Source organism: Pseudokineococcus basanitobsidens (genome assembly GCF_037482545.1).
Lineage (GTDB): Bacteria > Actinomycetota > Actinomycetes > Actinomycetales > Quadrisphaeraceae > Pseudokineococcus > Pseudokineococcus basanitobsidens.
Genome location: NZ_JBBIAA010000001.1, coordinates 1 through 57,671, shown reverse-complemented (window position 1 = coordinate 57,671; position 57,671 = coordinate 1). Strand labels below are relative to the sequence as shown.

General features: G+C 73.0%; 37 protein-coding genes (1 of these 37 running past the window's edge). 18 read left to right on the top strand and 19 right to left on the bottom strand.

What is annotated here, in order from left to right; genetic code table 11:
- Both WDZ17_RS00185 and WDZ17_RS00180 read left to right on the top strand, forming a co-directional pair.
- On the top strand, positions 1 to 258 hold the 3' portion of the coding sequence (locus WDZ17_RS00185) for a hypothetical protein (RefSeq protein WP_339573101.1). 84 nt of this gene lie to the left of the window's left edge; only the last 258 of its 342 coding nucleotides appear in the window; its start codon lies beyond the left edge, outside the window; the stop codon is at positions 256 to 258.
- Between the two features lie 24 nt (positions 259 to 282).
- Positions 283 to 609, top strand: a complete 327-nt coding sequence (locus WDZ17_RS00180) for a M15 family metallopeptidase (RefSeq protein WP_339573100.1) — start codon at positions 283 to 285, stop codon at positions 607 to 609.
- Between the two features lie 27 nt (positions 610 to 636).
- Here WDZ17_RS00180 and WDZ17_RS00175 read toward each other — a convergent pair whose 3' ends face one another.
- The gene (locus WDZ17_RS00175) at positions 637 to 1,611 is read right to left on the bottom strand and encodes an aldo/keto reductase (protein ID WP_339573099.1); all 975 of its coding nucleotides are present in this window, start codon (positions 1,609 to 1,611) and stop codon (positions 637 to 639) included.
- 274 nt (positions 1,612 to 1,885) lie between these two features.
- On the opposite strand from WDZ17_RS00175, the gene WDZ17_RS00170 reads away from it, so the two are divergent.
- The gene (locus WDZ17_RS00170) at positions 1,886 to 2,581 is read left to right on the top strand and encodes a M15 family metallopeptidase (protein ID WP_339573098.1); all 696 of its coding nucleotides are present in this window, start codon (positions 1,886 to 1,888) and stop codon (positions 2,579 to 2,581) included.
- 97 nt (positions 2,582 to 2,678) lie between these two features.
- Here WDZ17_RS00170 and WDZ17_RS00165 read toward each other — a convergent pair whose 3' ends face one another.
- From WDZ17_RS00165 to melA, 5 genes are all read right to left on the bottom strand, one after another.
- Positions 2,679 to 5,111, bottom strand: a complete 2,433-nt coding sequence (locus WDZ17_RS00165) for a patatin-like phospholipase family protein (protein ID WP_339573097.1) — start codon at positions 5,109 to 5,111, stop codon at positions 2,679 to 2,681.
- 415 nt (positions 5,112 to 5,526) lie between these two features.
- Positions 5,527 to 6,912 carry an ABC transporter substrate-binding protein gene (locus WDZ17_RS00160; RefSeq protein WP_339573096.1) on the bottom strand — a complete coding sequence of 462 codons (1,386 nt, stop codon included), beginning with the start codon at positions 6,910 to 6,912 and terminating at the stop codon, positions 5,527 to 5,529.
- Between the two features lie 10 nt (positions 6,913 to 6,922).
- Positions 6,923 to 7,897, bottom strand: coding sequence for a carbohydrate ABC transporter permease (locus WDZ17_RS00155; protein ID WP_339573095.1), 975 nt, complete (start codon positions 7,895 to 7,897; stop codon positions 6,923 to 6,925).
- A gap of 10 nt (positions 7,898 to 7,907) precedes the next feature.
- Positions 7,908 to 8,843 carry a carbohydrate ABC transporter permease gene (locus WDZ17_RS00150; RefSeq protein ID WP_339573094.1) on the bottom strand — a complete coding sequence of 312 codons (936 nt, stop codon included), beginning with the start codon at positions 8,841 to 8,843 and terminating at the stop codon, positions 7,908 to 7,910.
- 119 nt (positions 8,844 to 8,962) lie between these two features.
- The gene (melA, locus tag WDZ17_RS00145; protein WP_339573093.1) at positions 8,963 to 10,348 is read right to left on the bottom strand and encodes an alpha-galactosidase; all 1,386 of its coding nucleotides are present in this window, start codon (positions 10,346 to 10,348) and stop codon (positions 8,963 to 8,965) included.
- A 93-nt stretch (positions 10,349 to 10,441) separates the two neighbouring features.
- Between melA and WDZ17_RS00140 the strand changes: the two genes are divergently transcribed.
- Complete coding sequence (locus tag WDZ17_RS00140) at positions 10,442 to 11,326, top strand: helix-turn-helix domain-containing protein (protein ID WP_339573092.1); 885 nt, start codon at positions 10,442 to 10,444, stop codon at positions 11,324 to 11,326.
- Between the two features lie 24 nt (positions 11,327 to 11,350).
- A complete protein-coding gene (locus WDZ17_RS00135) occupies positions 11,351 to 11,644 on the top strand; it encodes a hypothetical protein (RefSeq protein WP_339573091.1) in 294 nt (97 codons plus the stop codon).
- A gap of 78 nt (positions 11,645 to 11,722) precedes the next feature.
- Here WDZ17_RS00135 and WDZ17_RS00130 read toward each other — a convergent pair whose 3' ends face one another.
- The gene (locus WDZ17_RS00130; protein ID WP_339573090.1) at positions 11,723 to 12,130 is read right to left on the bottom strand and encodes a type II toxin-antitoxin system VapC family toxin; all 408 of its coding nucleotides are present in this window, start codon (positions 12,128 to 12,130) and stop codon (positions 11,723 to 11,725) included.
- On the bottom strand, positions 12,127 to 12,384 hold the full coding sequence (locus tag WDZ17_RS00125; protein ID WP_339573089.1) for a type II toxin-antitoxin system VapB family antitoxin: 258 nt from the start codon (positions 12,382 to 12,384) through the stop codon (positions 12,127 to 12,129). Before WDZ17_RS00125 ends, WDZ17_RS00130 begins: the two co-directional genes overlap by 4 nt.
- Positions 12,385 to 12,538: 154 nt before the next feature.
- Here WDZ17_RS00125 and WDZ17_RS00120 point away from each other — a divergent pair, with 154 nt between their 5' ends.
- Both WDZ17_RS00120 and WDZ17_RS00115 read left to right on the top strand, forming a co-directional pair.
- Entirely contained in the window at positions 12,539 to 14,530 is a 1,992-nt protein-coding gene (locus WDZ17_RS00120) for a DNA recombination protein RmuC (RefSeq protein ID WP_339573088.1), read from the top strand.
- An 83-nt stretch (positions 14,531 to 14,613) separates the two neighbouring features.
- Positions 14,614 to 14,877 carry a hypothetical protein gene (locus WDZ17_RS00115; protein WP_339573087.1) on the top strand — a complete coding sequence of 88 codons (264 nt, stop codon included), beginning with the start codon at positions 14,614 to 14,616 and terminating at the stop codon, positions 14,875 to 14,877.
- A gap of 67 nt (positions 14,878 to 14,944) precedes the next feature.
- Here WDZ17_RS00115 and WDZ17_RS00110 read toward each other — a convergent pair whose 3' ends face one another.
- Positions 14,945 to 16,708 (bottom strand): RNA/DNA-binding domain-containing protein, encoded by a 1,764-nt coding sequence (locus WDZ17_RS00110; protein ID WP_339573086.1) that lies wholly within the window; start codon positions 16,706 to 16,708, stop codon positions 14,945 to 14,947.
- Positions 16,709 to 16,794: 86 nt separating this feature from the next.
- Positions 16,795 to 17,241, bottom strand: a complete 447-nt coding sequence (locus WDZ17_RS00105; protein ID WP_339573085.1) for a DUF4262 domain-containing protein — start codon at positions 17,239 to 17,241, stop codon at positions 16,795 to 16,797.
- Positions 17,242 to 17,474: 233 nt separating this feature from the next.
- Here WDZ17_RS00105 and WDZ17_RS00100 point away from each other — a divergent pair, with 233 nt between their 5' ends.
- The 3 genes from WDZ17_RS00100 (at position 17,475) to WDZ17_RS00090 (ending at position 21,278) form a co-directional block, all read left to right on the top strand.
- Positions 17,475 to 18,491 (top strand): helix-turn-helix domain-containing protein, encoded by a 1,017-nt coding sequence (locus tag WDZ17_RS00100; protein WP_339573084.1) that lies wholly within the window; start codon positions 17,475 to 17,477, stop codon positions 18,489 to 18,491.
- A gap of 4 nt (positions 18,492 to 18,495) precedes the next feature.
- Positions 18,496 to 19,116 (top strand): nucleotidyl transferase AbiEii/AbiGii toxin family protein, encoded by a 621-nt coding sequence (locus WDZ17_RS00095; protein WP_339573083.1) that lies wholly within the window; start codon positions 18,496 to 18,498, stop codon positions 19,114 to 19,116.
- A gap of 524 nt (positions 19,117 to 19,640) precedes the next feature.
- Positions 19,641 to 21,278 (top strand): hypothetical protein, encoded by a 1,638-nt coding sequence (locus WDZ17_RS00090; protein ID WP_339573082.1) that lies wholly within the window; start codon positions 19,641 to 19,643, stop codon positions 21,276 to 21,278.
- Between the two features lie 243 nt (positions 21,279 to 21,521).
- Here WDZ17_RS00090 and WDZ17_RS00085 read toward each other — a convergent pair whose 3' ends face one another.
- Positions 21,522 to 22,895 (bottom strand): TRAFs-binding domain-containing protein, encoded by a 1,374-nt coding sequence (locus WDZ17_RS00085; protein WP_339573081.1) that lies wholly within the window; start codon positions 22,893 to 22,895, stop codon positions 21,522 to 21,524.
- Positions 22,896 to 22,996: 101 nt separating this feature from the next.
- Between WDZ17_RS00085 and WDZ17_RS00080 the strand changes: the two genes are divergently transcribed.
- Genes WDZ17_RS00080 through WDZ17_RS00070 form a run of 3 tightly spaced genes read left to right on the top strand, consistent with a single transcriptional unit; the run spans position 22,997 to position 26,173 of the window.
- Positions 22,997 to 23,488: a DUF4231 domain-containing protein gene (locus tag WDZ17_RS00080; protein WP_339573080.1), complete on the top strand. Its 492-nt coding sequence runs from the start codon at positions 22,997 to 22,999 to the stop codon at positions 23,486 to 23,488.
- A 25-nt stretch (positions 23,489 to 23,513) separates the two neighbouring features.
- The gene (locus tag WDZ17_RS00075) at positions 23,514 to 24,086 is read left to right on the top strand and encodes a hypothetical protein (protein ID WP_339573079.1); all 573 of its coding nucleotides are present in this window, start codon (positions 23,514 to 23,516) and stop codon (positions 24,084 to 24,086) included.
- A 26-nt stretch (positions 24,087 to 24,112) separates the two neighbouring features.
- Positions 24,113 to 26,173 (top strand): TIR domain-containing protein, encoded by a 2,061-nt coding sequence (locus tag WDZ17_RS00070; RefSeq protein WP_339573078.1) that lies wholly within the window; start codon positions 24,113 to 24,115, stop codon positions 26,171 to 26,173.
- Here the strand turns inward: WDZ17_RS00070 and WDZ17_RS00065 are convergent.
- The 6 genes from WDZ17_RS00065 to WDZ17_RS00040 all read right to left on the bottom strand — a co-directional run bounded on the left by WDZ17_RS00065 (position 26,163) and on the right by WDZ17_RS00040 (position 44,234).
- Positions 26,163 to 28,406, bottom strand: a complete 2,244-nt coding sequence (locus WDZ17_RS00065; RefSeq protein ID WP_339573077.1) for a UvrD-helicase domain-containing protein — start codon at positions 28,404 to 28,406, stop codon at positions 26,163 to 26,165. The genes WDZ17_RS00070 and WDZ17_RS00065 overlap by 11 nt on opposite strands.
- A complete protein-coding gene (locus tag WDZ17_RS00060) occupies positions 28,406 to 34,822 on the bottom strand; it encodes a DEAD/DEAH box helicase (RefSeq protein WP_339573076.1) in 6,417 nt (2,138 codons plus the stop codon). The genes WDZ17_RS00065 and WDZ17_RS00060 overlap by 1 nt, the downstream gene beginning before the upstream one ends.
- Positions 34,823 to 34,847: 25 nt before the next feature.
- Entirely contained in the window at positions 34,848 to 39,551 is a 4,704-nt protein-coding gene (locus WDZ17_RS00055) for a hypothetical protein (RefSeq protein WP_339573075.1), read from the bottom strand.
- Positions 39,552 to 39,600: 49 nt separating this feature from the next.
- The gene (locus WDZ17_RS00050; RefSeq protein WP_422631764.1) at positions 39,601 to 42,456 is read right to left on the bottom strand and encodes a helicase-related protein; all 2,856 of its coding nucleotides are present in this window, start codon (positions 42,454 to 42,456) and stop codon (positions 39,601 to 39,603) included.
- A gap of 135 nt (positions 42,457 to 42,591) precedes the next feature.
- Positions 42,592 to 43,599: an ADP-ribosylglycohydrolase family protein gene (locus tag WDZ17_RS00045; protein WP_339573073.1), complete on the bottom strand. Its 1,008-nt coding sequence runs from the start codon at positions 43,597 to 43,599 to the stop codon at positions 42,592 to 42,594.
- A 5-nt stretch (positions 43,600 to 43,604) separates the two neighbouring features.
- Positions 43,605 to 44,234: a hypothetical protein gene (locus WDZ17_RS00040; RefSeq protein ID WP_339573072.1), complete on the bottom strand. Its 630-nt coding sequence runs from the start codon at positions 44,232 to 44,234 to the stop codon at positions 43,605 to 43,607.
- 265 nt (positions 44,235 to 44,499) lie between these two features.
- Between WDZ17_RS00040 and WDZ17_RS00035 the strand changes: the two genes are divergently transcribed.
- Positions 44,500 to 45,282, top strand: coding sequence for a DUF4190 domain-containing protein (locus WDZ17_RS00035; RefSeq protein ID WP_339573071.1), 783 nt, complete (start codon positions 44,500 to 44,502; stop codon positions 45,280 to 45,282).
- Here the strand turns inward: WDZ17_RS00035 and WDZ17_RS00030 are convergent.
- Positions 45,248 to 46,012, bottom strand: a complete 765-nt coding sequence (locus tag WDZ17_RS00030; RefSeq protein ID WP_339573070.1) for a DUF6308 family protein — start codon at positions 46,010 to 46,012, stop codon at positions 45,248 to 45,250. The genes WDZ17_RS00035 and WDZ17_RS00030 overlap by 35 nt on opposite strands.
- 194 nt (positions 46,013 to 46,206) lie before the next feature.
- Here WDZ17_RS00030 and proA point away from each other — a divergent pair, with 194 nt between their 5' ends.
- The 3 genes from proA (at position 46,207) to WDZ17_RS00015 (ending at position 55,625) form a co-directional block, all read left to right on the top strand.
- Positions 46,207 to 52,221 (top strand): anti-phage protein ProA, encoded by a 6,015-nt coding sequence (gene proA, locus WDZ17_RS00025; protein ID WP_339573069.1) that lies wholly within the window; start codon positions 46,207 to 46,209, stop codon positions 52,219 to 52,221.
- 94 nt (positions 52,222 to 52,315) lie between these two features.
- The gene (locus WDZ17_RS00020; RefSeq protein WP_339573068.1) at positions 52,316 to 53,143 is read left to right on the top strand and encodes a hypothetical protein; all 828 of its coding nucleotides are present in this window, start codon (positions 52,316 to 52,318) and stop codon (positions 53,141 to 53,143) included.
- A gap of 115 nt (positions 53,144 to 53,258) precedes the next feature.
- Positions 53,259 to 55,625, top strand: a complete 2,367-nt coding sequence (locus tag WDZ17_RS00015) for a helicase-associated domain-containing protein (RefSeq protein WP_339573067.1) — start codon at positions 53,259 to 53,261, stop codon at positions 55,623 to 55,625.
- 12 nt (positions 55,626 to 55,637) lie between these two features.
- On the opposite strand, the gene WDZ17_RS00010 is transcribed toward WDZ17_RS00015, so the two are convergent.
- Positions 55,638 to 56,162 (bottom strand): Uma2 family endonuclease, encoded by a 525-nt coding sequence (locus WDZ17_RS00010; RefSeq protein WP_339573066.1) that lies wholly within the window; start codon positions 56,160 to 56,162, stop codon positions 55,638 to 55,640.
- A 199-nt stretch (positions 56,163 to 56,361) separates the two neighbouring features.
- Between WDZ17_RS00010 and WDZ17_RS00005 the strand changes: the two genes are divergently transcribed.
- Positions 56,362 to 57,671: zinc-dependent metalloprotease family protein (locus tag WDZ17_RS00005; protein ID WP_339573065.1), on the top strand; the 1,310-nt coding region annotated here is incomplete at its 3' end.

The window sequence follows — 57,671 nt, the reverse complement described above, 5'->3', positions numbered from 1 at the left end:
GCCGCGCCCGCGGCGGGCACCGGCGTCGTCGCGCAGCAGGCGAGCGCGCGGGCCGCCGCTGCGCTCCCCGCCTACCGCACGAGCGTCCGCACCGTCACGCGCGAGGAGCTCGGCGCGTCCTGGCGTCCTGGTTGCGCCGTCGCGCCGAAGGACCTGCGCCAGATCACCGTCCGGTACGTCGGCGGCAACGGCCGGGCCTACGACGGCGTGATCGTCATGAACAAGCAATACGTCGGGGTGACGCAGCGGGTCTTCTAGCGCCTGTACGCCGCCCGGTTCCCCGTGGAGCGCGTCGTCCCCGCCAGCGCCTACGGCGGCAGCGACGAGGCGAGCATGCGCGCCAACAACACCTCGGGCTTCAACTGCCGGCCCGGGCGGCACGGCGAGGGCGCGGCGATCGACGTCAACCCGCTGGTCAACCCCTACATCAAGGGCTCCGTGGTCCAGCCGGCGACCGCGAAGCGGTACGTCGACCGCACCCAGGCCGTGCGGGGAATGATCAAGCCCGGCGACGTCGTCGTCCGCGCCTTCGCCGCCGAGGGCTGGCGGTGGGGCGGTGACTGGAAGACGCTCAAGGACTACCAGCACTTCAGCGACAACGGTCGCTGACCGGCTGCCCGCGACGGAGCAGCGACCTCAGCGGTCCTGCTGGAAGTCCACCCACGCCTCGCGCGGCGGGACCAGCTCGGCGGCCTCGGCCCAGAAGTCCTCGGGGACCTCGGCCGCCGCGGCGGCGAGCACCTGGTCGATGCGCTCGACGCGCGTCATCCCGACGAGGGTCGTCGCGACCCGTTCGTCGCGCAGCGAGTGCTGCAGCGCCGCCGTCGGCAGGTCGGTGCCGTACCGCGCGCAGAGCGCCCGCAGGTCGCGGATCGCCTGCGCGGTCGCCGGGTGCGCGGGGCGGTAGGCGTACTCCTCGGTGCCGCCGTCCGCCGGCGGCTCCTGCCGGGCCAGCGCACCCCCGCCGTAGACGGCCGCGTTGACGACCGCGAGGCCGCGACCGACCGCCGCCTCGACCAGCTCCTCCGCGCTGCGGTCGACGAGCGTCAGGCGGTTGTGCACGAGCAGGACGTCGAAGACGCCGAGGTCGAGGTAGCGGCGGACCTGGTGCACGTCCCCGCCGGCGAGGCCGATACGGCCGACCTCGCCGCTCTCCCGTGCCGCGACGAGCGCGTCGACGGCGCCGCCCGGCGCGGAGAGGTCGTCGAAGTCCCAGCCCTCGGGGTCGTGCAGGTGCACCAGCGGCAGGTGGTCCAGGCCCAGGCGCTCGCGGCTCTCGGCCAGCGACGCCCGCACCCGGTCGCCCGAGTAGTCGCCGCCGAGCGGGTCCACCTTCGTCGGCACGAGGACGTCGTCCGGCAGCCCGCCCTCCGCGGTGATCGCCGCCCCGATGTGGCGCTCGCTGTCCCGGTAGCCGTTCGCGGTGTCGACGAGCCGCAGCGGGCTGCGCAGCACCGCACGGACGAGCTCGACGCCGCCGGCACGGTCGTCCCCGGGCCCGTCGCTCGCGGGCAGGCCCCCGAGCGGCGAGGCGCCGACGCCGATCGCGGTGACGGTCAGCCCCGTCGTCCCGAGGGGGCGGGTCCAGGCGGCGTCCTCGGGGGTGATCACGCCCCGAGGCTGCCACGGACCGCCGCCGCCGTCGCGTCTCCGCACTTCACGCGCGCCGCAGCGGCGGGGTCCCTGCGGCCGGAACGGTCCCGCAGGCTCACCGGAAGGGATCTCGGCAGGGCTGCCGGCCGGACGGCGTCCCGCCCGAGGACGACGGCTCGGCCGGACGGGGGGCGGCCGAGGCCGACGATCCACCTGCCGCCGTCCCGCGCCGACACCAGCGGCAAGGACGACGTCGACCTGTACGGGCACAGGCGGTGAGGAGAGGACGACCATGCGCACCAGGACGCCCAGAACACCTCGGGCCCTCGGGGGCCTGGTCGCGGTGCTGGTCGGCGCGACGCTCCTCGCGCCCACCTCCGCCGCGGCGGCACCGGCCGGAGCGGGTACCGCCCGGGCGACGGACACCGTGGCCCTGTCGGCGCTGCCCGCCTACCGCACCAGCGTCCGGGGCGTCACGCGCGACGAGCTCGGCGCGTCGTGGCACCCCGGCTGCCCCGTGGCGCCGGCGGACCTGCGCCAGATCACCGTGCGCTACGTCGGCGGCAACGGCCGTGCCTACGACGGCGTCGTCGTCATGCACAAGAAGTACGTCGGGGTGACGCAACGCGTCTTCCAGCGGCTCTACGCCGCCCGGTTCCCCGTCGAGCGCGTCGTCCCCGTCAGCCAGTACGGCGGCGACGACGAGGCCAGCATGCGCGCGAACAACACCTCGGGCTTCAACTGCCGGCCCGGGCGTCACGACGACGGGGCGGCCATCGACATCAACCCGCTCGTCAACCCCTACGTCAAGGGCACCGTCGTCCAGCCGTCCACCGCCCGCCGCTACGTCGACCGCAGCCAGTCGGTCCGCGGGATGATCACGCCCGGCGACGTCGTCGTGCGCGCCTTCGCCGCCGAGGGCTGGCGGTGGGGCGGCAGCTGGAAGACGCTCAAGGACTACCAGCACTTCAGCGACGACGGCCGCTGAGCGGGGGCGCCACCGCCCCGCTCGGCTCGAGCAGGGCGGCTGCGCCCCGGCACGGTCGTCCGGGAGGCGCTGCCCTCCTGACGGCGGCCAGGCCCTCTCACCCGCGGCAGCGAGGGGCGTCGTGGACCGACCTGTCGGGCCTGACGACCTCCCCAGCCCACCGACGTCCGGCCGCTGCGACGACGGTGCCCCACGGCCGCAACCGCAAGGGCCGGCGGGCGTGGCGGTACTTCGTCGGTGGCACATCCGCCTCCCGCGCGGCACCGCTGCCCCCTGCGCCGTCCCGCACGGCACCGTCCTCCACGGCACCGGCCGGGACCGCGGCGTCGACCGCGTCGGAGGTGCCCGCCGCGACCATGTCGACGGTGTCGACCGACGCAGGAGTCGCCGACCCGTGCTCCAGCGCCACCGCGTGCCGACCGGCGAGCCGGCCGAGGGCCCGGTAGGCCTCGAACCTCTCGTCGCTGTAGAGCTGGCCGGCCGTGGAGTGGTTCGGGAACCGGGGGTCGCGACGCCGGAAGGCCAGCACGTCCCACGGCGCTGCCCGGGTCACCACCGTCCTGGCGTAGAAGAGGCGACCCGTCACCTCGACGCCGGTCTCCGGGTGGCGGTAGGTGTACGAGCCCTCGACGCAGTCCTGCGGCGCGAGCCCGTGCTCCGCCGCCGGGACGCCGTCGCCCTCCCGCGGGAAGAGCGGCTCCACGTCGACGGTGATCTCGACCCCGAGCTCGCTGCGCGCCAGGGCGACGGCGTCGCCGAGCGTGCTGAGGCCGGTGGGGGAACCGCCGCTCGCGTCGAAGCAGTAGATCGTCGTGCAGCCACGACGCAGCAGCTCGACGAGCCCCAGGTTCTCGTAGTGGCCGCCGTCCGTGACGTACAGGTACCGCCCGTGCAGGCTGTTCCGGCCGACGTACTCGCGCCACAGCTGGGTGGCGCGTGGCCGGCGTGGCAGCAGCCGGCGCAGGCTGACGCCGTCCTCCGGGTCCGCCGTCTCCGCGGAAGACCGCAGCGGGTTGGGCACCCACACGCCCAGGCGGACGTTGGCCAGCGTCAGCAGGAACCTCAGGTGCCCTCTCGACATCTTGCCCATCGACGGCGAGAGCGCGGCGCCCGACATGGCGACCGCCGCGAGAAGGGTGACGGCCGCGCTGCGTTTCGAGGGCTTCGTCCGGTGCTTCTCCTCCCACTCCGGCGTCGGCACGTAGCCCACCAACGGGCCGCCGATGACGTGCGGGTCGAAGGTGAAGCTGGTGACCGCGCGCCCCTCGCCGGTCGCCCCGTAGGTCGAGATGTTCGCCGCGGCGCACACGACGAGCGTGGGGCCCCCGCCCACACCGCCGCCGGCGCGCGACGGCGCCATGTCCGAGAGCCGGACCAGCACGTCGTAGGGCCGCTCGGCGGCCACCGGCTCGGCGGCGCCGGCCGGGTACCGCCGTCGGAGCGCGAACGCCGTCGCGAGCCGGCGCCGGTAGAAGGGGTGCATCGACCACGACGTGAGGTCGCCGGCGGTGAGGACCAGGGCCGCCACGACGACGCACGCCAGCGCCCCGACGACGGCCCACCGCGTCTGCGCCGGGTCGCTCTGGTACGTCAGAGAGGTCGTGACGGCGAGGCCCGTGAGCACGAGGAGGGGGCCTGCGACGTAGGCGGCCAGCAGCAGGAGCACCCGTCGCACCGCCGTCGAGAGCCCGCGCCAGGCCTTCACCAGGGTCCTCGCGGGCTTGATCGCGTCGTCGACCTCCGTGACCCGCGCTGCGAGGTTGGTCAGGACCGCCACCAGCACGGTCAGGGCGCTGCCGGCGCTGACCCCCGCGGGCGTCCACCAGCTCCCGTCGCGGGACGGCGCCGCGACGACCCCCGCACCGGGCGCGACGCCGGTGCTGCCGAGGAGCGCGGGAAGAGCGAGGAGCAGCACCGCCAGCAGCGCAGCGAGGCCCAGCAGCCGCAGGGACCAGGCGTCCGCCGCCCGGGACCACGCGTCCCGGACCTGCGTGACCGCCTGCACGAGACCGATGACCAGCAGGACGGCCACCGGGGCCGCCACGACCGGCCACGCCCACGCCGGCGCACCCGCCCCGTCAGCGCCCGGCATCGGGCGGTAGAGCAGGCCCAGGGCGACCCCGGTGGGGACGAGGACGAGGACGAGCACACCGAGGTTGACCAGCAGGCCGATGAGCACCCGGTAGAGCACCCCGAGCTTGCCCGCCGGCCCCGGTGCCAGGTAGCTGCTCCGCTTGCGGAGGTAGTCCTCCTCCGGGCTGCCCGGCGCGAAGGGTGGCACGGCCTCCAGGGACGCCCGGACCCGCGCGTCCTCACCGTCGTCGAGGTCCTGCGGTCGCAGCGACGCCTCGGAACGCGCGACCATCGTGTGCGCGGCGGCGATGTAGGAGCCGCCGGAGACGGCTGCGAGGTAGTCGACCCGCTCCAACCGCCCCGCCTCCTGGAGCGACTGGAGAGCGCCCAGGTTGTACGCCGCCGATCGCACCCCGCCCCCGGACAGGCAGACACCGGTGCGCCCCTCCGCCGGCATGGGCCATCGGGGAGGCGCGGGGCCACGGCGTCGAGCGGGAGGCAGGGGGGCGTGGGGAGCGCCCGTCAACCAGCCGCGCAGCCCACGGTGGCGCGAGGGCGTCGCCTGCTGGTCCGCGCCGTTCCCGTCGTGGCCCTGCTGCCCGTGGGACATCGGCGCCTCCCCTTCCGGCTCCTCCCCGACCGGGAGGGACGCAGCCCAGGGTCGCGATCACAGCGGTCACCGCGGGGAGGGCACCATCCGCAGAACTACGTACGAGGCCGTGCCCGCAGGGTCGTCGGGGACGTCGGCGGCAGCCGGTCGGCCGCCGGTGGACGGCCCGCCGGTCGGGTCTCGCCAGCCTGAGCCCTGCTGGGCACGCACGCCCGCCGTCCGCGACGAGCGCCGCCTCCTCCGTGGCGACGTCCACCGGGCGTCACTCGAAGAGCGCGTTGATCTGCTCGTCGACCTGGGTGAGGTCCGAGGCGTCCCGGCTGCCGATGTAGATGGCGTCGAGGGCGGGCTGCAGGATCGAGAGCACGTCGGCGGGGTGGTCGGTGACGGGGAAGAGCACCGTGTAGTCGTTCTCCACCAGGTCGGTGAAGGGTTCGACGTCGACGCCCTTGTCGCCGAAGGCCTCGACGGCCGCCTGCGTCCCGAGCGGGCGGGCCGGGAAGACGACGCCCTCCTGCCCGACGAGGAGCTGGCACGCGTCCGAGCCCAGGAAGGCGACCCAGCGTGCCGCCGCCGCGGGCTCCTCGGTCTGCGCGCTGATGGAGTCCCCGAGACCGTTGTACATCGAGACGGGGTGGCCCACGGGCCCGATGGGGACGCTGGCCACGCCGAGGTCGATGCCCTCGAGCCGCGCGTAGCTGCTGATGGTCCACGACCCGTTGGGCGACAGCGCCGCCTGGCCGGAGCCGAGCTGCTGCGTCGGGTTGGGCGCCGTGCCGACCTCCTCGAACGAGGGCATGAAACCCTTGTCGACGAGCCCGAAGAGCCAGGCGATCGAGTCCTGGACCCGGGGGTCGTCGTAGTTGTACCTGTCGCCCCACACCCGCGCGTCGGTGTAGGTCCACCCCGTCGCCCCGGCGAGCCACGACCACTGCGTCTGGCCGTGCCCGTCCCCGCCCGAGCCGCCGGAGGCCAGGCCGTAGGTGACCACCTGCTCCGGGTCGAAGCCCTCCTCGTCGCCGCGCACCCCGTTCGCGTCCACCGACAGGTGGGCGACGACGTCCTCGAAGGTGCCGCCGTCGTCGGGGTTCCACGTCAGGCCTTCGAGGTCGGCGGGCGTCATGCCCGCCTCCTCGAGCACCCGCGCGTCGTAGAAGAGGGCGATGGTGTCGAAGTCCTTGGGCATGCCGTAGTGCTTGCCGTCCTGACCGACCCAGAGGTCCGCCAGCCCCTCCTGAAAGCCCGAGTAGTCGTAGTCGGCGGTCGCCTCCAGGTCGTCCAGCGGCAGCAGGACGTCGCGGGTGACGAAGCCGGGGTACTTGGTCAGGTGGTCGGTGAAGACGTCCGGCCCCGCGCCGGCGACGAGAGCCGCCGTGAGCTTCTGCCAGTAGTCGCCCCACCCGTACTGGGTGATGCGCACGTCCACGCCCGGGTTCTCCGCCTCGAAGGCGTCCGCGCACTTCTGGTAGCCGGGCAGCTGCAGCGACTCCCAGAGCCAGTAGTCGAGCGTGACGTCGGAGCCGGCGGGCGACGCGCTGCCGCAGCCCGCCTGCGCCAGGAGCCCGAGCGCGACGACCGAGCCGGCGACGGACCGGCGGCGGCGACGCCGGCCGGAGGGTGTGCTGGTGGTGGTGGGCGTGCGTGTCATCGTCGGCACCTCACTTGATCCCGCTGAAGCCGATGGAGTTGACGATCCTCTTCGCGAAGAGGCCGAAGAGCACGATCATCGGGAGGGCCGCGACGAGCGTCGCCGCCATCAGCCCCGCCCAGTCCGGACCGGTCTGCGGGCTCTGCGCCCGGAAGGCGCCCAGGGCGACCGTCAGGACCCGGGACTCGTCCGTGTACGACACCATCAACGGCCAGAAGTAGTCGTTCCACGCCGTGATGTAGGTGAGGATCGAGATCGTGGCGATGGGCGCCGACGACATCGGGATGATGAGGCTGAAGAAGACCCGCACCTTGCTGGCGCCGTCCACCAGCGCCGCCTCCTCGACCTCGACGGGGACGTTGAGGAAGAACTGCCGCAGGAAGAAGATGGCGAAGGGCGCCATGAACAGGCCCGGCAGCATGATGCCGAGCAGCGTGTCGATCAGGCCGAGCTGCCGCACCAGCAGGAAGTTGGGGAGCAGCGTGAAGATGATCGGCACCATGAGCGAGAGCAGGAAGACGCCGAACACGACGTCCCGCCCGCGCCAGCGCAACCGGGAGAAGGCGTAGGCGGCCATCGCGGAGAAGAACACCTGGAAGACCGTGATGCCGGCCGCCACGACGGTCGAGTTGAGCAGGTAGCGCCAGAAGTTGAGCGCGGCGCCCGAGCCGCCCTGCTCGATGGCCTCCTGGGTGCTCTGCAGCCCGAAGACCCGCTCGAAGGCCCCCAGGCCCGGGTCCACGGGCAGCAGCGACGTGGAGTTGGCGTACAGCGCGTTGTTGCCGGAGAACGCCGTCCGGAGCATCCAGTAGAACGGGAAGAGCGTCACGAGCAGGAGGAGGGCGAGGACCGCCCACGCCAGGACCCGCCCGACGGTGAGCCGCCCCCGACGGCGTCGTGGGGGCACGCCGTCCCGCGGGTCGACGGCGCCCCGCTCGGCGGTCGCCTCGGCGCCGAGCCCGGTGGCCGGCTGGAGCTGCGTCATGTCGGGCCCCTCAGTTCAGGTCGGTCTGGCCTGAGCGGGTGACCCGGTACTGCACGAAGGTCACCACCATGAGGATGAGGAGCATCGCCACGCTCAGCGCCGCGGCGTAGCCGAAGTCGTACTGCGCGAAGGCGTTCTCGTAGATGTAGACCTGCAGCACGCGGCTGGCGTCGACGGGCCCGCCGCCGGTGGTCACCGAGACGGTGTCGAAGATCTGGAACGAGCCGATCACCGAGATGATGAGCACGAGGCCGAGGATGGGGCGGATGAGGGGCACCGTGATGGTGAAGAACTGCCGCACCTCGGAGGCCCCGTCCACGCGGGCGGCCTCGTAGAAGGTGTGCGGGATCGCCTGCAGGCCCGCGAAGAGCAGCAGCGCCGTGTACCCCATGTGCCGCCAGACGTTGACCAGCGCGATGGTCGGCACCACCCAGGCCTCGGTGGTGAAGAAGCCGATGCGGTCGAGCCCCACCCACTCCAGCACCTGGTTCCCGATGCCGAGCTGGAAGTCGAGGATCCAGAAGAAGACGAGCGCGGCGACCACGTTGGCCACGAGGTAGGGGGCCAGCAGCAGCGAGCGCACGAGCGTGGACTGCGTCAGGCGCTGCATGAGCACGGCCATGAGGAGGGCCACGACGGTCTGGATGCCGATGTTGAGGACGACGTACAGCACCGTCACGCGGACGGCGTTCCAGAACACCGGGTCCGCGACCATGCGCTCGTAGTTGTCGAGCCCGATGAAGCGCGCCGGGGTCAGCACGTCCCACGAGGTGAAGCTCAGCCAGACGCCGCGCACGAGCGGCCAGAAGTAGAAGACGAGCAGCCCGACGGTCGCGGGCAGGATGAACAGGAGGGCGAGCCGGGTGTCGTCCCGGCGCCGTCCTGCTCGGCGGGCCGGTCCTTGTCGCTGCTGCTGGTGCGTGGCACCACGCGTGGGGATCGCCACGTGGACTCCTTCGTCGACGGTCGCGGCGGGCGCCGGGCCGCCCCGCTGCTGCGGGCGGCCCGGCCGGGTGGGGCGTGCCGGGGTTCGGGCCGGCGTCCTGCGTGCTGGTCCGGCCGGGCTCAGCGCCCCGGCACGAGCTCCGGCGGGATGGCGTCGGCGTGGGCGGCGATCAGCTCGTCGGTCATGGCGCGGATCTGCGGGAGGCTGCAGGTCGCCGCCGTCAGCGGGTCGAGCGCCACGGCCTGGTAGAGGTGCTCGACCTCGCCGGTCAGGGCGGCGGTGACCGCGAGGGTCTGGACGTTGGTGTTGGTGCGGTTGAGCGCCGCCAGCTGCGGGGGCAGCGCGCCCTGGGCCGTGGGCTGGACGCCGCTCGCGTCCACGAGGCACGGGACCTCGACGCAGGCGTCGGCAGGCAGGTTCTCGACGAGCGCGCCGGCGTTGGGGACGTTGCCGTAGACCACGCTGGGGACCCCGGTGACGATCGAGTTGACGATGCTGGCGCCGTACTCCACCGACGGCGCCAGCTCCTCCTTGAGCTTCGCGAGCTGCTCGCCCAGGTCGCCGGTGACGTCGTGGTTGGCGCAGATCTCGTAGTAGTCCCAGCGCTCGGGGATGTGCTCCTGCACGCTCTCCGGCGTCCGGCGGAAGTACGGCAGGTACTCCGACGCGTGGTGGCTGGACTCCGTCTGGAAGTAGCCGAAGGCCTCCATGATCGCCGTGCGGACCTGCTCGTTGCCGCCCTCGTAGGTGCTCGCCGACGCGGCGGCGCCGCTGTGGTCGCCGTGGTCGCCCGCCAGGTCGGCCGCCCCGCGCCCCACCTGGTGGCGCTCGCGCATCGTGGCGCGCAGGCGGGGGTAGAGGTCCTCGCCGCCGCGGCGGTACTCGAGGATCCACGCCTGGTGGTTGATGCCGGCGCACCGGTAGCTGACCTCGTCGTAGGGCACCTCGAGCGTGCGCGCGAGCATCCGGGTCGTGCCCTGGACGCTGTGGCACAGGCCGACGGTGCGCAGCCCCAGGGCCGACAGGAACGCCGTCGCCATGGCCATCGGGTTGGCGTAGTTGATGACCTGCGCCTGCGGGCACAGCTCGCGCACGTCGGCGGCGATGCCGCGGTAGGCGGGCACCGAGCGCAGGAAGCGGAAGACACCGCCGGGCCCGAGGGTGTCGCCGACCGTCTGGTCCACGCCGTAGCGCCGGGGGATCTCGACGTCGTGGCGGTAGGCCTCGACCCCGCCCACCTGGAACGTGATGAAGACGACGTCGGCGCCGTCGAGGGCCGCCCGGCGGTCGGTGGTCTCCTCGACCCGCGCGCCGAGCCCGTGGTGGGCCACGAGCTCGCGGGTGGCGCCGGCCACGTTGGCGAGGCGGCCGGCGTCGACGTCCATGAGGCACAGCTGCGCGTCGCGCAGCGCGGGGAAGCTCAGCAGGTCGCCGATGAGCCGGAAGGGGAAGACGTAGCCCCCCGCCCCGATGATGGTGATCTTCGGACTGCTCGTCGCGCTCATGCCCCGCGACGCTAGGAGCGGAGGCGGTGCCGCGGCCTCAGGCATCCCGTGCCGTTCTTCCGGGATCGTCCGCTGCCCGCCTACGGTGGCGCCATGGCCGTCGTCGCGGACGCCAGGGCGAGGAGCCCTCGGGGGGACGGGGTGCTGGTCAGCGCCCCGGCCCTGTGGACGCACGTCGGCGACCCGCTGCCGATGCCCCGGCCCCACCGGCACGACGACGTCGAGGTCAACGTCGTCGTGCACGGGAGGCTCCGCTACGTCTTCGGGGGCGCGGAGGTCGAGGTGGACGCCGGGCACGCAGCCCTCTTCTGGGGCGGGACGCCGCACCAGCTCGTGGCGGGGACCACGCCCGGGGCCATGGGGTGGGTCCACGTCCCCCTGGCGACGGCGCTGGCGTGGGGGCTGCGCGTGGACGACGTCGGCGCCCTCCTGCAGCCGCGCCCAGTCGTGGTGCGTCTCGACGACCTCGGCCCCGACGTCGGCCCCCGGGTGACCGCCTGGCACGAGGAGGTTCTGGCCGGCGAGCCCGACGCGGCGCTCCTCGAGGTGCAGGCCCTCGTGCTCCGGCTGCTGCGGTGCCACCGCACCCGTGCGCCGCGGTCCGGGGCGTCGGCGCGGACGCCGGCCGCGGCGCCCGGTCACGTCGACGCCGTGGTGGCGATGACCCGCTACATCGCCGACCACTTCCGCGAGCCGGTCACCACGGCGGACGTCGCCCGTGCGGCCCACCTCGCGCCGACGTACGCCATGACGCTCTTCCGCCGCGGCGTCGGCTGCACCATCGGCGCCTACCTCGTGCGGTGCCGGGTCGCCGAGGCCCGCCGCCTGCTCCTCGGCACGTCCCGCCCGACGACCGACGTCGCCGCCGCGAGCGGCTTCGGCTCCCTGAGCCAGTTCTACGAGCACTTCACGCACGCGTGCGGCGTGCCGCCGGCCCGCTACCGCGCCGCGGCGGGGACGCACGACGGCGACGCGTAGCCGGGCCCGGTCGACGGCATCGCCTTGAGCGACAGGACGCAGGCCGTCCTGCCGCTCCGCGTCGACGTAGCCGGCAGCTTCCTCACCCGCGCCCTGCCGTTCCGGCTGTCGTCGAGCGTGGCGTCGTCGGCAGCGTCGCCGACATCCAGGTCGACCAGCCGGCCGACGGCGGTGTCGGCGGCCTGGTACGTCCCGGGCATCGCCGACTGCGCGCGGCGGGAGCGCCGGCGCACCGCTCTCCGTGGGCCCGTCGTCGGGCTGACGTGCGGACACCGCCCGGATCTCGCCGAGTCCGTCGAGGACGTCCGCACGCCCTGACGTCGACCCCCTGCCCTGGAGGTCGAGGTCTCGGGCTGCCCTCGCCGAGCCCGCGCCTCCCGTGCTGCCGAGCAGAGCTCAGGCAGAGGTCTCGTCGAGTGCCGGTCGCAGGTCCGTCTCGCCGAAGTCGTCGCCCGTGAAGAGCAGGGCCTCCCCGGTCACCGACGCCAACGCGTAGCTGAAGCAGTCCCCGAGGTTCAGCCCCGCGGGGTGACCGCTGCCCTTGCCGTAGTCGCGGTAGGCGTCGCGGGCCACGGCGGCGTGCGTGGCGGTGAACGGCTCCACGACGACGTCGAGCGCGTCGAGCAGCTCGTCGAGACGACGGCTGAGCACGGGGTCGCGGCGGGCGTCCACGACGACGGACAGCTCGACGAGCGTCGCGGCGGAGATGCGCAGGACGTCGGCCCGGCTCATCGCCGCGAGGTGGTCCTCGGCGTCGGGCTCGCCGCGGAGGACGGCGACGACGGCCGAGGTGTCGAGGATCACCGGGGCAGACCACCGTCGTCGTAGAGGTCCGCCGCCGGGTCGACGCGGTCGTCCGCGCCCCACCGTGCCGCCGCGTCGGCAGCCACGGTCCTCACCCGCTCCCAGCGGCCCTCACGCACGTCGTCGCTGTCGCGCAGCGCCTCGAGCTGTGCCGTGAGAGCGCCGGTCACCGCCCGGGTGACGGTCTGCCCGGTCGCCCGGGCGAGCTCTCGGGCCAACCTCTCGGTCTCGACGTTCTTGATGCTGAGCGCCATACCGCCAAGGTACTTCGGCGAGGCACCTAGGTACCTCGCCTCCGGATCAGTCCCACTGGATGCGCCGAGCGACTGACGGGAGGCCGGCCGGCTGCGCACCCCGGCACGGCTGCCGATGGGTCGGCGTCACCACCAGCACGTCCTCGGGGGAAGCATGTCCACGCTCGTCGTCATCGCCATCGCCTTGGCCGCTGTACTCGCGGCCGTCGCCGTCGTCCTGTCCGCTGTCGTGCTGCGTGTGGTGAGCCGCAGCGGCACGGCTACGGATCCGCGGCCCCAGCTCGACACCCTGACGCAGCGCGTCGACCAGGTCGTCGACCGCGCACGGACGGACGCCGCCGAGCAGGCCAGCGCACTGCGCGGCGAGCTGCGCGCGACGGAGCAGGAGGCGCGCCGTGAGGCGTCTACCGGGCGGCAGGAGCTGCTCGCCATGCTTGGGGCCGCGCACGAGCAGGTCGTCACCGCGCTCGCCGGACAACAGCAGTCCGCCGGGCGCCTCGGCCGTGAGGGCCTCACGGCACAGGCCGCCTCGGCCACGGCGCTGCAGGAGGCACAGGTCGCGGCGGCCGGCATGCTGAGGCAGAGCCTTGAGACGGCGACGGCGTCGCTCCAAGAGCGCCAGGCGGCCGAGCTGGCGCGCCTGCGCGAGGAGATCACCGCAGCCGTCACCGCCCTGGGCGAGCGCGCTGCGTCGACACAACGCGACACCGCCGCCGCGACGCAGACGGCGCTGACGACGTCGCTCGACGGTCTGCGGGGCGCCATCGAGCAGCGCCTCGGGGCCGTCGGCGAAGGTCAGGAGGCACTTCGGACGCACCTGACCCAGGGCGCCGACACCGCCCGCACCGAGCAGGGGCAGCACCTCGAGAGACTGCGCACATCCGTCGGCACGTCGGTCGCCCAACTCCAGAAGGCGCAGCGAGAGGCCCTGGCGGAGATGACGTCGAACCAGGCGCGCGAGGTGGCCGCCCTCCGCGAGACGGTCACGGCGGCGCAGAAGGATCTCCGCACCGAGGTCGCCGCACGGCTGAAGGATCTCGGCGAGGCGCAGGGGCGCAGTCTCCAGCGCGCCGGCTCGACGCAGGCCGAGCACGTCGCGAATCTCACCCAGTCGTTGACCGCGGCGCAGACGGCCATGCGCACCGAGGTGACGAAGAGCCTTGACGCCATGGCCACGTCCAACGGGGTCACGCTGGAGGCCATGCGCGTGACGGTCCAGGAGAAGCTCGACGACACGCTGACCAAGCGTCTCGACTCCAGCTTCACCCGTGTGACCGAGAGCCTCAAGATCGTGGGCGAGGGCCTCGGCGACATGCAGAGGCTCGCTCAGGGCGTGGGCTCTCTGCAGCGCACCCTGACCAACGTGAAGCACCGCGGCGCGTGGGCCGAGCTGCAGCTCGAGTCGCTGCTCGCCGACCTCCTCACCGGCGACCAGTTCGTCCGCCAGCACCGCATCAACCCGGGCAGCTCCGAGCTCGTCGACTTCGCCGTCCGCCTGCCGGGCACGAAGGACGGCACGCCCGTCTGGCTCGGCATCGACTCGAAGTTCCCGATGGACGTCTACGAACGCTTCCAGGCGGCGTGGGAGGCGGGCGAAGCCGCGGGGCTCAAGATGGCCAGCAAGGAGCTCGTGGACCGCGTCGCCGCGGAGGCGCGCTCCATCAGCGGCAAGTACGTGAACCCGCCGCACACCACGGACTTCGCGGTGATGTACCTACCGACCGAGGGCCTCTTCGCCGAGGTCGTCCGCCAGCCCGGGCTCGTCCACGACCTGCGCACCAAGCACAAGGTCGTCGTCGCCGGGCCGACGACGCTGACGGCGCTGCTGTCGTCGATGTCCATGGGCTTCCGGACGCTCGCCATCGAGAAGCGTTCTAGCGAGGTGTGGGAGGTCCTCGGCTCTGTGAAGGCGGAGTTCGAGAGATCCGCCGTCGTGTGGGAGAGGCTCGAGAAGCAGCTGCAGACCGCCGGCAAGACGGCGCACGAGACGGGCGTGCGGCACCGCGCGGTCGAGCGGCGTCTGCGGGTGGTCGAGTCTCGTCCGGCCGAGGGGGCCCTACCGCGGCAGGTCGGCATCGACACCGCGACGGACGTCGATCCTCTCGAGACGCTCGTCGGTATCGACGGGTACGAGACCGCCGACTGATGGCGGACGAGGTCCGTGCGTCACCAACCCACGCCGGCGCGGCGCCGCCTGCTTCCGCCCTCCACATCCAGGAGATTCATGCCATGACCAGCCGCTACCGGGTCTACCTCGAGAGCTGGACGTACCAGACCGACGAGGGCCTCGACGAGAGCTGCCGCGCCGAGCTGGTCGAGCTCCTCGACGACGAGCGCGAGGAAGAGCGGGTCACCGAGTTCGACGCGGACGGTCGGTCGGCCGTCGACGACGTGCTGGGGACGCTCGGGTGGCGCCGCACCGGTCACTGGGCGGTGCACCAGTGGCACGGCTACGAGTACGCCGCCGTGACGCCGCTGATCGCCACGAGGTGACGCCGTCGCTGCCCTCGACCACCTTGACCACACTCCACGGTCTGCGCTCGGACCACGGGCAGGCGCCCTACTCGTCGAAGAGCACTTCCTCTTCTTGAGGCGGGCCCTTCCCGCCTCTCCGTCGGCGACCTCGTGCCGGAGCGCTCGGAGCCTCCAGGCCGAGGCCGTAGGTGACGCCCGGACCCCTCGTCGCCGTCGACGTCCGCACCAGCAACCCCCGGCGAACCATGTCGGACAGCAAGCGCGACGTCGCCGTCACGTCCGTGTCGAGCACCAGCCGCACGACGCGGGAGTTGATCTGCCCCATCTCGCGCGCCAGCTCGATCACCTTGCGGTCCGACTCGTCGACGGTGCGACGCCGGTACGTCACGGCCGGCCCCAGCCCGGCGACGGCCTGCTCACGGAGTCGGTAGGTCGGTCGCGCGCGTCGGGACGTCTCCCGCGTCGCCTCGACGAGCATCAGGGGGTGCGCGCTCAGGCGCTCGAGGACCTCCTGCGCCTCCTCGACGGGGCGTTGCAGCAGAGGCGCCAGGGCGCCGGCGCTGGTGGTCCGGCGGCTGAGCAGCGTGAGGAGGACGAGCATCGTGTCCGCGTCGTCGGCTGCGCCCGGGGGCAGCGTCGAGACGAAGCGGGTCAGGTAGGTGTTGGGGCTGCCTCCCGTGAGGACGACCTCGACCGCCGAGGCGTCGGCGGAGAAGGTGGGGGGCTGGTGCCCGACGCGGGTCATCTCCGCGTACATCCGATCGACACCCGATCCCGCTGTCTCTGCGAGTCCGAGCGTCCGGACGGCCTGCGCCAGCTGCAGATTGCGTGCTCGTGGGGACGTCGTCAGGACGTTGTCCACGGTCACGCCGGAGACGAAGGAGCCGGGCGACGTCACGGAGAAGCGAGTGGCCGCGTGCTGGACGGTGACGCGGCCGGGGAGACGGAAGTCTCGGTGCATCACCGCGTTAACCACGGCTTCCCTGACGGCCGCCTCGGGCAGATCTGCGACCTGGAGCTGCTGCCCGCCTCCCACCGGCACGGCGGTCCGGTCCACCCGGGCGTCGACGAGCTCGAGGAGCCGGCGCAGGACGAGGAGGAGCGGGCCGGAGAGCTGCTCGTTGACGACGACCGACCCCGTCGGGGTGCGTCGGTAGACGTAGGTGACCTGCTCGGTCGGCACGGCGTCCGTCAGCAGCACCTGGCCAGCGCGCGTGAGCGTCCGGCGGGGGGTCAGGAGACCGAGCCGGCGCACGAGGTCCGCGTCGGAGGCCTCGGCGTAGGCGCGTCGCACCGGGTCCGCCAGCTGCCGCAGGAGGCGCCGCACCTCGACGACCGCTGCGACGTCGACGCGTTCCAGAGGCGTGTCGCTGTCGCCGGCCGACCAGTCCTCGCCCCTGCGGTCGGCGACCACCGAGGCGATGCGTTCGGTGGTCATCGGTTCGCACGAGGAGCCGATGCGCTCCGTCGCCCTGCCGCGGACGGCGTGCACGGTCGGGCTGCTGGGGACGGCGATCACGAGGAGGTTCACGTCCTCGTGCGCATGCGGCAGGACGTCGACGACGAGCGAGGGCTCGGTCAGCTGGTAGATGCGCGAGCGCAGGGCGTCTGCGTCCAGGCCCGTGCCGACGAAGGCCTCGTGACCGCCCGGTGCGTCGCGGACGCCCACCACGACGGCCCCACCGCCCGCGTTGGCGAAGCAGGTGACCGCTTCGGCGAGGTCGACGGCGGTGTCCTCTCGTGATCGCCCCTGCGTCTTGAACTCGAGCCGCGGACCCTCCAGCGTGCGCGCCCGCTCGCCCTCGTCGATGGCCACCAGCGCCGCGAGGACGTCCGCGGTGACCGCCATGGTTCCTCCTGAGTTTTGCGTGGCCCTGCACTGTGTAGGGATAGGCAAAACTAGCGCGATACTGCGCAGTGCGGCGACCGGAGACGTCAGGCCTGCACCAGGTCGACGCCGGCGTCGAGCTCCTCCCAGGGCCAACGGCCGTAGTCGTCCTGCCAGACGACCTGGAGGAGCGGCAGGGGCGGCCCGTCCTCGGCGTACATCGCCTGCAGCACCACGGCGGACTCCGGGTGGCTGACCGGTTCGAAGCGGACGAGGACGCGTCCGAGGTCGTCGAGCTGGTCACCCGCGGCGAAGCGCTCCCCCTCCAGCACCCGGCGCGCGAGGCGGTCTACCAGCAAGTACGACAGGGCGACCGGCGCCCCGCAGACCAGCAGGTCGCGCTGGCCGTCCTGGCGGCTGAGGCCGACGGTGTAGGTGACCGGGTAGCCGGCTCCGTCGCCGGTGACGTGGACGATCGAGAAGCCGTCCTCCTCCACCTCCCGGTGGTGCTCCTCAGCGATGTCACCGAGATCGGTCGGGCACAGCTCGCACATGGCCCCTCCTGGTCGTCGGCGCTCGTCGCCGGCTGCGGGGTCGCGACGCTACGCACGGAGGCCGTACTGGTCGGGCAGTGACAGCGGGCCTGTGGACAAGGCGTCCGGGATGTCGGGGGTGGATCTTCGTCCTCCACAACACCAGCGTCCTGCCCCGAGCGATCTCGCTTCTCCGCCGCTCACCCCGTACGCTGTTCGGTATTGACCGAACGTCGAACGCGAGGAGTGGCGTCATGGACGAGGCCCTCGTGGTCGACGCCCTGCACCAGATCGGTCTGCAGACGAGCACCTCGGAGGAAGGGCACGGGGCACAGGCGCCGGACGTCGTCGTCCACGTCGGCGGTGGGGCGCCGATCGCCGTCGAGGTGAAGCGCCGATCTCTTGTCACCGACGACGACGCACGTCGGCTCGCCGCAGCACCGCCACCGACCGGTGGGGTACTCCTCGTCGTGGCCGACCGGGTGACGGCCCCAGCACGAAAGGTCCTCAGCGCACCCGGCCTGGGCTACCTGGACCTCCGGGGTCACCTCGCTCTGCGCACCGACCAGGTGCTCGTCGACACCGACATCACGCCCGTGCAGGGGCGGGCCGCACGCAAGAGCGCGCTGAGCGGCAAGGCAGGGCTCGAGGTCGCCACCGCCCTGCTGCTACGACCCGAGCGGCAGGCAGCCGTCCGGGCGCTGGCCCGCGAGCTGGGACGAGCGCCGAGCACGGTCTCGGACGTGCTCGGTGCCCTCCGACGCGACGGTCTGCTCGACGGCGGCGCGGTGGAGCGCACCGACCTCTTCTGGCAGGTCGCCGAGCACTGGCCTACCCAGCGCTCCGGCCTCGCACGCCCGCCGTCGCCGACGGACGTCGGTGTGGCGACGACGCTGCGGCTCGGGCTGGCCACCGTCGGCCAGGAGGCGGGGTGGGCCCTGACCGACTCGGCGGCGGCGGCCGCGTACGGCGCGCCGCTGGCCTTCCGGTCGGGGCAGGTGCACGACTTCGTGGTCCCCGACCCTGCTGTCGTCCGTCGCGCCGTCACCCTGCTCGGCTCGGCGGCACCGGGAGGGCAGGCGGTCGCCACGGTGCGCGCCGCGCCGGTACCGGCGGCCGCGGTGCTCAGGAGCTGGCGAGGGGACGGCGCGGCGCGGTGGCCGCTCGCACACCCCCTGTTCGTCGCGCTGGACCTCGCCCAGGACGCCGGCCGCGGACGCGAGGTGCTCGAGGCGTGGATCCCGGACGGGCAGTGGCCCCGTGCTTGGTGAACCCGTGCGGTTCGTGGGTGCCGCGATGGCCGCGGTCGTGCACGGCATCGAGGAGGTGCGGTCGCTGACGGGCACCCCGCCCGTCGTCGTCGGCGGTCTCGCCGTCCTCGCGCGCTTGTCGACGCCGTACCGGGCCACCGTCGACCTCGACGTGGTGGACCGACGCCGGGGAGAGGTCCCCCAGCTCGAGCTCCTCCGTGGGGCGGACGGAGCCCGGTCGGTCGACCCGACCGCCGTCGTGCTGCCGACCCCCTACGGCGACGTCACCGTCGACGTCCTCGAGGTCCGGCAGATCGAGCTCGACGAAGCGAGCGACGACCCCGGGGACCGCCTCCACGCGGCGGCGCACGCCTGGGCGTTCGACACGGCGACGGACGTCGAGATCGAGGTCACCGTCCCGGGCGGGGCCGCTGTCACCGTGACGACGTCTGTGGCCGAGCCCGGTCCGCTGGTGGCGATGAAGCTCCAGGCGGTCATGGACCGCGGCGCGGCCAAGGCGGGCACCGATCTTCACGACATCGTCCACCACGTCACCGACCCGGCCACACGGCAACCGGCGCTCCGCCAGGTCAGCGACGTGCGCACCGAGATCGCCGACGACATCGCGTGGCACGTCGAGCACTGATTCGTCCGGCAGCGTCGCCTCGTGCGGCAGCGCATCGACGCCGTGGGTGGCGACCTCACCACCGACGACCTCGACCTCGTCGGTGAGCTGCTCCTGGCCGCCACGAGGCGCGACAGCCGATGACGATCTGAGCGCAGCGAGCGCCTTGTGCTCGTGGCAGCCGTACGCCGCGGCCGACGACGCCGGCACGGTCGTCGCACCCCGCCCGGCGACCGACGGACCTCCGTCTCACCAGGTCGCGCCTGTCGTGGCGACCGGACCGCCGACCGTCACTGCTCCGAACGGGTGGTGGAGCGCGGCGACCTGCCATGAGGTCGAGCCGCCGGCGCTCCTCGTGGCGAGGCGGCCCGGCGAACGTCGACGAGACGGCCGAGTGACGGAGGGGCTGCCCGTAAGGTCCGGGACCAGAGGCGGACGACGGCCGTCGCCGTGTCACGGGGGGCACTGTGCAGGACTCATCGACGTCGGCGACCAGCGACGACGGAGCGGGCAGCGGACGCAGCGACGCGGTGGGGTCGGCCCCCGTGGTCACGTCGGCACAGGATCCCGAAGGGGCCAGGGCCGAGCCGTCGACCGTCCTCGCAGAGATCCTCCCCGGCATCGCGGTCGTCTTCGGTGACGTGCCCGCGGGCCTCGACCTCGTCGACTTCGGCCTGGTGCCGACCGACGACCGGGCGCGGATCTCCACGGCTCTTGCCTCCGCGGGGGTGCTGACGACGGCGGGCGGTGGCATCGGCAAGGCCGTCACCGGCGCGCAGGGGCTCTTCCGGCTCGGTGCCGAGACGCAGGCTCTCGTCAACGGCGGGGCGACGCTCGCCATCAAGAACGGCGCGAACCTCGGCGCGGTCATGAAGGGCGGGAAGATCGTCGCGCAGGCGCGGCTCGTCCCGGTCGCGGCGCTGAACCCGGTGACCGCCGCGGCCGTCATCGGTCCCGCCGTGGCGATGGTCGCCCTGCAGATGAAGCTCAGCGAGATCAGCGGCCTCGTCAGCACGAACATCGCCCTCACGACGCAGGTGCTCACCACCATCCGCCGCGAGCAGTGGGCCGAGCTGCTGGGCCTCGTCGCGTCGATCGACGGGGTCGTCGCCCAGGCGCGGGAGGTCGGCGCCGTCCCGGAGTCGCTGTGGGACAGCATCGCGGGCAGCGAGGCGCCGCTGCGCAAGCAGCTCGGCCTCTACCGCGAGAACGTCGTCGAGCACGTCCGGCAGCTCGACAAGCGGGACGCCCAGGACCGTCGCCAGTACCTGGAGACGAACGCCGAGGCCATCGTCTTCGACACCAACGCGCTGCTGTCCTCCCTCAAGGGGTGGACCGGCTACCAGGCCCTGCGCGCCGGTCGGGCGCGGACCGCCGGCGCCGACGACCCGGCGGAGGCGCGCCTCGTCGACGTCATCACCCGCGACGCCCAGGAGGAGCTCGCCTCGGGGCTGGCCACGACGACGACGCTCGTCGACGCGCTCACGCGCGAGCTCCAGATCATCGCCGAGCTGCGCGGCCGAGCGGGCATGCCGCTGACGCAGAAGCGCAAGGACGCGAAGGCGGTCCGCCTGACGTGTGGCCAGCTGCTCGACGCCATCCGGCCGCTCGCCGACGTCCTACGCCCGCAGGCGCCCGCACCGCAGGAGCCGGACGTCGTCTGCGCCCCGGCCGACCTGGACCACGAGCCCTACCTCCGCGTGCTGCGGTGGCTGCTCGAGGACGGCGAGCACGTCCGGTGCCTAGCCTTCCCTTTCCGCCTCGACGACCTCGCCAAGGGCGCCGTCCTGCTCGGGCGGCTCGACCCCGAGAAGTGGGCGGCGGTCGTCGCCGTCACGGACCGCCGGATCGTCACGGCGAGGCCTGGCGACCTGCGCGAGCACGGCAAGGTCGCGAGCAGCGTCTCGCTCGACCTTGTGCGCTACGTCCGCGCGGCCACCGCGGAGGAGGCGGGCGGGAAGGCTCGCATCGACGTCATCACGCGCGAAGAGAACGTGCGGTGGACCTTCCACCCCGAGACCACCGACGAGCATGTGGGTGCCCTCGCCGCGGTGCTCGCCGCGTCGATGACGATCCCGGACGAGGAGCGTGACGCTCTCACGCGACGGGGTGTCCCCGTCCTGACGAGCGCGGCGACGAGGGCGACATCCCTGCCCGCTGGATCGGTAGGTGTACCTACGTAGCGCGCGGGGACGGCGAGGCTCCTACCTCCTGGCGAGAGCTTCCCCGACCTCGCGGTCGTCTTCGGTGACTTGCCCGCCCAGCTCAACGACCTGAACGGGCGGACTTGGAGCCGTTAGAAAGACGCGCCCTAGTCCGCCTGACGAGCAGGGGCCGACATGGGCGTAGACAAAATACCCACAGCCCCTCCATAAATGCACGACGATAGGTCATTGGGCAATTCGGCCGCAACACTCCAGGCGATACTAATCGAAAGCCTCGCGAAATTGTTCAATGAAGGCGTTGAGCCACTCGCCGCGCTCCCCGTCCCGAACCCGATAGGCGGCAAGTAGGTCATTCAGCGTCTGCAGCGTCGTCACAGGACCCCACCGGTCCCCCGAAGCCACCAAGGCCTCCTCGAGCCACTTGAGCGCCCACACGCGGTCATCGCGCAGAACGGACACCTCGAGCATGGTCGCGAACATCCAAGACGTCGGCTCGAAACGGTGCAGCTGCACCTCTGTGGCGTAGGAGACGACGGGCAGGATGCGCTCAACGAGGGCCACGTCGTCACGATCACCGCGAATGGTCGCCAGCGTACAGGCGTTGATGCCCGGGTAAGGATCAGTCATGTCGCGCCAGTGCCCCTCAGCGTAGGCGTCGATGGCGCTAGCGAGTGCACTCGCCCGACGCCGTCCCGACGTGGCACGTCTCCATTCTCCCTTGTGCACGCGGCCGATGAGCCCGAAGGTCTCCGAGGTGCCTCTTGCCTCGCTCACCAGGGCACGCAGCACCTCGAGGGCGCGGCTCAGGTCCACGTCCGATCCCGTCACCTCCGCACGGCGGTTCAACGCGAAAGCCAACTGTTCCAGCGGCGTCGACCGATTCCTCAAAGTCGGCGGCATGGCCTCAACGACGCGTATCATGGAGTCCCAGTCCTCCAGGGCCCGGTGCGTGAGCAGGACGTCCATGGCGAGCGCCGGCTCACGCCGGGACGGTTCAGGCAGGCCAGCCTCACACTTCTGCATCAGGCGTCGGGCAGCGATGACATCCTTGTCGATGGCCACGCGGCGCACGCCAGCCAAGGCATAGCGATGCTGCTGATCTCGCTCCACCTGGGCGGCGAAGTCGTCCGTCTTCATGCTGGCTGGCGGCGGTGGCCTCCAGCTCTCCACAAGTTGGTACAGGGGGCTGTCCATGTATTTGGCGTCAAGATTAGCCTTGCTCTTCGCCTGAAGCAACGCCTCCGTCAGCGCCTCTCTCAGGTCTTGAGCCGCTCTGTCGTCGAGCCGATCGTGGTCGTCGAGCTGATAACGAACAGCCCGTAGATTGCGGACATCGAAGGGCATCGCATCAGGTCTCGCCGTGATGGCGACCGTGCTGGCTGGGCGAACGGCATGACGGATCCCCAACTCATAGAAGACGTTGCCGTTTACCGCCGTCAGGTCGACGACAACGAAATCGCACATCAACAAGGCGTCGAAGAGAGACTTCTGCACCATGCCGCCGACGGTGGTCATGTCGTCACGGAGAGGTTCGAGACCCGCCGCCTCGATGGCAGGCCTGATGGACTTCTCGAAGACATGGTCGAAGTCGACTGACTGGCCGCTCTCTGGATGCGGCTTCACCCCGAAGGGCATGACGGCGAAGCAGTACGGTCGTCGTCCCAAGGGGCACCTCCGGCGTGTCTGGCGCGGGCTGGAGGAGGGGCACCCTACTTTGTCCAGGACACGATGGTTGGTTGGCCAGCGATGCGCTACGTCCGGGACGGGGACTCATGAGTAGCCCACCAGGCGCAGAGGACTACCTCCGGGACCGCGTCGAGCAGTACCGTCACTGGTACGACGCGCGAGCCCGCTTCTGCAAGCGCTGTTACCTGCGGGTCCGTGTCACGGGCCTGCTGGCTGGGTCAACCACTGTCCTCATGTGCGGCCTGTGGGATGACCGCTTACGCTACGCCACAGCTGCCGGCGCCCTCGTGACACTTCTAGCCCTCACGCTCGACGGGGTACTCCGATTGCGTGAGCAGTGGGAGAACTACCGCTACACAGAACAGTATCTGGACCGCGAGAAGCACCTCTTCCTCGCCTCGGCGGGCATCTACCGAGAGGTAGACGCGCGCGTCGCCCTGCAGCGCTTCGTCGAAAGAGTGGAGTGGGCGATCGGGGCCGAGAACTCGACGACCCTGGCGACACTCGCCCTGGCGCCTGACATTCGCACGGACACGCGGTAAGCGCACGCACGAGAGGTGATTGATAGTGGTGGCGCAGAGTGCGGGACCCGCAGGCCTTCCAGAGTGGGACGGCGAATTTCTCGTCGGCGAACCAGACAGGATACCCATCTTCCTCAGCCACCCAGACCCCAACACAGACGCCCAGCGCGAGTTTCTGCAAGAACTCGGGCGCCTGCTGATGCATCGCGGGCTTCACCCGCGGACTCTAGGGCGCACGGATTACGATGTGCAGGAACCGCTCGCCGGGACGTACGGAGTCATGGCTCAGTGCTACGGCGTCTTTACCGTCGCCTTCGCTAAGCATCGCGTCAACGGCCCCGACGGCGCACACAACGTCTCGAGCCCATGGATGCACATAGAGACCGCCATGGCCTATGGCCTCGGTCTACCTGTCGCCGTCCTCCGAGAGGAGGGCGTGTTGGCCGAAGGCGTGCTCGAGAAAGGCGTCGCCGGCGTGTACCTAGGTTCGTTTCCACTGGACGTCTCGCCGGTCGAGACATTGAGCCACCCGCGCTCGAGTGGGTACATCGACGCATGGACCGGTCAGGTGCGGGAGACCGTGCGCTTCAAGTCGAGGCCACCGCGGCACTACCGCTGAACCCAGTGTCGTCGTAGGTTCCGTCCGTGCCCTCGAAACCGCTGCTCGACGTCGTGATCATCCACCACCCTGACGACAAGCGGGGCGCCGCTGTCGTCGAGCAGTTGCTGGAGCACTTCCACGGAGCCGCCTACGCGGGACTCGTGGGCGGGAGCGTGGAGGTCTATCCGCGGGCTGCAGCGTGGGACGCCACCGGCCAGCCACGAACAGCTCTGCTGAGCGTCAGCGATGATCCGTCGACGGCCGCAGAATTCACCGCAGTGCTGCCTGTCTACTCACGTCACCTGTACAGCGACGCCAGAGTCGATGGCCCGTGGACGTCATACCTGTCAGCCGTCGCCCAACTTCAGGCCGAGAATCCAGAGCAGGTCCTCCTGGCCCCCATATGCCCCGCTAGCCTAGGAAGCCCGCCCGGGGGCCTCGGACGCCTACCGCAGCAACACATCCGTCACACTGACGGCGTCCACCTCCGGCGCGAGGTGAGCCAGATGCTCACGCAATGGCTACGTCGCACTCGCAATGCCGACGCGAAGCCGGTGAGCGTCTTCGTCAGCCACGCGAAGGCTGACATGCGCTCCGCCTCCGACGACGCCGTGACGGCTGTACGCTCTGCCCTCGGCGACTCCCACCTCAATTTCTTCTTCGATGCCGTCGACATCCAGCCGGCGGAGAATTGGAAGGAGCGCTTGACGAAGGCCGCGGAGGCCGACGCCATGCTCATCGTGAGGACTGACCACTACGCTACTCGCGAATGGACTCTCACGGAGGCGTCGATCGCGAAGACTGCGGACAAGCCGGTTGTCGCACTCCTCGCACAGAGACACGGAGAGCCCAGGGGTTCCTTCCTCCTCGACAACGTGCCGACCGTGCCCTACACAGGGCAGGAGAGCGTCCGCACGGCTCTCCTACGATTGGTTGACGAGTGCCTGAAGCACGCACTGTGGCGCGCGCAGACCCAGTTTACTGACAACGGTACTGACGTATGGACGCCCGCACGCGCTCCCGAGCCGCTGACTCTCGCAAGAAGACTCGGAGACGCTGGGGGCGCCTCTCCGAAGGCGCTCACGATTGTTCACCCCGATCCCCCGTTGACGGACACCGAGCTCCTCGAGCTCGCTGCCTTGGCGCGCGGCCGTGGAGTCACGGGCGCCTTCACCGTGAATACGCCTCGCACAGCCGCGACCTCTCCCGATCAGGGGCGTGCCGATGGATCGCCCGCCGCCTGGCTCGGCCGGTTGACCCTGTCGGTCTCGAACAGCGCCGACCTGTCGCGGCTTGGATTGACTGAGAAGCACCTTGAACTGCTCGTGGCCGAGGTCAGTCGCGCCGTGCTGCTCGCAGGAGCTGGCCTCGCCTACGGAGGGCGCCTCTCACCGCGGGGCTTCACCGACGTCATCTGCGATGAGGTGGAGCGTTCAGGACGCGAAGCGGCGGTCGGGGGCGTGTCCGAGCCGTTGGTCCTGACGGTTCCCCTGCCGGGTCATCAACGCATGCAGCCTCAAGCGCTCGACGCACTTCTGGACCGGGTCGCTTCGTACGGCCGTATCGAGCTGATCGGGCAGGACGGGCGTCTCGTGCAGGCGCCCGAGAACGCGGACTGGGCGCCGACGGCCGTAGGGGCGGCACTCACCGCCATGCGTCTGCGGACTACTGAGGCCGGCAGCTTGCGGCTACTCGTCGGCGGGAGGCTGCGTGGCTTTACCGGCAGCTTGCCCGGCGTGGTCGAGGAAGCCATCGCGACCATCGATGCCGGACAACCGCTGTACGTGGCCGCCGGCTTCGGAGGGGCGGCGGCCTTCGTGGCTCGTGAGCTAGAAATCGACGACCTCCTCTGGGCGCCTGGGGCCAACTTCCCTTCAGGCGCTCTCGACGACACGCTCGCGCTCAGCCGAGAGAAGCTGCGCAAGCGACGCAACCGTCTCGCTCCCGACGGCTTGTCACCCGAGGACCGAGCACTGCTGATGCGTTCTCACCGCCCAGGGGACATCGGTCTGGTCATGGGGCGCGTGATCTCCCGCCTGCAAGGGCGCGACCTCGAGCGGGCTCAGGGTGAGTCGGGCATCGAGGAAGTTGGAACTACTCGATGACGACCAGCTCGTCCCGCGCCCGCGTCGCGGCGACGTACGTCGTCGATCGGTCCCGCAATTCGGCGTCCGCGCGCTCGGCGTCGTCGAGCCGGGCCCACGCCTGCTCCATCCAGGCCGCCGGCCCGCCGTCGAAGAGCACGACCCGGGAGAACTCCAGGCCCTTCGACCGCTGCCGCGTCATGACGAGCACGCGGTCGCTCGGCGGCACGTCGCGGTCGACGGCGTGGGCCCTGACCCGACGCTCACCCAGCGCTCTCGCCACCGTCGTCCGTGTCCTGCCGTCGCGGACGAGCACGGCGATGGTGCGGGCGCGGACCCCCTGCTCCAGCCAGCCGCGGACGGCCGTGGCCGTCTCCTCCAGCTGGGCACCGAGGCCTCCCGCCTGCACGACGCGCGGCGCGGGCCCGCTCCGTGCGGAGCGGTACAGCGAGGACTCGCCGCCGCCCTCGAGGTCCTCGTACTGGCCGCCCTCGAGCACGCCCATCGCGTACCGGAGGTTCTGCGCCGTCGTCCGGTAGTTGAGCGTCAGCCGGCGCGACCGCCCGACGATGTTGATGCCGAAGCGGCTCAACGTGAGCTTCGGCCCGTAGATGCGCTGGTGCGAGTCCTCGGCGATGAAGAGGTCGTCCTGGCCGGCCGCCACGCACGCCCGCAAGAGCTGCCAGTGCGCCGGCTGCAGGTCCTGGCCCTCGTCGACGAGCACGTGGTCGACGACGGGACCGGTTCGCTCGAGCTGGGTCGCGGCGACGGCGGCGGTCTCGCCGAAGTCGAGCTGACCGCTCATCCGGCCCTGTGTCCGGTAGGCCTCGACGAGCGCCCACACCTGCCGGCGTCGCGCGCGGTCGAGCGCCGTCCCCCGGCCCGGGCGCCGCACGCGGAGGTACCCGGCCTCGTCGGTGATGCGGTGCGGCAGGACGACGGTCGCGTACTCCGCCGCCATGAACGACTCGTGGGCGATGCTCGGCGGCAGGTCCGTGCTCGTCGACGCGAGCACGTCCCGCCAGCGGGAGTCCGGGGACCGACCCTGGAGGTCTCCGTACCCCTCGCCGAGCACCTCGGCGGCGGCCGCACGACCGCCGTCCGGCGCGTTGCCCAGCACCTGGTAGGCGACCCGGTCCACGCCCAGCGTCGCGACGCCGACGTCCCCCAGGCGGCTGGAGCGGCGCACCGACGGATCCAGCGCGACGAGGGACGACTCCAGCGAGGCGGCGAGATTGCGGGTGTACGTCGTCACGAGGATGCGCGCGGACGGCGCGCGCCGTGCCAGCGCGCGGGCCCGGTGCACGACGACGACGGTCTTCCCGGTCCCCGCGCCACCGGAGAGCCGGAAGGCGCCGTTGGTGCTCTTGTCCACCCACTGCCGCTGGTTGGGGTGGAGGAAGACCCGCCAGGCCTCGAAGTCCTCCTGCTCGATGACCCGGCGCAGCTCCTCGTCGTCCTCGATGATCGTGAACTGCGCCTTGGACGCCGGCCGCGACAGCGAGGCGATGACGTCGGCGTCGGCGTCCCCCGTGCTCGAGGACGGCTCGAGGCCCATGGACTCGACGACGTCCTCGGCGCTCGCGCCCGTGGCGAGGTCGAGCAGCATGAGCCCGAGCCAGCCCTCGTGCCGCTCGACGAGGGCCTGCAGCTCCTCGTCGTCGGCGGACAGGGCCGCCTCCGCGACGTCCGCTGGGACGCCGAGGCGGCCGGTCAGCTGCTCGAGGGTCACGCCGCTCGTCCGCAGTGGAGGCGGCGCGGGCGCCCGGACGAGCACCGGCTCGGGCAATGTGTCGTCAGCGGGCGGCTGAGCGGGAGGCGGCTGAGCGGCAGGCTCACCGGCCGGAGGAGCCAAGGCCGGCATTTCCGACGTCGTCGCCGGCTCGACAGGGGGCGCTGAGGCCGGCGTGGCCGCGACCGGCTCGACCTCGGCGAAGCTCGGCAGCCCGTTGACCGGGTTCACCGACAGCCGCAGCCGCTTCGCCAGGGCGATCGCGTCGTCGTGCATGTAGATGCCGTGGATGACGTAGTGCGGCTCGCCGCCGGCGTCCAGGCGGAACATGACGGCCCGGTAGGCCTGGTCGACGCGGCCGGTGCGCACGCGCGGGTCGGCCGACTGCTGGATCGGCTCGACGTGGAGACCCGGCGCCGCGTCGTTCTCCTGCAGCTTCTCGAGGAAGGCGAAGGCCCTCGACCGGACGGAGCCGTCGAGCTTCGTCGCCCTCGCCGACGACGCCATGACGATCGTGGCCATCAGCTCTCCCCCTTCGTCGCGCCGGCGTCCGGCAGTGCCGCGACGACCTCGTCGACGTCGGCGGCCACGATGGTCCACCCGGCCACCGACAACGCGGCCCGGTCCTCTTCGGCCAGCTCGAGGACCTCCACGGCGAGCCGCGCCTCCGGCCACGAGAGGTCGACCGGGATGCCGTCGACGGCCTCCTGGCCCATCGCCGGTACCTCGACGCCACGCTCGGCGAGCGCCCGCAGGAGGTCGCGCTCGTCGTCGGACGTCGCCTCGGCGTAGGCGGCCTGGTACTCCACCGACAGGTCCGGCGCCGGTGCCGCGACGTCGGTGACCGGGGATGCCGCCGCTGTCGGAGCGGACGTCCGCACCCGGCTCAGCGTCGTGACGACCGTCGGCCAGTCCCGCAGCCCCAGGTGGTTCGACAGACGCAGCCACTGCCGCCACGCGTCGGCGTGGTCGGCGTCGAGCGAGGCGTCCCGGTCGTCGAGGACGACGGCCACGGACAGCCCTGCGGGCACCTGCTCGACCGCGACGGCGAGCGCACCCAGCGCGCAGAGCCGCACCGACCGACCCCCTGCGGCGGCGGTGTCGCCGTCGAGGACCCCGGCCGCCGCGGCCGCGAGCGGGAGGCCGTCGGCCAGCGTGGCCGTGGTCGCCTGCCGCGCGAGGAACATCGGCACGGCCCGTGCGACGCGGGCCCGCTCGGCGGGGTCCGGGCCCGCGACCCAGTCGACCAGCCCGTCGACGAGCGGTCGTGCCAGCCGCGCGTACGCCGCGGGCGACGCCGCGAAGGCGGACTTCCCGATGAGCGCGGACTTCACGCCCTCGTCCCACCACGACGGCGCGGGCGCCGTCCACCCCGGCTCCGCGGCGGCCCGCTCGGCCGCAGTGACGTCGTCCGCCGAGACGCCGAGCGCGAGGTACCCGTTCTCGCGCAGCACCTCACGCTTCGTCGCGTCGTCCGCCAGCCGGTTGTGCTGGACCGTCGCGTGGTACCGCCGGCCGTCGACGAAGATCGCCGTCCGCGGCACCGCGGTGTCGGTCGACTCCAGCAGGAAGTCAGGCTTCGACCCCAGCAGGTTCACCTGCGGCCGCAGGCTCCACTGCCGCGGCGAGCCGGGCAGCGTGAACCAGACCGTGTTGCCCCAGGCGCCCGGCGTCTCGCTGACCTTGGCGCCGGCCGTCTCCAGCCGGTCGACGAGGACGCTGCGGAAGCGCTGCTCGAGGTGCGACTCCGGGTCCACCGGCGGCGGCTTCTCAACCGTCTCCCAACTCGTCCCGTCGGCGCTCTCGGCGTCCTCGTCCAGTCCGAGCAGCCGGCGCAGGTGCCGCTCGGCGGCGGCGCGGGAGACCGAGTCGGCCGAGCCACGGACGAAGGGCAGCAGGCAGCGGTGGCAGGCGAGCCGCTCCTCGTGCCGGCACTCGCACGTCCGGACGACGTCCCAGGCGGCGACGAGCAGCGCCCGTAGCTGCTCGGGTCCAGCGAGCTCGGCGAGGTACCCCGTGCCACCCGGCACGACGTCGTGCACGAGCAGCGCGTCGGCGTTGTCGGTGCCGTCCGTGAGCACCGGGTCGACGACGCGCTCGACCTGCAGGTGGTCGGGGTGCCCGCCGTGCTGCTCGCGCAGGCCCAGGAGGACGGCCGCGGACAGGCTCGGCACGGCGAAGGGGTCGCCGATGGTCACAGCGGCCGGCAGCCGCAGCACGAGCCCCTGGGTCCGCAGGGTCCGCGACAGTGCGACGGCGACGACCTGCTCCTCGGCGGCGCGTCGGTACGGGCACCACGGCCGGTGCTCGTGCGGCTTGTTGACGCCCGTCTCGCTGTCGAGCTTGCCGCAGCCGGCGCAGACCCGGAACAGCGCGACGCCACGGCGCTCGCCGGAGATCTGCCGCTCGCCGCCCTGGCTCGGCACCCCGGCGTTGAGCCACCGAAGGACCACGCGACGCAGGTAGGTGCAGCCGAAACCGGAGCCCGCCGCGCCCTCGCCGAGGTACCACTCGCGCACGGCCTCGCCGCGGTCGAGGTCCGCGGCGACGAAGACCTGGAAGGGCGCCTGGGTGCGGTCGTCGCGCCGGTCGCTGATGAGCGCCTCGTCGCGCCGGACCTCGGCGGTCACGTGCGCCATCTCCACGACGCCGAGCCGCTGGCCGGTGTCGGCGATGGCCGTCGACCCGCAGCGTGGGCACGACGCCGGCGCGGGCGATCCGCTGCCCTCGCCGACGTCGGTGGCGTAGCCGCAGTCGGGGCAGAAGACCCACGGCCGCACCTCCGCGCCGTCGGCGCCCAGGTCGACCGCGTCGACGGCGATCTCGAGGCCGCGCGCGTAGAAGGTCGCCCCGGGCGCCATCTCACGGATGGCCTGCGCGGACGCTCGCTCGATCGAGGCGTGGTCGGTCGCGTAGTCGCCGGTGTCGGGATTCATCCAGCTGATGCCGACGTCGAGCGTCACGGTGTCGTCGAGCAGCGTGTAGTTCGGCAGCACGCCGTGCTCCTCGAGCACGCCGATCCAGTAGTCGACGGCCGTGAGCTGGGCGAGGCGCCCGGCCGTCATCCGCCGCCCGGTCCGCGCCGAGCGCAGCGCCTGCTCGTCGTCGTCGGTCTTCGTCGGCGACTCGACCTTGGCCTGCAGCTCGGGGAGCACGGCGTCGACGGCCTCGATCCGGTGCCGCAGCTGCTCGACGGTGCGCTGCCACCGCGTGCTGGCGTCGTGCAGGTGCGCGGCGAGCGGGCTCGTGCCGGGTCCGGCGACCGGCCGGGCCCACTCCCGCAGGCCGTCGCTCACGGCGTCGGGCAGGCCGCCGCCGAAGCCGGCGACGAAGCGCTCGGCCAGGTCGGGGTCGCCCTCGGCGCGGGCGATGACGGCACCGAGGTAGCTGCCCAGCTCCGCCGAGCCGATGGCGTCCTTCGGGCCCTGCGGGTGCGGGGCACCGGCGTCGCGGGCCAGCTCGTCGGCGACGGACGCCGTGTACTGGCGCCGCAGGATCTCCTCGGCCCCGAGGTAGGTGGCGGGCGGACGAACCGCGCCGTTGATGACCGACAACGGGTCGCCCAGCTTGGGCAGGTGCTCGCCGCGGCCGGTGACGTAGGCGAGCGTCAGCGCGTTGCCGGTGAGGCGCCCGGCGCGTCCGACCCGCTGCACGTAGGAGGCGACCGTCCGCGGCAGCGAGGCGAGGAAGACGGCGGAGAGGTCACCGATGTCGATGCCCATCTCGAGCGTCGGCGTCGCCACCAGCACGTTGGGCGCCTGCGGGTCGTCCTGGGCGCTCTTGAAGCCCTCCTCGTACTCCAGCCGTCGCTCGTCCTCGAGCAGGCTCGTGTGCTCGCGGGCGACGACGCGCCGCATGTCCGGCGACGCGTAGAGGTCCCGGTAGAAGCCCGGCTCGACGGGCGAGGGCGCCAGGTGGCCGGAGCAGCGCTGCACCGTGCACGGCGCCCCGGCGAGCTGCTCGACGACCGTCCGCGTGCCCGGTGTCAGCGCGTGGCAGACGTCGCAGGCGAGCTGGTGGTGCCCCGCCCGCAGGTCGTGCTCGGTGGTCGGGTGGACGACGACGGACGACGACGGCAGCGCGTAGACCAGCGCCCCGCTGTCGGACTTCGTCGCGGTGAGCACCTCGTCCCTGGCCAACCGCTCGAGCAGCAGCTTGGCGAGGAGCCCGCCGTCGGCCGGGTTGACCCCGAGGACCCGCGACGTCCAGACGGCGTACCAGGACTGCGGCGAGGTCACCGGGTCGAGCTCGGACCGCTTCGGCGCGACGCCTCCTCCGACACGGGGGTAGCCGGGCGCGGGGCGACCGACGGGGAAGGCGGGCATGCCGTCCTGGCGCGGCCGGGCGAACCAGATGGACCGGCGGGTGCCGTCCTCCTTCTGGTAGGTCGCGAACCACGGGTGCTCGATCGCCCCCTGCGCGCGCATCCGGTCGAGGACGCCGCGGACCCACGCGACGAGCGCGGCCTCGTCGGTGGAGCCGGCGCCGAGCCCGTCGAACGTCGGCTGCACCTCCACGCCCTGCAGCACCGCACGGGCCGAGCCCACGAGCCGGGACGGCGCACCGGCGTCGACCTCCGCGGCGACGGTGCCGGTGAGCTCCAGCGTGCGACCCGTGCGCGAGTTGAGGCCGAGCTCCATCACCGCGTCGAAGGCCAGGCGCCGCTGAACCCGGCGGCGCACCGACGTCGGCACGTCGTTCCAGGTCGGCTTCTTCCAGAAGGGGACGAAGGAGATCTCGCGGTCCGCGCAGTCGGGCGGCAGCAGCCGGTACCGCGCGAAGGAGTCGTCGCCGGCGCGGCGCAGCACCTCGGTGACGAGCTCGTCGAGGTTCCGCGGCCCGTCGGCGACGGCCTCGCGCAGGACGGCGCGCAGCGTCAGCGTGTGCGAGCGCGCCTGGACGAAGCCGGCCCGGTGGGCCGCGTCCTGCACGGAGTCGGTGAAGACGAGAGCCTTCTTCTCCCGCCGGTCGAGCGCGCCCGAGCCGAAGAGCGTCGACAGCGAGACCGACAGCAGCGTCGCGATGGCGCTGCCGAGGAAGCGGATGCCGTCGGCCTTGCCGCACGAGGGACAGACGTCGTCCTTGCCCTCCTTGTCGGCGTCCTTGCCCGTCAGCGTGAGGACGGGCAGCACCCAGCCCTCGCGCACCTCGTCGTCCTCGTCGTCGGGGCGGGTGGTCAGCACCTCGCGGCCGCGGACGGACAGCCAGCGCAGCCCCTCGACCGTCTCCCCCGCCGCGGCACGCGTGTCCTCGTCGACGGCGGCGAGGAAGGGGCGGAAGCGGCCCTCGCGGCGGGCGTGGTTGCGGCGGACCGAGCCGTCGTCGGTGGTGAGGCTCTGCCCGGTCGGGGCGAGCTCGTGGCCCCAGCCCGAGCGCCCGCAGTGGCGGCAATAGATCGCCGGCCAGGAGGGCCGGGCCTGCTGCGCGCCGTCGTCGGCGACGGGCGGCCCGTCGTCACCCCACCGGAAGGTCGTGGCAGCGTCCGCGGCCCGGTCGATGCGGGTGAGCTCGCGCACCCACAGGTGCAGGTCCACGGACAACGCCTCGCGCCCGCAGACGGCGCGGACGTGTCCGAGCATCCCGATGACGGCGGCGAGCACGCGGGTCCACGCCTCGGAGCGGCCGGCCGTCCGGGCCGCCAGCGCGCCGCTCTCCCCGAGCACGACATCGACGAGCGCGTCGAGCGACACGGCGTCACGGGCGGCCTCGGCGAGAACCCGGACGAGCGGGTGCGCCTGCGTGAGGGCAAGGAGCGCCGACGGCGAGAGCGACGCACCAGGGGCGCCGCCGGGGTCGAGCGGCTCGTCGTAGAGATGACGCAGCACCGTACGGGCGAGGTCGGCGCCGTCGGGGTCCGGCCCGAGGTCGTCCAGCGCGGCGACCACGCGGTGGACGTCGAGAGCGGTGGCCTCGACGACGCCGCCGACGCTGTCGGGCTTCGGACCAGCCCACTCCTCGAGCGAGAAGCGCGACTCCGTCACGACGGCGTCGTCGCCGAAGGGCTCGCCGAAGACGCGCTCGGCGAAGCCGAGCATCGCGGTCGGGTCCCCGCCGTCGCCGAGGGTCGCCGACGTGGCGACGGGCGTCACCCGGCCGAGCGGACGGGCGCGGTCCTCGGCGGTGACCGAGGGCTCGTCGTCGGTCCAGTGGCTCTTGAGGGTGAGCCCGAGGCGACGGAGCAGCATGGCGACGTCGGTGCCCTGGGCGCCGTCGTAGGTGTGGAACTCGTCGAGGACGAGGTACTGCAGGCTCGTGGCGCTCTGCTGCCAGATCCGCTGGTCGCGCTCCCGCAGGAGCATCTGGTCGAGCATCTTGTAGTTCGTCAGGACGATGTCCGGCGCCTCGCTGCGGATGACGTCCCGGTCGGTGATGAGCCCCTCGGCGCTGACGAGAGTGCGCGACGGCCCGGCCTGCCCCGTGTACAGCGCGGCCGTGACGCCGGACAGCTCGGGGTGGTCGGTGAGGATGCCGGCGAGACGCCGCGCCTGGTCGTTGGCGAGGGCGTTCATCGGGTAGAGGACGAGCGCCTTCATGCCGCGGACGCCGGCGCGCCGGGCCCGGAGCACGTGGTCGAGCACCGGGTAGAGGAAGGCCTCGGTCTTCCCGGAGCCGGTACCCGTGGTGACGAGTGTCGGCTCGGGGCGCCGCGGCTGGCCGGCGCGCTGCGACGCGAGACGGCGGAAGGCCTCGGCCTGGTGTCCGTAAGGAGGGAAGCCCTTGTGCCACTCCAGTGCCTCGCGCCAGCTCTCGTCGGCGGGCTTGAAGGGCAAGCGCAGCCGCACGTACGGCCCCTTGAAGATGCCGGACGCGTCGTCGGCGAGGAAGCGGTCGAGGGCGTCCTCCGCATCGACGTCGGTGAGCGCAAAGGTCGTCGTCAGGTAGTCGAGCACGTGCCGCTGGACGGCGGCCGCCTGGACCGGCGGGAGCAGCTCGGTCACGCAACGCCCTCCAGGTAGTCCCGCGTCACGAGCGCTCCGCCAGCAGCCGGGAGAAGTGCGCGTGAGCGACGCGCATGTCCTCCTCGCGGTCGTACGTCACGAAGGGCAGCTCGTAGGTGTAGGCGACGCCGCTACCGGGGTGCACGGCGGTCCGCTCCGCTTCGGTGACGCGGTCCCCCTTGGCGCGCCAGGCGACGAGAACGCTGTTCGGGACCAGGCGGCCGTTGGCGTCGTAGAAGTAGGCCTTCCGGTCGTAGCCGTGCAGGACCGGAAACTGGGTCCGGTAGACGGTGCACAGTTGATCCGCTGTGACGCCGAGCAGGACCGCGACAATGGCATCAATCTCCACCTGAGCTTGGCGTCGGTCGACGGCGCGACGCAAGGGCGCCCCTCGGCCCCACGCCGCCTCCATATCGCCGATAGGTACATGACAGCGTCCCTCATTCGCCCACGAATCGCCGTTGTAGGCTCCCGCGGCGCGCCAAAGGTCGGCGTAGGCATCGGTGACAGCATTGAGCCGCAGGGCGCGGATTTCTAGCGACTTGCTTAGCGGGCCCTGCGCAGGAATGGCGAGCCGTGCGACCGCCCCGGGCAAGATATCGTTCTTCGGTGTCATGCGGACGACGGCGTCGCTGACTATGGCACTAGCCACCGCGGCGCACTGCAGCAGTAGACCAGCATCGCGCGCCTCCGGAAAAGCCAAGGAGGTAACAGTCTGCACGTGGCTTGCCCCCGGCGGCAGAATGGCCGATATTAATGTTCTCTCTCCAGTATTCGCGGCCATGCGACGCCACGACAGCCGATAATGGTCTCGGGCGGCCACGGGGTCAGCACCCCAGTGCGTGTATGAAAAGTCGTAGCGGTCCCGACTACCGGCAGGCTTGTACGCCGTCACCGGCACCGCATCTGGCGCCAGTGCCTCAAAGTCAGTCGTCGACCAGTCCTTATTGCTCCGCATAGTCTTGTTCGGCATCTTGTACAGCGGCGTACTGACGAAGAGGTGCGGTCCCTGCAAGATGACGTCATCCCAGGTCCTCGGCGCCCCCCAGGACGACTCGAACAGGCCCTTACGACGATCGGTCGTCTCGTTCCAGCCCCGGCAGACCTGCGGCGAGAGCGATGCGATGCGACGACTCTGCGCGACGACATCCATCACGTCGGCTGCCGCGCGATTTACGGCGAAAACAGTCGGGGTCTGCTGCACGGGAGCCTCACCGACACCAAGAAGTTCGCGCCAAGTGCTGAGCGTTTTGCCGTCTACCAGCGTTATGCGGCCGAGGTGTGGTCGAAGATCCCAGTTGCCGTGCTCATCTTTGAGGCCGGGCTCGGCACCCGTACCGTCATGGCGTTGCGATCGACCGACGGTGTCCGGGTGATAGAGCCAGCATGCCTGCTGAAAGCGAATGAAGTCGCGCCGATGGGCGTGCACAGTGACGCCGTACTGGATGAGGTTGTGCACGTCCGAGAAGAGGTCGACTTCGTTGATGAAGTGCCAGTGACGCCGCAGGCGATGGTACGTCTCCGCACGGAAGGCGCCGGCCTTTTCATCCGTGAAGTGCGACTCGAGGTGAATCAGTCCCTGCGTGCCTCGCCGGGAAGCATGGCGCCAGGATTGGGTAATGAAGCAGCGGTAGAGATCTGGGCGCAGGGCCGCCAGGTGCGGATACTGCTGAAGAGCGCCGACGAAGGAGCCGGTGACCACGGGCGTTGTCGTACCGCTTATCAGCAATTCAATCGCACCTTCGAGGGTCAACGCCTCCGCCCGCTTATCCGCCCGCCGGCCCTCCGACGGCATGACCTCCAACTTCCACCACGGGTCGATCTCGGCGAGCAAGGCGTCGACGTCGGTTTCGGGCCGCACCCACGGCGGGTTACCTACTTGCAGATCGAAGCCCCCGCGGGCGAAGACGGGCGCGAAGTCAAGGTCCCAATGGAAGAAGCCCTGCTCCTCGGCGACGGCCGCGCACACCTCCAGCCACGGGTGTTTCGCCGTCACCGTGTCGACGCTCGCGGCGCCGGCGAAGGACAGCTCCAGCGGCTCGTGCGTGTCGAGCTCGTCCCACGACGCGTCACCGACGAGGTCGAGCTGCCCGGCGTCGCGCCGCTTGGCGGTGTCCTTGCCCGTCGTGCCGAGCAGCATCCGCAGCGCGTCGATCCACTGGTCCAGCGACGGCGGCGCGATCCGCGTCACCGTGCCGTCCTCGGCGGTCCGCGTCGTCAGCGTGTCGGTGAGCGGCCAGAACCACAGCCCGCACCAGGCGTCCATGACGCGCCGCAGGCGCTGGTACGCCCCTTCGGCGTCGGCGAGCGCGGCCTCGATCTGCTCACGCTGCACCGCCCCACCGGACGGCAGGTCGTCCATGCCCCACACCGGGATGGCACGGCGGATCTCCTGCTCGGCGACCTCCAGACGCCGCAGCGCGATCTGCCACAGCACCTCGACGCGCGCCGACAGGTCGAGCAGTGCAGTGACCTGCGCCGTCGTCGGCTTCCGCTTCAGGCCCTTGCGCCACGTCTTGAGGCGGTCCACCGCCTCGGGCGCCAACGCCTTCGCCTCCTTGGCGTCGACCGCGGAGCCCCATCCGTCGGCGGGGAGGAGGAAGTGGTGGATCTTCCCGGTGACGTCCGTCCCGACGCGGCCGGCGGCCATGTCGTCCGCCAGGCTGCTCAGCGGTACGTCGTCGGGCACCACCGAGTGCCAGCTGCCGTCCTTGACCGAGTCGCGGCGGAACACCGCCCGCCGGGCGCCGATGAGCGAGTTACCCCGTCGCAGGTGCAAGCCGAACCACGGGGCGTCGAGGCCCTCGACCATCGTGTCGAGCCACAAGGAGATCTCCGCGAGCTCGACCGCGGTCGCGTTGAGGTCGACGCCGTAGACGTTGTGCAGCGCGAGGTAGGCCTTCACCTCTTGCAGCCGGCGCGGGTACTCGTCCGGGTCGATGCGCTGACCCAGCTCGTCCTGCCGCCGGGTGAGGTACTGCTCGGCGAGCTGCCGCACCGCCTCGATGGCGAAGGCGCCCGAGCCGAGCGCCGGCTCGCAGACGCTGAGGCCGAGGACGTCGGCCGCCGGCGTCGTCTCGCCGTCCTGGTCGAGCAGCTCCTCCAGCGCCTGACCGACGGTGAAGCGGGTCAGCACCTCCGGCGTGTAGTACGACGCGGACTGCTGGCGGTCGCGCCCCGACAGCCGGAAGACGAAGGTGCCCTTGCGGTGCACCACCGGCTGCAGCTCGTGGCTCTGCGGGTCCTCGCGACGGACGAAGTCCTCGGGGCGCAGACCCTCGGCGCGCTCGGAGGGCACGACCCACGAGCCCTTGCTCGCGTCTCCGCCCTTGGCGACCTCGTAGAGGTCCTCCTCGGCGAAGAAGCCGGTGTAGGACATGAGGCCCTCGTACACGGCGCCGAGCTGGTTGATGCCGAGCTCGGCGTAGGAGATGAAGCCGCGGTCGCGGCCCCGGCTCTCCTTGCTCAGGAGCAGGTGGCCGAGGACCTGCTGCAGCGCGCCGTTGCCGAGACCGACCTCGTCGATGAGCGCAACCGCCTCGGGGCGGAAGAGGTCGGCCCGCAGCGGCTGGAAGGTCAGGCGGCCGTCGCTGCCCTCGTCCTCGTCCCCAGTCGGGGCGGGGGCGCCCGCGCCGCGGTCGACGACGCGGAAGAGCACGCCGAGCGACTCGTAGAGGTGCCGTCCGTGCTGCGCCCGGTCCTCGGTCAGCGTGACCTGCACGAGCTCGCGCAGCCGGTCGAGGCTGTAGCCCTGCGCGTACTCCGGCGCCCCGACGGGCAGCACGCCCAGCTCCGGCGACGCCTCGGCGTAGAGGAGGAAGAGGATCCGGTAGAGGTAGCGCAGCGACTGCTTGGCGAGCGGCTGAGCCTCGCTCTGCGGCAGCGGCTCGAGGCCCTGCGCGGCGCGGCGCCGGACCACCTCGTTGGCGATGATCTCGATGGACAGCCGCACGCCCTCGCGCAGGTCCTTCGAGACGCCGACGGTGTGCTTGACCGACTCCTCCAGTACGCCCGTCCACCACACGGCACCGTCGGGGTCGGGGCCGACGGAGTCCCCGGCGAGGCAGACGAGCGCTCGGTCCACCTCGCCGCCGACCTTGGTGTCGTTGCGCTCGCAGACGAGCTGGACGTCGACGGCGAGGTAGCGGCCCTCCGCCCAGCGCTCCTGCTCGGCGAGCACGGCCCAGCGGCCGGCGAGCACGAGGACGAAGCGCGGCGCCTCGGCGGAGACGAACAGTGCCGAGACGAGCCGGGCGGCCGACGTGTACGCGTCGCCGCTCTCGTCGAGCGCGTGCGGGGCGAGCAGCGTCTCGCCGTCCTTGGCGAGCAGCTCCTCGACCGTCTCGACCGGCGCGGCGCGGACGACGACGAGCGGTGCGGCGTCGGTCATGCCCGGCGTCGAGACGCGCAGCAGCGGGCCGTCCTCGACCACGTGCTTGCCGCCGCGCAGGCCGAGGACGTCGACGAGGTCCGCGTGGGCCTTCGCCGTCCGCTCGGCGCGGGTGGCGTCGTCCGCCGGCTCTGTCAGCTCGGCGAGCTGCACCTCGAGGCCGCCGCGGGCCGCACGGAAGCGCGAGCGCGGCGTCGGGCGCCCCTCCTTCTCCGCGGCGTCCCACTCCTTGCGCCGCCCCAGCACCTTCGCGAGGAAGGACTGGTTACGGGCGTCGCTGGCGAAGAAGTGCTCGGAGATCCACGCCTCGCCGACGACCAGTGCGTCGCTGGTGCTCATGCCGTCCGTCCCCCGCTGGTCCTGTGCTGCTGCCCGCCGTGCGCCCGGCTCACGCGCCCGTCTCCGGGACGACGACGAGCAGCGGACGCACGAGCTGCCGGTCGGGGCGCATCTCCTCGACGAGCTCGCGCTCGGTCTTCACCGAGCGCCGCCGGTCCTTGAGGTCGCCCCGCTGGATCAGGGCCCCGGCGTCCTCGTCCCACGCCTCCAGCCGGTGGACCCACGCCTCGACCCGTCGGCGGAGGTCCGGGAGGGCGCTGTCGGCGACGACCTCCATCTGCCGGCGGGCGTCGCGGACCGCCGGGGCGACGAGCGCCGTCAGCTGGGTCGCGTCGACGGCGCCGGGGTTGGTGCGGCGCGTCGTCCACCCGACCGCCGCGAGCGCGTCGCGGGCGGACTCGTGCGGCTCGACGAAGAGGGGCTCGGTGCCACCGGTCGGGAAGTGCGCCGTCAGCCACGCGGCGGTGACGACCTGCCCGCGCCGGTTGGTGAGCGTGCCGAGCAGCAGCACCGTCGGGGTCTCGACGTCGCCGCGGACGGCGAAGACCTGGTTGCGTCCGAGCGAGGCCAGCGCCTTGTCCGACGCCCACTCGAGCACCGGGTGCAGCGGGCCGAGGTAGTGCGCCTCCGGCCAGCTGGAGCCGACGGCGTCGGCCCGCGCCTCCGCAAGGGACTGGTCGCCGCGCTGGGGCGTCGTCGCCAGCACGAGCTTCTGCGTGACGCCGCGGTCGGCGAGGTAGGTCTGCGGGAGGACGTCGAGGCGGGCGACGAGGTCGCGCGGCGGCTCGAGCTCCGCGGCGCCGTGCTGGGGGAAGCGGCGCCAGGCGACGCCCCCGCGGGCGACGGGGTCCTCCGGCTTCGGGTACGCCGCGTGGAGCGCCTCGTCGAGGTACTCGTCGTCGCGGCCGTACAGGCCGGTCCCTGCCCGGGCCGCGGGGGCTGCGACGGGCGCGACGTCCCCGCCACCGAGGTCGTCCATAAGGGCGAGCAGGTCGTCGTCGGCGCGGGCGTCCTCCACGGTGCGGACGACGTCGTCGAGCCGCCGCCGGCCGGCGAGGACCTGGGTGATCGACTCCTCCTCCGCGGCGACGGAGTGCGCGCCCATGAGGGAGGCGGCGTCCCCGAGCGCACGGTGGGCCTCGTGCTCGCGCTCGACGAGCCGGGTGAGCACGCGGATGTCACCGGAGAAGCCCTCGCTGGACGGCTTGAGCGCCAGCGTGGTGATGCGCGGCGGGTGCTTCTGGCCGTACCGGTCGATGCGCCCGTTGCGCTGCTCGATCCGGATGAGGCTCCACGGGATGTCGTAGTGGACCAGCTCGTGGCACTGGGCGTGCAGGTTGACGCCCTCGGAGGCGACGTCGCCGGTCACGAGCACGCGCACCGGCGTCGCGGCCTGCTTGAAGGCCTCGACGACGCGCTGCTGCTCCTCGTCGGGGAGCCCGCCGTGGAGCACGTCGACGGCGTCGGCGGGCAGGCCTAGGTCCTTCACCAGCTTCTCCTGGAGCCAGCCGAGGGTGACAACCCGCTCCGCGAAGACGACGGCGCGCGTCGTCGAGCCCTTGCCGACGCCGGCGCTCCGCAGGTGCTTCACGAGGGCGTCGTACTTGGCCGAGGGCTGGTCGCGGGACGCCTCGGCGAGGGCTCGCAGCCGGTCGAGGGCGGCCCGCTCGGTATCCGCGGCGGCGCCGGCGCCGAGCCGGGCCCGGCGGTCGCGGATGCTCTGCAGGAGGGCGACCGGCGAGGAGAGGAAGGCCTTCGCCAGGGTCCACGGGAACAGCGAGGAGTTCTGGCCCGAGTACGGGCTGGACCCCTGCGGGTGCAGCCAGACCTCGTCGAGCTCACGCGCGACGGCGTCCTCCGCCGGGGCCGCGTCGACGAGGACGGTGTTCGGCTCCTGCCGCTCGGCCCAGTCGTTGCCGACGACCTGCGCCACCTCGTCGCTGTGACGGTGTCGGCGGACGACGAGACGGGCGACCTCGCCCTTGTCGAGCTCGCCGTCAGGGCGGACGGCCGTGGGGTCGAGCAGACGGACCAGCTCGGCGAAGGACTCGGCGCGACCGTTGTGGGGGGTCGCCGACGCGAGGACCAGCGCGTCGGTCTGCCGCGCGAGCGTCGTCGCCAGCTTGTTGTTCTTCGTCGCCGCGTTGGAGAGGTTGTGCGACTCGTCGATGACGACGGCGTCCCACCGCTGCTTGGACAGGTGCGCCACGTAGCGGTCGGACTTCAACGTGTCGATGGAGACGATGACGCGCTTGAAGTAGGTGAAGGGGTTGCGCGTCGCCGGCAGCATCTGCCGGATCCGCTGGATGCCGGCGGAGTCCAGCCGCACGAAGGGCAGCGCGAAGCGGGACCACATCTCGTGCTGCATCTGCTCGAGGACGTGCCGCGGCGTGACGATGAGGATGCGCTCGCCGCGTCCGCGCCGGACGAGCTCGGAGAGGATCATCCCGATCTCGATGGTCTTGCCGAGCCCGACGGCGTCCGCGAGAAGGATCCGCGGGCGGAGGTTGTTGGGATCGAGCGCGGTGCGGACCGCCGTCTCCTGGTAGCCGAGGGTGTCGGCCAGGGAGCGCAGCGAGACGTCGAGCGTCGTGTCCGCCAAGGGGACGGCGGTCTTGCGGACCGTCGACTCGAGCCACAGCCGCGCCGTCCGGTACTGCGGGCTGTCGTCCCCGACGACGACGGCGTCGGCGGGGTCGAGCACCCCTATGTCGTCGAGGGAGTCGTAGAAGACCGCCTCGGCGTCCCGGACCAGCTGGCCGAGGCCCTGGACTCGGACGAGCAGGCCCGTCGGCGTCTGCTCGGTGGCGCGGACGAGCCACTCCTCGTCGCGGACGACGACCACCGAGCCGGGCGCGATCGTGCGGGCGGCGTCGCGCTGCTGGGGTGTCGTCGGCTCCGTCACCGTCACGTCGTCGTGCTCCCCCGTGGTCGCCGTCCCGTACTGCTGGTCACCCTGCGTGGCTGGCCGCCACGGTGTCCACCGATCGGGGGCATCGTCACACGGACGGGACGGCGCGCCAGGCCACTCACCTCGAGCTCAGATCGTCGGGTAGGTGCCGTAGAGATCCCGACCGTGCGGACCCAGGTCCACCGCAGCCGCGAGGTCCCGCGCGAGCCGGTCCACCTCCCTGGCCACCTCGAGCCGTCCGAGGAGGGACGACGGGAGGGCCTCGACTCCGTAGGCCGCGCCGAGAGCGGCGCCGGCGACGGCTGCGACACCGGGGCCGGCCTTGGGCACCGCGGCGGCGTTCGTGAGTGCCTCCTCGACGGAGGACCGTCCTCCGCACGAGAGTGCTGCGTAGACGCCTCCGAGGAGTGCCGACCGGGCTGACCGGTCCGGGGCGAGGTTCGCCAGCACGTCGGCGTCGGCCGATGTGCCGTACGCCCGCAGGGCCGTGTCGCGCACCAAGTGCTCGGCGTCGGCACCGGTCGCCATGACCAGCTGGGCTCCCCTCCACGGGTCGCCGGACGCCCACGCGCACGCCAACCACCGCGTCGCAAGGAGCGTCAGGTCGCCGACCACAGGAGAGTGCGTCAGTCGCGCGACGTCGCGGGCCTGGTTCGCCCAGTGGACGGCGCGGAGGGCGACGCCGGCGACCGCGAAGGGCAGGCCGCGTACGAGGCCGTGGGCGCCGTGGCTCTCCCGGCGCACCGCGTCCTCTGCAGAGCGCGAGGACGCGACAGCCGCCGCGGTCGCCGGCGCGGACCCACGGCGCTCGACGAAGGCCGGGACGCCTGCCAGCCAGTCGTCGGTCTGACGCTCGGAGTGGACGCCGTTCTCCGCGTCAGCCACCGGTAGGCCCTGCAGGCGCGCCCAGCGTCGCGAGCTCAACCAGACCAACGTCGGCCGGTGGGTGTCGATCCCCGTGTCGACCTCCCGGCAGTGGGCACGGATCAGCCCGTCGACCGTGAAGCACGCCAGCTGACCGGCGACACCGATGCGGAGTGTGCCCGGCACGTCCCCCTCGGCGACGCCGAGCGCGTCGCCGAGGACGAGGCCGGCGAGCATGCCGCGCAGTCGGTCGAGGTCCTTCACGCCCTCCACGACGCTCAGTTCGCCTCCTCGAAGAAGACAAGGAAGTCGCCGTTCAGGTCGACCCGCAGCTCGAACTCGATCTGCGTCGTCGTCGAGTCGTCGACGGCGGCGGTACCGCTGCACCTCAGCACGCTGACGTCCGTCTCGCCGTCGGGGACGGCCACGGAGCCGTCGTCGAAGGCCGCCGTCCGGTCCTCGAGCACCTCGGGCTCGTAGACCTGGACGATGGCGCTGTAGAGGTCGCCCTGGCTCTGCGAGAGCGCGACGACGTCCGGGATCAGCTCCTCGCAGGTGGGCCAGTCACCGGCGGCCTCCGGCTCCTCCACCTCCTCCTCCACCGGCGGCAGGTCTTCGACGGCACCGGCCGACGGAGCAGCACCGGGCACCGGCTCGGAGGCTTCGGCGTCGTCCGTCGGCGAGCCGCTGACGGCCACCAGGCTCGCGGTGCACGCGACCAGCGCCAGCGCGAGGGCACCGCCGATGATGCCGACCTTGGCGCCCGTGCTGAGCCCTCTCTCCTCCTCCCAGAACTGCCAGCCCTCCGGCGCCGGGCCCCAGCTGGGATCCGGCCGCCATCCCGGCGGAGGGGTCCAGCCCGGCGGCGGTGCCGGCCAGCTCGGGGGGGTGGCGAAACGCTTGGCCATCGGGTCCTCTCTCGACGAAGGGCAGAGCGCGACAACGGGTGGAGCTGCCCTGCAACCCGTCCCGTCGGCACGACCCTTGCACGGCTCTCAGGTTTCGGTGAACGCTCAACATAGCTAACGATCCGGTATCGGGATCGGCGGTCGTGGCGGACGAGAGATCGAATCGCCTACCGTCGCCACGGCCGCGGCTCGGGATCCCCTGCAGCGGCGCCCCTCTCGCGTCGACTCCCTGTCGGCGCCGAAGCCCACCACGCTCGGAGGACCTGTGATCGACGCACCCACCACCCCACCGCAGGCGCAGCACCAGCGGAAGGGCCTGGCCATCGCCGCCCTCGTGCTCGGTCTCGTCGCGATCCTGGGCTGCCTGGTCCCCGTGCTCAACATCGGCAGCATCGTGATCGGCGTGGTGGGCCTCGCCCTCGGCGTCACGGCGCTGCTGCTCGCCCGTCGGGCAACGCACGGCGGCAGGGGTATGGCCATCGCCGGAACCGTGCTCTCGACGCTGGCGATCATCGGAGCCGTGATCGTCAACCTCGTCCTCGGTGCGGCCATCAACGCCGCCGACGACGCCATCACGGACGCGGAGAACGGGTACTCCGACATCTCGCCCGAGGAGGAGGACGCCGCCGAGGAGGCGACCCTGCCGCTCGGCGAGGCCACGGAGGTCGGCGAGTACACGGTGGCCGTCACGGCCGTGAACCCGGACGCGGACGACGTCATCGCCGCGGAGAACGAGTTCAACGAGGCCCCGACGGGTCAGTACGTGCTCGTCGACGTGGACGTCACGTACAACGGCGACGAGGAGGGAGACCCCTGGATCGACCTGACGGCCGGTTACCAGGGCACCGACTCGCGCGACTACGACGAGAGCAGCTGCACGGCAGTGACCCCGGCCGAGGCATCCGACCAGCCGACCCTGCGCAACGGCGGTTCTGCCAGCTACAGCGTGTGCTTCGACCTGCCGGCCGACGCCATCGAGGGAGGCCGGGTGTCCATGGAGGAGACGCTGAGCCTCACCTCGGAGCCGTCCTACTGGTCGGCGCAGTGACGTCCTGACCGTCGCGGCGAGCGGCCTCCTGTGCCTTCTCCGGCAGGAGGTGCTCGTCTCGCTCGGCGGCCCGCGGGGTGGCGCCTTCGTCGACCGTGGTCGCTCCGCGCAGGCTCTCCCGAGCCTCGAGCCAGGTGACGACGTCGAAGACGCGGAGCGGTGAGACACCGACGAGCTCGGCCTCCTCGCCCAGGCGGACGAGACGGCGGTGCAGGGCCCGGTCGGCCTCCCTGAGCCGCTGACGGAGGGGCTCGACGTAGCTGCTGCCCACACCCAGGTGCCGGGCGACGACCCCGTCCCACACCGGCCGGAGCCGCGGTCGCTTGCGGGCGATGAGCTTCGTCGCCCGCGTCGGACCGACACCGTCGAGCGCATCCAGGGCATGGAAGAGCTGCGAGAGCGGCGACTCCTTCGCGATGGGTTCGCCCTCGTCGACGAGGTCGCGGTCCGGGCCCACGGCTCGGAGCATCTGCGCGAACTCGTCACGGCGGCGGACCAGCAGCTCGTGGGCCGCCCGCCCGCTGAGGTCGACCGACAGCAGCGACACCGCGACGACGTCGTCGGCCGTGAAGACGTCCGCCGACGTGGCACGCGTCCCGGAGGGGTCCCACGTGTCGAACGCCGAGCCGGTGAAGCCGTGCTCGCCGTCCGGGGGTCTCCGGTAGTAGCGCCGCAGCAGGTCGAGCACAGCGCTGTCGTCGTCGGTGCTCAGCGCGGCCGGCAGCCTCATCGACGTCATCGGTCCTCCCGGGGTCGGTCCTCCGTGGCCGGCGCCGGGTCGGCGTCTCGTCGCGGCGAGGCTCCCACCGACGCCGGTGCGACGAGCGCGCGTTCAGCACATCGAGTGACCCGGCAGACGCTGTCGGACCCCTCGTCTACCGTCGAACCGACTCCAGCGCAGGGGCCGACGACACGGGGGAGAACGTGGACGACACCAGCACGGCGAAGATCGGCGACGGAGCACGGGTCCGTCTCACGGTCGGTCCACGACGGCTCCTCAGCTACGCGATGGCGCACAACCGGGTGCAGGTGGTGCCGACCCTCGTCCTGCGCAACGACGGCCCACAGCTGCGCGGCGCCACCCTGCGGCTGCAGCTCCTCGACGCCGAAGGCCCGATCGGGGTTCCGCACGACGTGGTCGTCGACGTCCCGGCCGGGGAGAGCGCCGTCTACCGCGACCTCCGGATGACCCTCGACCCCGCGGCCATGCTCCAGGTCGAGGAGCAGCGGCCCGGTGTCGTCCGCGCGTCCGTGCTCGTCGACGGCGTGGAGGTCGGCAGCGGAGAAGGTCGCGTCCAGGTGCTCGCCGCGCACCAGTGGCTCCTGCGGTCGACCCAGTCGGGCGTCGAGCAGCTCAGCCTGGAGATGCTCGCCGCGCACGTCATGCCGAACCACCCGGCGATCGCCCCGCTGCTGAGCGAGGTGGCCGACCGCCTGGCCGCCTCGACGGGCAGCCCGTCGGTGCAGGGCTACCAGGCCGGGGCCGAGCGGGTCGACGAGATCGTGCGGTGCGTCTGGGAGGCGATGCAGGCGCGCAGCATCCGGTACAGCGAACCGCCGCCGAGCTGGTCGGACCGCGGCCAGAAGGTGCGCACGCCGGGCGAGGTGCTCGAGGGCCGCGTCGGCACGTGCCTCGACACCGTCGTCGTCATGGCCGCCGCGCTCGAGCACGCAGGCATCAAGCCGCTGCTGTTCCTCGTCCAGGGCCACATCTTCCTCGGCTACTGGCGCGAGGAGCGCTCCCTCGGCACCGCGGCGCAGACCGAGGTCGACGACGTGGTCAACCTCGTCGACCTCGGCGCCGTCGGCCTGGTCGAGACGACCCTGCTCACGGCCCGCGAGGAGCCGGTGCCCTTCGCCCGCAGCCACCGACCGCCCTACGCCGAGTACCTCACCGGGGACCTGGGCAAGGTCCTGGGCGTGACCGACGTCCACCAGGCGCGGCGTGACGGCGTCCTCCCGCTGCCGGCGCGCACCCGCGCCGACGACGGCACGGTCACGGTGACGACGTACAGCCCGGCGGCGCACTCCACGTCACCCGCGGCCGCGGCGCGGGCACGTACCGACGAGGTCGTCCACGACAGCCGCGGCCGGACCGTGCCGCCGCGCGTCGCGCAGTGGAAGAACGCGCTCCTCGACCTGAGCCTGCGCAACCGCCTCATCAACTTCACCGACCGGGCCCGGCTGCAGCTGGCCGTACCCGACGCCCATCTCGGCGCGCTGGAGGACGCCGTCCACGAAGGGACCGCGATCCAGCTGCTGCCCTCGGACCACGTGGCCGCCATCCACGCCGAGCGCGGCATCAGCTTCGGCCGCGACCTGCCGCAGGACCAGCTGGCCGATCTGCTGCTCGGCAAGCACGCGCTCTTCGCCGACGCGACGAGCGCGCGCTACGACGCCACGTTGCGCGGGCTCGCGCACAAGGCCAGGACCATCACCGAGGAGACCGGGGCGAACAACCTCTACCTGGCGCTCGGGTCGCTCGTCTGGACCCTCGAGGCCCGACAGCTGCGGTCTCCGCTCGTCCTCGTCCCGGTGTCCCTGAGGGCGAGCGGCCGTGGCGGCGCCTACCGGCTGGTGCTCGACGAGTCGGGCATGTCGACACCGAACTTCTGCCTGCTCGAGAAGCTGCGGCAGGTGCACGGGCTGGAGATCCCCGACCTCGCCGAGCCGGCGAGCGACGGCGCCGGCATCGACCTCGACGCCGCGCTCACGGCCGTCCGGACGGCCGTCGCCGGCAAGGGGCTGCCCTTCCGGGTGGAGCCGACGGCGGACCTGGCGATCCTGCAGTTCGCCAAGTTCCGGCTGTGGAAGGACCTCGACGAGAACTGGGAGGCGCTAACGGGCAACGCCCTGGTGCGGCACCTCGTCAGCACGCCGACGGAACCCTTCACCGACCCGATCCCGCACCCGGGCGAGGTCGACCTCGACGAGCTCGCCGCCCGCTGCCCGGTGCCGGCGGACTCCTCGCAGCTGGCGGCGGTCGGGGACGCCGTCGCGGGGCGCACCTTCGTCCTCGAGGGACCGCCCGGCACGGGCAAGTCGCAGACCATCACCAACCTGCTGACCCGCGCCGTCGCCGACGGGAAGCGGGTCCTGTTCGTCGCCGAGAAGCGTGCCGCCCTCGACGTCGTCAGCCGGCGCCTGCACGACGTCGGCATGGGCGCCTTCTGCCTCGACCTGCACGACAAGGCCAGCCGCCCGACGCAGGTCCGCGAGCAGATCCGCCGCGCGCTGGACCTCGCCGTCGAGGCGGACCGGACGGGCCTATCCGCCGACCTCGAGGACCTGCGCTCCTCCCGCCGTGCCCTCGTGCGGTACGCGCGCCGGCTGCACGAGCCGAACGGGGCCGGCCTCTCCCTCTACGGCGCCGAGGACGCCCGCCTGGCGCTGGGCGGGGTGTCGGCCCGCCTGCCCGTGCCCGAGGAGGTCGCCGCGAACGCCTCGGCGGAGACGGCCGCGCGTGTGCGGCGGGCGCTGGCGGACCTTCCGGACGTCGCCGACCTCGCGCACCCCACGCCCGAGCACCCGTGGGCCTTCGTCGACCCGCCCGCCGGGTCCGCACCCGACGTCGACGCCGTGCACGCCGCCGCCCGCGACCTGGACGCCTGCCTCGTCGACCTGCCGGCCGACGGGCCGCTGGCCGAGGCGGTCCGGGCGGCGAGGACGCCCGGGGACCTCGTGGCGCTGACCGGCGTCCTGGGCCCCGCGCCGAGCCTGGAGGTCCTCGACGAGACCCGCACCGACCGGTGGCGGGAGGCCGCGGGCGGCCTCGCGGGCGACCTCGCCGCCTTCCTCGCGGCGTCGCACCCCGGCCTGGACTCGGCGACGCCGGCGGCCCTCCATCTGCCGCTGGCCGACATCCACGCCGACGCGCAGGCCGCCGCGGCGTCCGGCTTCTTCGGTCGGAAGAAGCGGCTGCGGGTCGCTCTCGCCCGGCTCGAGCCGGCGCTGCGCCCCGGCGCCGAGGTCGCCCCCAAGCAGGTGCCCGAGCTGACGGGAGCTCTCCTGCACGTGCAGGGCGTCGTCCGTGGGCTCGCCGGGCGTGCGGGCACCATCCCGGGTCTCGTCGTCCCCCCGCAGTGGAACCCGCTGACCGAGGAGGGGCGTGGCCTCGTCGACCGGCAGGTGGAGTGGCTCCGCTGGGCGGGCACGCAGGTCGACACCGGGCGCGGCACGAGTGGTTTCGTCGGCGCACTGCGTCGACTCGTGGCCGCGGGGGGCGGCGCGGACGCCGGCAGCGCCTCGGCGGTGCGCCGCGTCAGCACCGCGGTCTCCCGCCTCGCCGCGACGACCGGCGCGTCGCCGGAGGCCCTCGACGCCTGGGCCGGCGACGGCTGTCTGCTGCCGCGGTGGCAGCAGACAGCCGGTGCGCGGGCCGTCACGCCTCCGGGGCTCACCTCGCTGCGTCGGTGGCTCGCCCTCCACGAGCAGCTGGAGCCGCTGCGTGCCGCCGGGCTGCCGGCGGCCCGGTCGGCGCTCCTGCGGGGCGAGGTCGACGCCGACGACGCCGCCCGCGCGTTCGACCTCGGCCTCGCCGAGGCGTCGGCGGCCGAGCGCCGACGCAGCACCGGTCTGGACGCCTTCGACGGGCGGGCGCACGAGCGCGCCGTCGAGCGCTTCACCCGCTCGTCGTCCGCCGTCCGCGAGCACCTGACGTCCGCCCTGCCCGAGCAGGTGCTCGCGACCCGGACGCTCGACCCGTCGGCCTCCCGGGGCCAGATGGGGCTGCTCCAGCGCCAGCTCACCCGCCGGCGCGGCGGGATGACCGTGCGCGAGCTGATGCGCAGCTTCCACGGGATCATCACCCAGCTGATGCCGTGCGTGCTGGTCAGCCCCGACTCGGTCGCCCGCTTCTTCCCCGCCGAGCAGGACCTCTTCGACGTCGTCGTCTTCGACGAGGCCTCGCAGGTGCGCGTGGCCGACGCGGTGGGCGCCATGGGCCGCGGCCGCTCCGTCGTCGTGGTGGGCGACAGCAAGCAGATGCCGCCCACGTCTTTCGCGGAGTCGAGCCTCGCCGACGACGACACCGAGGTGGCCGAGGACGTCGTCGAGGACGAGGAGTCGATCCTGTCCGAGTGCGTCCAGGCCGGCGTGCCCCAGCAGTGGCTCTCCTGGCACTACCGCAGCCAGGACGAGTCGCTCATCGCCTTCAGCAACCGGCAGTACTACGACGACAAGCTCTCGTCCTTCCCCGCGCCGGTGCACGGCGCGAGCGACTCAGGTCCCGGCGGGCACGGCGTCTCGCTGGTGCGCGTGGATGGCACGTTCCACCGCAGCGGCAAGGGCAAGCTCCTGCGGACCAACCCCGCCGAGGCAGAGGCGCTCGTCGCGGAGATCCGCCGGCGCTTCGCCGCCTCCCCCGACGAGGCGCCCTCCCTCGGCGTCGTGACCTTCAACCAGCAGCAGCGCGCGCACGTCGAGGCGCTGCTGCGCGACGACGAGGACCCGCGCCTGGGCGAGGCCCTCGACGCGCCCGAGGGGCTCTTCGTCAAGAACCTCGAGAACGTCCAGGGCGACGAGCGCGACGTCGTCTTCTTCTCGACCGCGTTCTCGAAGAACGACAAGGGCGTGCTGCCGCTGAACTTCGGACCGCTCAACCGGGCCGGTGGGGAGCGACGGCTCAACGTGGCCGTCACCCGAGCGCGTCGGCAGGTCGTCGTCTTCTCCAGCTTCGCGCCGTCCGAGCTCCGGGCGGAGGAGACCACCTCACGGGGCATCAAGGACCTGCGCGCCTACCTCGACCTCGCCGAGAGGGGAGCCGAGGCACTGCCCGGCGACGCCGCGCGGCGCATCGTCGTGGACCGCCACCGCGAGGAGGTCGCCGACGCCCTCCGCGGGCGCGGGTACGTCGTCCGCACCGACGTCGGGCTGTCGAGCTTCACCATCGACCTCAGCGTCGCGCGGGCCGACGCCCCGGACGTCCCGGTGCTCGCCGTCCTGCTCGACGGGCCCGCGTGGGCGCAGCGACGGACGACCGGCGACCGGGACGGCCTGCCCCGCGACGTGCTGTCCCGGATGCTGCGCTGGCCCGCCGTCGAGCGGGTGTGGCTGCCGGCGTGGCTGGACGACGCGGGTGTCGTGGTCGACCGGCTCGTGGCTGCGGTCGACGGTGCGGACGTGGCCGGTCCCGAGATCGCGCCGGCGTCGCCCGTCGGCGTGCCGGCGCCCCGCGCCGAGCTGGGCTCGCCCGAGGAGGACGACCTGCCGTCGCCGCCTCCGGGGCGCGACGAGGTCCCGGCCGTCCGCAGCTCGCTCGCGGCTCCGGGCCCGGGTCTCGGCGAGGAGTGGCGCGACACCTTCGCCGACGCGTCGGGCAGCCTCTTCGACGACCCGCGGTACCTCTCCGGCGCGGACGCGCCCGCTGGGCGTCGCGACGCCGACGCCGAGGTCCGCGACTTCGTCCCGTGGGCGCCGCGCTCCCTCGGTGACGTCGCCACGCTCGACGCGCTTCCGCGCCCGGACGCGACGCGGGAGGTGCGCCGAGCGCTGCAGGACGTCGTCGACGCCGAGGGCCCGGTGCACGTCGACCGTCTGGCGCGGCTCGTCGCCGGCGCCTTCGGCCTCGGGCGGGTGAGCGAGAGCCGCAAGGCCGCCGTTCTCACGGCGCTGCCGCCGAAGCTCGTCGTCGACGACGCCGAGCCTGTGGTGTGGCCCGCGTCGCTCGACCCGGCGACGTGGCGCGGCTACCGCCCGACGCCCGCCGGCGTCGACCGTCCGGTCGAGCACCTGCCGCTGCGGGAGGTCGTCAACGCGATGGCCGACGTCTGCCGCTCCGCCGGCGGCATGACCGAGGAGGAGCTGCTGCGCGAGGCGCTCGCCGTCTTCGGCGGGCGGCGTCTCACCGCGGGTATCCGCGAGCGCATGGTGAAGGGCCTGGTGCTGGGCCTCAGCGACGGGCGCCTGCGGCGGGACGGCGAGGTGCTCGTCTCCCGGTAGCCGGAACCGGCGACCTTCGGACGCCTGCTCGGCCACGTGGAGTGCTGACGCAACGGAGTTCCGTACGTCGTCTACCCCCCGGAGACCTGATCGCATGCCTCTGCGCCGCCTGAGCACCGAGCCCCGCGCCGTCGCCGACGCCTACTTCACCGAGTGGGTCGTCGGCGGGGCGCGGAGGCTGGAGGCCTTCGACCACCGCCTCGCCGAGGACGGCGGGCCCGCCGACCGCCTCGACGGGACGCCGGAGAGCCTCGTCCCAGTCTTCACCTGGGTGGTCGAGCACCTCACCTTCGTGACCGAGGAGCTGGTCGACGACGGCGACCTCCCGCCGTGGTGCGTCGCCGGCCCCGTGGCCGACCCGCGCGGCGAGCTCGACCCGGCGTCGGCACGGCTCGCTGACGGGCTCGCGCGCTACTTCGGGGAGGTGGCCGTCCGCCACGTCCCCGGCGCCCGCTGGGTCGTCGGTGACGAACCCCGGCACCGGAAGACCTACGTCGACCAGCACTGGCCGGTCGTCGCGGCACACCTGCTCGCCGTCAACCCGCTCCTGGCACGAGGACTCGCCATCAAGCTCGCGCGCCAGCCGGTGAGCGAGCGCCGGTACACCTGGTTGCGGGACAACCTCGACGACTACCGGCAGATCGCCGCCCGCGGACCGGAGCCGGACGAGCCCGCATGGACCGTCGACGCGGTCGACGCCGAGGGAGTGCCCGGCGAGAGATGGCGGTGGGAGGTCGGTCTCGACGACGACCTCGCCGACGACGACGACGACGGGACCGCCTCCCTGACGGCGACTCTTGCGCTGCTGCCCGGCGTGACGGGGGTCGAGGAGGAGGACCGTGGAGCCTGGCTCGTCGCCGGGGACGTCGACCGTGCCGTGGTCGAGGCGGCCGTGCGCGGGTGGGTCGCCGCGCACCGCTGACCGTCCGATCGCCCTGGAGGACGGCCGCCGCGACCCTCAGCCCCTGACCGGCCTGACCGGGAGCCCATCTCGTCGCTCACCTGACGCGGTCCGCACCACCCATCACACTGACCGCGTGACCGACCTCGTCGAGCACCTGTCCGCCCTGCCCCCCGAGGACCTGGCCGCGCTGCTGCGCCGGCGCCCGGACGCCGTGGCGCCGCTGCCGCCGCGGGACCTCGCCGAGCTGGCCGAGCACCTCGACGACCCGACGTCCATCGGGCAGGTGCTCTCGACGGCCCCGCTGCCCGTCGTCCAGGTCGTCGAGGCGCTGCTCGTGCTGGGCCCGCAGCCGACCGAGGCGGCGCTGCGCCGGCTGCTCGGGCTGGACGCCGGGACGGACGCGCTCGACGCACCGCTGGAGTGGCTGCTCGAGCGGGTCCTGGTGCGGCGCACCGACGACGGGCTGCGGCTCTCGCCCGGGCTGGGCGACGTGCTCACCGGCCCGCTCGGCCTCGGCCCGCCCCTCGCCGTCCTGCTGCCGGACCTGCCGGTCCGTCGGCTGCAGGAGGTGCTGAAGGCCCACGACGCCCCGGCGCCCACGCGCAAGGCCGAGTGCGTCGCCGCCGTGCAGGCGCTGCTGTCGGACGGCGACCGGGTGCGGGCCGCCGTGGCCGCCGTGCCGCCGGAGGTGCAGCCGGTCGCGCTGGCCGTGCTCACCGGCGAGGAGGAGGACGGACCGGGCTGGGCCGACCCGGGCGCCTACGCGCTGCGGCGCGACGCCACGCTCTGGGCCCGGCACCACGGCCTCGCCCTCGGCAACCCCTGGGGCCCCGAGCTCGTCGTGCCCGCCGAGGTGGGTCTCGCGCTGCGCGGCGCGGGCTGGACGGCGCCCTTCGACCCGCAGCCGCCCGCGGTGCCGACGACACCGGTGGCACCCGAGGCCGCCGAGCGGGAGCAGGCCGCGGCGGTGCAGACGTCGGCCGCGCTCGTGCTCGCCGTCGCGGACCTCGTCCGCTCCGAGGGCGTCCCGCTGCTGCGCTCCGGCGGCGTCGGCGCCCGCGAGCTCGGGAGGCTGGCGAAGCGGACGGGGACCAGCGAGCAGGACCTCCGCCTCGCGCTCGGCGTGCTCGGGGCCGCCGGGCTCCTGCAGGCCGTCGGCGGCACCCTGCGCGCGAGCGGCGAGATGACCGGATGGCGGGCCGCGGAGCCCGCGGCGCAGCACGCCGCCGTCCTGCGCGCGTGGTGGGACGACCCCGTCGTCACGACCCGCACCCACCGGGACGGCAAGGTCGTGCCCGCGCTGACCGGTGGTCGCTCCGACGAGGTGCACGGCACCGTGCTGCGGCAGGCGCTGCTCGGCACCGTCGTCCGGCTGCCGCCCGGCCGCGGCGCCGACGCCGCCGGGGCGCTCGCGCTGCTGCGGTGGCACCTGCCCGCCGTCGACGAACCGGCCGACGCCCAGGGCCTGCCCGCCACCTGGGTCGAGGCCACCACGCTCGGAGCGGTCGCCCTCGGCGTCCCGACGCCGCTGGGCCTCGCCCTCCTGCAGGGGGACGACGACGCGCTGGTCGCGATCGTGCGAGAGGCCCTGCCGGAGAGCGTGGACCGGGCGGTCATCGGGGCGGACCTCACCGCCGTCGTCCCCGGCAGCCCCTCGGTGCGGGTGACGACGCTGCTCGACGCGTGCGCCGACCGCGAGGGCCGCGGCGGCGCCGTCGTGTGGCGGCTGTCGCCCGGCAGCGTCCGTCGCGCGCTCGACGCCGGGTGGACCGGCGAGCAGCTGCGCGCCGAGCTGGCCGACGTCGCCGGCGGCGCCCTGCCGCAGCCGCTGGAGTACCTGCTCGCCGACGTCGCCCGGCGGCACGGCTCGCTGCGGGTGCGCGACGCCGTCGCCGTCGTCCGCGGCGACGACGAGGCCCTGCTCGCCCAGGCCGCCGCGGACCGCTCCCTGCGAGCCCTCGGGCTCGCGCACGTCGCCCCGACCGTCCTCACGAGCACCGCGGACGCCGCCACGACGGTGCAGGCGCTGCGCGCGGCGGGCTACCTGCCCGTCGTCGAGGACACCAGAGGTGAGGTGCAGGTGCCGGCGCGGCCCGAGCCCGCCGCCGCGGCGCGCAGCCCCCGCCGGTCGCCCGCGGTGGGCCGGGGCGCGGCACCCGTGGAGCACGACGCCCCCGACGTCGACGCCCTGCTGCTGGAGATGGCGACCTCGCTGCTCAGCGACGCCCCGACGGCGCCCCCGGTCGACGAGCGCGAGCAGATGCTGCGTCACCTCGCGCCGAGGCTGCCCACCGCGCAGGCCCGGCTGCTGCTGCACGCCGAGAAGGTCGGTCAGACCGTCGTCCTCACCTACCGCTCGAGCAGCGGCCGCATCACCACCCGCGCCGTCAGCGAGATGCGGATCCGGGGCCGGACGCTCGTCGCGTGGTGCCACCTGCGCGAGGACGAGCGGGCCTTCTCGCTCGAGCGCGTGCTCGAGGTGCAGCCCGCCGGGTGGTGAGGGCGGGCGCGCTCAGTCCGCCAGCAGCGCGGCCACGTCGACGACGAGCCCCGGCCACCCGGGCACCTCACCGCTGCCGGTGACGAGGGCGACCTGCCGGTACTCGCCCTCCGCCAGCTCGAAGCAGCGCAGGCTCGGCTCCAGCGGGTCGAGCACCCAGTACGCGGGCAGGCCCGCCCGGGCGTAGCGGAAGACCTTGCGCACGAGGTCGTCGCTGCGGTTGGTCGACAGGATCTCCACGCACAGCAGTGGCGTCCCGGTGAAGCGCACCTGCTCGTCGGTGGCGGGGTGGACCATGACGTCGGGGGCGTACTCGTCGGCCCCCGGCTTCCAGCCCCACGCGGTCACCACGGCGGCACCCGCGGGCGCGTGCTCCTCGAGCAGGTTCGCCAGGCGCCGGGCGGCGCTCTGGTGCCGCCGCGTCGGGAAGGGCGTCACGACGAGGTGCCCGTCGACGTACTCGCCGCGGACGTCCTCCCCCAGGGCCTCGTACTCGCGCCAGGTCATCGGCTGCTCGCGCACCGCCTCGACCGACACGTCGCGAGGGTAGAGCGGCGCGCCCCTGGTGTCAGCGACGACGCCCGGGCTCGCGCGCGGCCGTCCGGCTGACGTCCCGGCGCGGACGGAGCAACCACGACCGGCGCGCGGGTGACACCGCTCCACCCCCGCGCCGGCCCCGCCGACGGCACCTCGACGAGCACCACCGGGGACGGCACGAGCGACGACAGGGGCACCCGTGGACCGATCGACCGCGACGACGCGCGCAGCGAGGGCGGGCGCGTGCGCGCTGCTGGCGGGGGCGCTCCTCCCGCTCCCGACGGCACACGCCAGCACCGACGACCCGGCGCAGGCGGTCCTCGCCGGCCGGGTCGTCGAGGTCGTCGTCGAGCACGAGCCGTCGCCCGCGGAGCCCGGGCACGCGTCGGACGAGCATCACCACGACGACGCCCCCGCGGGCCTGCAGCTCGACGACGGGACGACGGTCGGGGTCGAGGGCCTCGCCGCGAGCGGCGCCGTCTCCGGCGAGGAGGTGCGCCTGGTCGTCGACGTCCCGGCCGCGCTGGAGGACGCCGTGGCCGAGGCCGCCGGCGAGCGCCGGCTCGACGCCGCGCGCGAGCGTCCCGCGGCGGAGGGCTCGGCTCTCGCCGAGGCCGTCGTCACGGCGGCCGCCGGCGAGGGCGTCACCCTCGCGGCCGCCGACGGCACGGTGCGCACGACCGCCGAGGCCCCGCCGCCCGCCACCGCCGCCGCGGTCGGGCCCGCCCGCCCCGTCACGGTCGTCGTCGCGGACATGGGCGAGGGGACCGAGCGCGTGCCCACCGACGCCGACCTCGCGTCGATGGTCCAGCGGGCCTCCGACTACTGGTCCGACCAGAGCACCGGTCGCGTCACCTTCGCCCTCGCCGGCACCCCGACGCGGTACAGCACCTCGCTCACCTGCACGGACGTCTGGGCGCTGTGGGAGGAGGCGAAGCAGCAGGCGGGCTTCGCGGGCGGCCGGCGCGCGCACCTCGTCGTCGTGCTCCTCGACGAGGGCGGCAAGGGCTGCGGCTACGGGGTGGGCAGCGTCGGCTCGGGCGTCGACGCGGGCGGCGTCTCGGCGCTGGACAACGCCGCGGACCTGTCCCTCGTCGCCCACGAGCTCGGCCACAACCTCTCGTTCGCGCACGCCAACTCCCTGGAGTGCGTCACCGCGCCGCGCCAGGACGTCGAGGGCACCGTGGCGGACCCGTGCCGCGTGCACGAGTACGGCGACCTGGTCGACGTCATGGCCGCCTCGACCGGCACCCTGCCCGGCGCCCTGTCGGCGACGGCGCGCGCCCGCGGCGGCTTCCTCGAGGCCGGCGAGCGGGCGACGGTGACGGCGGTCGGCACGACGAGCGTCGAGCTGGCCCCGCTCGCCGGCGCACCCGGCAGCGGCGCCAAGGACGTCAGCGTCACCGACCCGCGCACCGGCGCCGTGTACCGGCTGGAGAACCGGCAGGCCGCGGACCGCGACGCCGACCGGCTAATGGGGGCTACCGGACCGGTTCCGCAAGGGGCAGG

Bases quoted from the DNA above. Each gene is read 5' to 3' on its own strand.
- WDZ17_RS00170 (WP_339573098.1), top strand. From the start codon at position 1,886: ATGCGCACCAGGACGCCCAGAACACCTCGGGCCCTCGGGGGCCTGGTC.
- WDZ17_RS00165 (WP_339573097.1), bottom strand. From the start codon at position 5,111: ATGCCGGCGGAGGGGCGCACCGGTGTCTGCCTGTCCGGGGGCGGGGTG.
- WDZ17_RS00160 (WP_339573096.1), bottom strand. From the start codon at position 6,912: ATGACACGCACGCCCACCACCACCAGCACACCCTCCGGCCGGCGTCGC.
- WDZ17_RS00155 (WP_339573095.1), bottom strand. From the start codon at position 7,897: ATGACGCAGCTCCAGCCGGCCACCGGGCTCGGCGCCGAGGCGACCGCC.
- melA (WP_339573093.1), bottom strand. From the start codon at position 10,348: ATGAGCGCGACGAGCAGTCCGAAGATCACCATCATCGGGGCGGGGGGC.
- WDZ17_RS00140 (WP_339573092.1), top strand. From the start codon at position 10,442: ATGGCCGTCGTCGCGGACGCCAGGGCGAGGAGCCCTCGGGGGGACGGG.
- WDZ17_RS00125 (WP_339573089.1), bottom strand. From the start codon at position 12,384: ATGGCGCTCAGCATCAAGAACGTCGAGACCGAGAGGTTGGCCCGAGAG.
- WDZ17_RS00120 (WP_339573088.1), top strand. From the start codon at position 12,539: ATGTCCACGCTCGTCGTCATCGCCATCGCCTTGGCCGCTGTACTCGCG.
- WDZ17_RS00115 (WP_339573087.1), top strand. From the start codon at position 14,614: ATGACCAGCCGCTACCGGGTCTACCTCGAGAGCTGGACGTACCAGACC.
- WDZ17_RS00110 (WP_339573086.1), bottom strand. From the start codon at position 16,708: ATGGCGGTCACCGCGGACGTCCTCGCGGCGCTGGTGGCCATCGACGAG.
- WDZ17_RS00105 (WP_339573085.1), bottom strand. From the start codon at position 17,241: ATGTGCGAGCTGTGCCCGACCGATCTCGGTGACATCGCTGAGGAGCAC.
- WDZ17_RS00100 (WP_339573084.1), top strand. From the start codon at position 17,475: ATGGACGAGGCCCTCGTGGTCGACGCCCTGCACCAGATCGGTCTGCAG.
- WDZ17_RS00085 (WP_339573081.1), bottom strand. From the start codon at position 22,895: ATGCCCTTCGGGGTGAAGCCGCATCCAGAGAGCGGCCAGTCAGTCGAC.
- WDZ17_RS00065 (WP_339573077.1), bottom strand. From the start codon at position 28,406: ATGGCCACGATCGTCATGGCGTCGTCGGCGAGGGCGACGAAGCTCGAC.
- WDZ17_RS00055 (WP_339573075.1), bottom strand. From the start codon at position 39,551: ATGAGCACCAGCGACGCACTGGTCGTCGGCGAGGCGTGGATCTCCGAG.
- WDZ17_RS00040 (WP_339573072.1), bottom strand. From the start codon at position 44,234: ATGGCCAAGCGTTTCGCCACCCCCCCGAGCTGGCCGGCACCGCCGCCG.
- WDZ17_RS00030 (WP_339573070.1), bottom strand. From the start codon at position 46,012: ATGAGGCTGCCGGCCGCGCTGAGCACCGACGACGACAGCGCTGTGCTC.
- WDZ17_RS00020 (WP_339573068.1), top strand. From the start codon at position 52,316: ATGCCTCTGCGCCGCCTGAGCACCGAGCCCCGCGCCGTCGCCGACGCC.